Genomic DNA, 56,050 nt, shown 5'->3' on the forward strand with positions numbered 1-56,050 from the left:
CGCTGACGTGAAACACCCCAATCGCGCAGACGATAGTTGACTTGGCGCTTGCCTTTACCTTCGGCAACTAACTTATTAGCGATGGCATTAAAGCCTGCTTCAAAGTCTAAACCGTCGAACTCTCCCGAGTTAAACAGTACGCCTTTTTCGGTATAAGCGGCTTCGCTGATATCGACGTCGCCATCAACTGGCTTGATCACAGCTTCAATCGCCAGACCGTATTTTTTCGCAAATTCGAAGTCACGTTGATCGTGGCCTGGAACTGACATCACAGCGCCGGTGCCATAGTTCATCAACACAAAGTTAGCAGCCCAAATTGGGACTTGCTTGCCAGTGATAGGATGAATGGCGAAAAGCCCTGTAGCGACACCGCGTTTTTCCATAGTCGCGAGTTCGGCTTCAGATGTTGTGCTGTTTTTGCATTCATCGATAAAGGCGGCAAGCTCAGGATTGGTTTGCGCGGCGACTTCAGCTAATGGATGACCTGCGGCAATCGCCACATAGGTTACGCCCATTAAGGTATCTGGACGCGTGGTATAGATATCGAAGCTTTTATCGTGACCTGCGACGCCGAAGGTCATTTCCACACCTTCGCTGCGACCAATCCAGTTGCGCTGCATGGTCTTAACCTGTTCAGGCCAGCCATCTAAGGTATCGATATCGTTTAATAATTCTTCTGCATAGGCAGTGATCTTAATAAACCACTGTGGAATTTCTTTTTGTTCCACAGGGGTATCACAGCGCCAGCAGCAACCGTCTTGAACTTGCTCGTTCGCCAGTACGGTTTCATCGTTTGGACACCAGTTGACTGAAGCTGTCTTTTTATAGACTAGGCCTTTCTCGTACAACTTAGTGAAGAACCATTGTTCCCAGCGATAATATTCAGGGGTACAAGTGGCGATTTCACGGCTCCAATCGTAACCAAAACCTAGCAATTTCAGCTGGTTCTTCATGTATTCTATGTTTTCATAGGTCCATGGCGCAGGCGCAGTCTTGTTGTTAATCGCGGCATTTTCTGCGGGCAAACCAAATGAGTCCCAACCAATAGGCTGGAGCACGTTTTTGCCTTGAAGACGTTGAAAGCGTGCAACTACGTCACCTATGGTATAGTTGCGTACGTGTCCCATGTGGAGTCTGCCAGAAGGGTACGGAAACATCGAAAGGCAATAAAACTTTTCTTTGTTTGCGTCTTCAGTGACTTCGAAGGTTTTGTTGTCATGCCAGTGCTTTTGCACTAAGGCTTCAATTTCTGAGGGATTATATTGCTCTTGCATCACTCTATTTCCGGCAGTGCCGCCTATTATTGGATCTAACGCCATATCAGCGCGAGTAAGATCTGCATAGAATAAACTAGAAGCGATGCATTAAAAAGGTTCGTATGAAGGAGTATTGGTTATGAATGATAGAAGTAACGCGTTACTAGGACTGTATCAAGCCTTAATTACCGAAGTGAAATCTCAATTTGCAGAAGATAACACTATGACTGTAAAGAACTTATTTAATTCTGTCACTCAAGGTAAGGAGTATTTACGTCTTAAAGAACAGGCAGGGGAAGATGAACTCGCTTTAGTCGAACAATTCTTAAAGCGTGATATTACGAGTTTTCTCCGTGAGCAGAACGCGGATAGTTTGAGTCATAGCCCAACCGTGATTACTTTAGAGAATACGCTTTGGCATTGGCTCAGTGAAATTACCGACCGCAGCCAAGTCGAATGGCATGAGTTAACGCAAGATTTTAAGCACCAGGGCTACTACAAGAGTGGTGACATAGTGAATCAGGGCATCATGGTGTGCACTAACTGTGGCAATGAAATGAGTATTGAATTTCCAAGTCCCATCCCAGATTGTCCAGAGTGTGATCATGAAGAATTTACCCGCGAGCCGCTAACGCCTTAATCAAGGTGATGATGTTATGCAGCTAAAACGACGCCTCAGCGTCGTTTTTTTAGAGTTCTATTAGACCTAAATGGCTCATATCTGCATTAATTAGGCTGTTGTATCAACTGTTGGTACGAGAGTAGCTGAGGATTTGACCGCCAAAGGGCGCCAATAAAAATTCAGTGTGAATGGGTTTATGTTGTGTATGTTCGTAACCTAAGGTCACCATACGTTTACTGAATTTGGCATGATTACCACGACCGGGATCGACTAAGACTACATCACAAATTGGTTTAGCATGCTGCTCAATAAATTGTGATAAGAGATCGGCATGTTCTTGTTCGTACAAGAGATCGCTGCCAATAATGAGGTCAAATAAACCTAAATTAGTTTGTGCATCTGCCCATCCTGTTCGAACAAACGGAATCGCACGACCATGATTTAAATCGACATTTTGCTTAAGGAAATTTTCCGACTCGGGGTGATAGTCGGTTGCTGTGATGTCGGCATGTCTGTGGTTTAGCACTAGACTTGCCAGCCCTATACCGCAGCCAACCTCAAGAATGCGTTTATTATCAATTTGATAATCGGCCATATGATGGGATAGCACTTGGCTAGACGGCCAAACTATGCCAAATAATGGCCAAGTAGCGGAGGAAATACCGAGCTTTTCAGCTTCGCCATCTAGGTCTTCAAATTCTTGGTTATTTCTTAGGGTTCTGACATGAATGTCGAGATCCCCAAATTCGTGGGTTTGGTAGCGCACGCGAAGCTGTGCCATAGAGTTGCCTTGACTGTGTACCTTGGTTAAGGAACGAGGTAATGGTACCAATCATATTGGCTATGCAGACACAGTCACTGTGATTGGTATAAGGCCACGTCTAATCGTTCACCTTAACGTGGAACGCGCAATCAGCCTAATGTATTCGCAGACAATTGCGGGATAACACAGGTTAACTGAGTGTCAGCCTAACAACCTTGGGTGTTGATATCATATTGCGGCGCAGTGCTGGCATCGCTGGCTTGGGTGTAGCGGAAATAGCATTGGTCATCATTCACTAAGGAATTGTTGTTAAGATCGTAGCCTATATAAGTGATATCAATGCCTTGATATTGGATGATAAGTTTATCATCTGAGGTGATCCATTTTTCCACATCAGTATTATCGAGGTAACCCCATTTTAATCGTGTATCTGGAGTGCCATCACCATTGAGGTCGATATCAATAATATCATCGCGCCCAGCTACCGCTTGGCTCAGTAGGCTAGGCATTTGGGTTTTTGAGTAAGCTAGCATATTGGCTGTTTTAACGCTGGCCTGTACTTGGCTTAAGGTTTGTACCCGCGCTTCTTTACTTAAACCGATAAATTTAGGCGCGGCAATCACAGCCAAGATCCCAAGCACAATAATCACAACGACAAGTTCAATTAAGGTAAAACCTGCCACATCTTGTTTATTGACTTGGTAATGCATGGCCTAAATCCTATTGCGCTTTAAAACGTCGGGCAAGACCAAGAAGAACGATTAAACCACAGAGTATCAGTAGGGGCATTTGGCCTAATTTTGCAAACCAAGTTTGTCCTGTGACTAATGGAATAGTTGCACTTAGCACGCCTATTTCAAACTGTGGTAATGACGCTGTGATATTGCCATGCTCATCGACTATGGCTGTCACGCCATTGTTGGTTGCGCGTAATAGAGGCCGACCCAATTCAACCGCGCGCATTTGAGCGATTTCCATATGCTGTAATGGCCCATTTGAGCTACCAAACCATGCATCGTTAGAGACAGTTAATAGTATATCTGTCCCTTGATTAACGTTGTCGCGCAACTGTTCGGGAAAGGCTATTTCATAACAAATTGCTGGCGCGATTTTATGGCCTAGTGCGCTGAGATTAGGCTGTTGATATTCGCCTCGCGTAAAGGACGACATGGGCAAATTAAAGAAAGGTGCTATCGGGCGCAGCAGCGCTTCAAAGGGGACAAACTCGCCAATTGGCAACAGATGGTGTTTCTTAAATTGATTGCTACCATCGCCCTCATAGTCTGGGCCTGCTTGTTGTTTCTGATTATGATTACCAAGCACAATCAATGAATTATAGAACTCATTGTTTTGATGGCTAATAATGCCAGTGATAATTGAGGTATGGTTTAGATTGGCGACTTTATTGGCGTTATCTAAAAAGTCCTGCACCATAGATTCTGGCGCTGGAATTGCCGCTTCTGGCCAAATAATGATATCGGCATCCAGATGTTCGCGGGATAAATCCATGTATTTTAACAGCGTCGGCCACAGGGCATCGGGTTCCCACTTCATGCTTTGGGGAATATTGCCTTGCACCAGTGCCACTTTAACATTTTCACCCGTAGGATGAATGTCCCAAAGTTTAGGCGCAGCCCACACTGCCAGAATACTGAGCGGCAGTAAAAGCAGTAAACTCTTATAACGCTTAGTAAAACAAAGCGCTAATGCACCAGCGAGCATGGTCAATACAAAACTTATTCCCAGTGTGCCTATGATACTGGCAAGGGGTTTTAACGGCCCTTGAGTTTGCGAGTAACCCGCCCATAACCAAGGGAAGCCTGTCATTACCCAGCCACGAGCCCATTCGGTCAAGGTCCATAACGCGGGGAATAGGGCGAGATTACGCCAAAGACCAAATCGAGTTTCACCATCATGGCTCAGCGTTTTAGTTAACCAAACCAGCGCCAAACCAGTTAGCGCGGGATACAAGGCTAAATACAAGGCTAACAAGGCCATTAACCCAACGGAGGCAATGAGCGGCATACCACCAAAGGTATCCATGCTCACGTGAACCCAGCTGATCCCTACGGCAAAACAGCCAAATCCAAAGCTTAACCAATAGTAAAAGCTTGCCTTAGCGCTCAGCGTTCGGCTGTGCCAGAGGGCAATAGCCATGGCAAACGGATAGATTATCCAAATGGAATAGGGCGCAAATGAAAGCGCCGTACTGGCGCCAAGGGCAAATGCCAGTACGAGTCTCACAGCACTAGGTTGGGACTGTTGTTGGGCAAAAGCCCGGATTTTTTTTAGCACGAGTGATTATTCTACGTCTTCGCCAGTATTAGGATCGGGGAGTTTAACTCTGAGTTGGATTAAACGCCTAGTGTCAGCATTGATGACTTTAAATTCTATGCCTTCAATGATGATGCTCTCGTTACGTTCTGGCAGATGGCCAAAGGCGTGTGAGACTAAGCCGCCGACGGTATCAAACTCTTCATCGCTGAATTCAGTGTTGAATTCTTCGTTGAAATCTTCGATTGGCGTCAAGGCTTTAACCATATAAACCGTGTTACCAACTTTGCGGATCTCGGTTTCTTCAGTGCTATCGTGGTCGAATTCGTCTTCAATCTCGCCGACAATTTCTTCAAGAATATCTTCGATAGTCACAAGACCCGATACGCCGCCGTACTCATCAACCACAATCGCCATATGGTAGCGTTGAGAGCGGAATTCTTTTAGCAGAACATCGACGCGTTTGCTTTCGGGCACAACCACGGCGGGACGGATCACGCGATCCAGTGAGAAGGGCTCATCACTGTTGGAGAAACCGTAAGGGATCAAATCTTTGGCAAGCAATATACCTTCGATATGGTCTTTATCTTCGTTAACGACGGGGAAGCGCGAGTGACCTGAACCAATCACAGTCGCAAGTAACTCTTCGACCGAGTTGTCTATCTGGAGGGCGACAATTTGAGCTCTTGGGATCATGATATCCCGAACACGCATATCAGAAACGTCTAATACACCTTTTATCATCTCGCGGGTGTCTTGGGTGATCAAATCGCGCTGCTCGGCACCATCAATCACATCGACTAGATCTTCGCGATTTTGAGGTTCGCCCTGAAATAGCTGACTTACTCTATCAAACCAACCTTTCTTGTGGGCGTTCGTACTAGGGGGGATATCGTCACTCATAGTTTTCTCATTAGCTTTTGATAGGGATTATCTTAGCTAATTATTGTTCCTTATATGGATCAGTAAAACCTAAGCTTTCAATGAGTTGAGTCTCTAATGACTCCATCTCTTCGGCTTCTTCATCGTCGATGTGATCATACCCTAGCAGATGCAAGCAACCATGTACAACCATGTGTGCCCAGTGCGCTTCTAGTGGTTTTTGTTGTTCACGGGCTTCATTTTCAACGACTGCCGCGCAAATGACAAGATCTCCGAGTAAAGGAAGTTCAATTTCTGGCGGTGCTTCAAAGGGAAATGACAGTACATTGGTCGGTTTGTCTTTACCGCGATAGGTATTGTTGAGCATTTGGCTCTCGCGGCTATCGACGATACGTATGGTTAATTCAGCTTCATCCATGCTATTGCCAATTGCGGTAGTGACCCAAAGGGCGAATTGTTCGTCCGTTGGTAGCCACTCACTGGTGCTGGCATGTTGAATATCTAAGGCTAACTCAAGACTCATGTGTTGCGGCTTCCTGCTGTTGCTTTTGGTACTGGCTTTCTTTTTTGGCTTTTAAGGTTTGCTCTTTTAACTCGAAGGCTTCATAGGCTTCAACGATACGGGCAACCACTGGGTGGCGCACTACATCTTGGGAGACAAAAAAGTTAAAGCTGATTTCTTCGACTTGGCTTAACACTTCAATCGCGTGACGTAGCCCTGACTTTTGATGTTTAGGTAAGTCGGTTTGAGTGATGTCGCCTGTGATCACCGCACGGGAATTGAAACCGATACGGGTAAGGAACATCTTCATCTGCTCGATTGTGGTGTTTTGGCTTTCATCGAGAATAATAAAGGCATCGTTCAAGGTACGACCGCGCATATAGGCAAGCGGTGCCACTTCTATTACATTTTTCTCGATGAGGCGTTCCACTTTTTCAAAGCCAAGCATTTCGAACAGGGCATCGTAGAGCGGACGCAAATAGGGGTCTACCTTTTGACTTAAGTCACCGGGTAAGAAACCGAGTTTTTCACCCGCTTCCACCGCAGGGCGAGTCAGTAGAATGCGGCGCACTTCTTGGCGCTCTAACGCATCTACTGCCGCTGCTACGGCAAGGTAGGTTTTGCCCGTTCCTGCAGGACCAATACCGAAGGTAATATCGTGACGCGTAATATTGGCCACATATAAGCTTTGATTCGGATTGCGTGGCTTAATAACACCGCGGCGGGTTTTGATATTAATACCGCTGTCGTCGTTAGCGTCTGCTTGCTCTAGGGCAATGGCTGCTTGAATAGCGATATGGACTTGCTCAGGCTCAAGATCGGGCGTGCTGCCTTTAACCGTTTGGGTCTCGATGTAGAGTTCTTTTAGTAAGTTGTTGGCGCTTAAACAATTGCGTGGCAGTCCGGTGATCTGGAAATGATTGTTCTTACGGACGATTTCAACGCCAACGCGACGTTCTATCTGCTTGATATTGTCATCGAATGGACCGCACAGTGAAGCCAAACGGCGTGTTTCTGCGGGTTCGAGATACAGATTCATGGTAGTTAATTTACTGGACAAATAGCACTCCCAATAGCGAATAAGAAAGCAAGGTACGAGGTTGGTTAACCATCGCAAGATAATTTTAGTTTACGAGCCATAGCCGATAATTGCTAACGGAAAATAGCAATTGCCTCGGTAGACTTAAACAAAAGTGCGTGAAAGCAAAAGGGCGACTAAGTCGCCCTTCTTTATATAGGTATTTTTTAAGTTAAGCCGATTTAACGCTTATGGCTTAAATTGAGTCACACCCAGTTCATCATCTTGCTTGCGCTTGGCCAGAATTTCAGCCGGACGCAGGCTACGACGTAGATCCATTTCATCTTCGCCGCGGATAAAGACACCGCGCAGTGAGTTAGTGTAAACGTCGACAATTTCGACATCCACGAAAGTACCAATGTGTTTTGGTTGACCTTCGAAGTTCACCACTCGGTTGTTCTCAGTACGGCCGCGCAGTTCCATAGGATTTTTCACCGATGGTCCTTCAACCAGAATACGTTGCACTGTGCCCATCATGTGGCGGCTGTAGCGCATGGCTTGCTGGGTGATGCGGTCTTGCAGAATCGCCAGACGTTGTTTTTTCTCTTCCATATCGACGTTATCAGGTAAATCTGCCGCTGGCGTGCCCGGACGTGCGCTATAGATAAAGCTGAAGCTGTGGTCGAAACCTATGTCTTCAATCAACTTCATGGTATCAGCGAAGTCTTCTTTGGTTTCGCCTGGGAAGCCAATGATAAAGTCTGAGCTGATTTGAATGCCTTCACGGGCTTTACGCAGGCGGCGGATGATGGATTTATATTCAATCGCCATATGGCCGCGTTTCATCGCTGTGAGAATACGGTCAGAACCCGATTGCACTGGCAAGTGCAAGAAGCTTACAAGCTCAGGGGTATCTTCGTAAACGTCGATGATATCTTGTGTAAATTCAATTGGATGACTGGTCGTGAAGCGGATGCGGTCGATACCGTCGATGGCTGCCACGAAGCGCAGCAATTCCGCAAAAGTACAAATTGCGCCATCGTGAGTTGCGCCGCGATAGGCATTTACGTTTTGGCCGAGCAAGTTTACTTCGCGCACACCTTGCTCCGCCAATTGGGCGATTTCAAGGATAATATCGTCCGATGGACGGCTGACTTCTTCGCCGCGAGTATAAGGTACAACGCAGAACGAGCAGTATTTGCTGCAACCTTCCATGATAGACACAAACGCGGTTGGGCCTTCGGCGCGTGGCTCTGGCAGACGGTCGAATTTTTCTATTTCAGGGAAGCTGATATCGATAACCGCTTTGTCGCCACGGCGCACTTGCTCGATCATCTCGGGCAGACGGTGCAATGTTTGTGGTCCGAAAATAATGTCGACACATTGGGCTCTGTCTTTAATGGCTTTGCCTTCTTGTGAGGCAACGCAGCCGCCCACGCCAATAATCAAATTGGGATTTTTATCTTTAAGCGTCTTCCAGCGTCCTAGCTGATGGAACACTTTTTCTTGCGCTTTTTCGCGGATAGAACAAGTGTTGAGCAGGAGAATGTCTGCCTCAGACGCTTCTTCAGTCAAGGTATAACCTTGGTATTCGCCTAACAGATCAGCCATCTTGGATGAGTCATACTCATTCATTTGACAGCCCCAAGTCTTGATATGGAGTTTCTTACTCATCAGTTGTGTCGCCCTAAGATGACCAATAAAAATAGCGCGACATTTTACCTGCTGTTACGGCTGCTGACCAGCTTTGTCCACACTTTTAGCTGTTGGCTTTTGCCAAGGGCGATACCCTCACAAATGCTAGGTTTTTATTGTTCGGCTGCATTTGGGCAAGATTAATATTGTTAACATGCTGAGCTTTCGTTATTTCCAGCAAACTATTCGGGCTTGAATGCCTATGTCTTCACGGATTTCGAATCGAAATGCGCTCAACATTTCCGTGGTATCTTGATATAAGGCATAATCGAGCGGGTTTGTGAAAAGTCGCTTGAGCAGAAATACAGAAGGGCTTAAAGGTGCTAACTAAGGTCGTAACTAAGGTGGTAAGATGAGCCAGATTGAAGATACACATGCACAGATGATATCCGACACCACAGATTCTAACGTGACTCATGCTGACGTTACTCATGCTGAAGGCACTGAGTTCGATGTCATTCTTGTCGGCGGCGGCATGGTTGGTGCGGCGACGGCAATTGGATTAGCCCAACAGGGTTTGCAAGTGGCGGTGATTGAATCTTTTGCGCCAGAGGCTTATCAAGCCGAACAGCCATTAGATGTGCGAGTCTCGGCCATCAGTGTGGCTTCTGAAACGCTGCTTGAACGTCTTGGCGCCTTGGACTCATTGCTCAAGATGCGTAATGTGCCTTATTTGGGCTTAGAAACTTGGGAGCTCGATGGCTGCATCACCCAATTCCACAGTTCGCAAATTGGTGCCAGCCATTTAGGTCATATAGTCGAAAACCGTTTAATCCAACTTGCCCTGTGGCAACAGATGACACAATTAGCTGGCATCACCTTATATTGTCCCGATAAAGTGGTGGCATTTGCCCGCGATAGCGACGGTGTGAGCGTGCACTTACAGTCAAATAGTAAACTGACCGCTAAGTTGTTGGTTGGCGCCGATGGTGCTCACTCGCAGGTACGCCAATGGGCGGGAATTGGCATTTCGGGTTGGGATTACGCTCAATCGGCCATGTTGATTAATATCAACACCGCACAGGGGCAACAGGATGTGACTTGGCAGCAGTTTACGCCCAAAGGGCCACGTTCCTTATTACCTTTACCTGGCAATAACGCTTCGCTGGTGTGGTACGACGATGCCAATCGAATTAAGCAGTTAATGCAGCTTAATAATAAACAGCTTGCAGATCAGATAAGAGTACATTTCCCAGCGCGCTTGGACGCTGATTTTACCGTTGAGAATAAAGGCAGTTTTGGCCTCACTCGTCGGCATGCCCAGCGCTACTATAGTCAGAACGTGGTGATTTTAGGCGATGCCGCTCACACCATTAATCCCCTCGCTGGCCAAGGGGTGAACCTTGGGTTTAAGGATGTCGAAGCGTTTTTGGCGGTAATAAAAGAGGCATTAACTCAAAATAACCTCTGGTGGTCGAATGAAGTGCTTGCCCAATATCAGCACAAGCGTTATCGCGATAATCAATTGATGATGACGGCGATGGATTTGTTTTACGCCGGTTTTAGCAACGATATTCTGCCGCTAAAGCTGCTGCGTAATGGCGCGTTAAAGTTGGCAAACATCAATTCCCCGCTCAAAAAGACAGTCCTTAAATATGCTATGGGACTTAATTAACGCTGAGTTGTTCTGTGTTCTGACCTTGTGTTCTGCTCCTGTGCGATGACGTGGCATTTGTTGACTTGGGGTTTGAGTGCTAAAATGCCGCGTTTTTAGCAGGTATGGTCAGTTCAGTCGGCACTTTGCGCGGCTGTCATCGACGAAATAACGATATTGAGTGTCATGAGCGAAATAAAATTAATAGTTGGTCTGGCTAATCCAGGTGCTGAATATGCACACACTCGCCATAATGCGGGGGCTTGGTACGTACTTGAGTTAGCGAGAATTTGCGGCGTGACTTTAGTGGCTGACAGTAAGTATTTTGGCTTGACTGCCAGAGCCGTATTGCACGGTAAAGATGTCCGCTTATTGATCCCAACGACTTATATGAATTTAAGCGGTAAAGCGGTTGGCGCTTTGGCGAATTTTTTTCGTATCACGCCGGAAGAGATTCTGGTCGCTCACGATGAACTCGATCTGCCGCCCGGTGTGGCTAAGTTTAAGCTCGGTGGCGGTCATGGCGGCCACAATGGTCTGAAAGATATTATTGCTAAACTGGCTAACGATAAAAACTTCTACCGTTTACGCTTAGGTATCGGTCATCCCGGTGATAAAAATCAAGTGAGTGGTTACGTACTGGGAAAAGCACCTGCTAAAGAGCAAGAGCTTATCGAGGCGGCGATAGATGAAGCCGTGCGTTCTACCGAAATTTTGTTTAAACAAGACATGGTGAAAGCCATGAACAGATTACACTCCTTTAAAGCGGAGTAGGTTTTGCCTTTGGCGAGACTTAAGTGTTAAGTGATTCAAGTGATTTAATTATTCAGTAATGTGCTGCCATAGGGCAGGACGACTAAACCTCGCTGATGAGTGTGACTTGTCAGCTAATAATCGAGAGAAAGGTAAGCATATGGGTTTTAAATGCGGCATTGTTGGTCTTCCTAACGTAGGTAAATCAACGCTTTTTAATGCGTTAACTAAGGCTGGCATCGAAGCGGCTAACTTCCCGTTTTGTACCATTGAACCTAACACTGGTGTTGTACCTGTGCCGGATCCACGTCTGGATGCGTTAGCTGCGATTGTGAATCCACAACGTGTGTTACCTACCACCATGGAATTCGTGGATATTGCGGGTCTTGTGGCTGGCGCATCTAAAGGTGAAGGCTTAGGTAACAAGTTCCTCGCTAACATCCGTGAAACCGATGCGATTGGTCATGTCGTACGTTGTTTTGATGATGACAACATTGTTCACGTTGCTAACAAGGTTGATCCAGCTGGCGATATTGAAGTCATCAACACTGAATTAGCGTTAGCTGACTTAGACAGTTTAGAGCGTGCGGTTCAGCGTCAGCAGAAACGTGCTAAAGGTGGTGATAAAGACGCTAAGTTTGAAGTGGAAGTATTAGAAAAAATGCGCCCCATTTTAGACGAAGCTAAAATGTTGCGTTCAATGGATTTATCGAAAGAAGAGCTGGAAGCGGTGGCTTACTTGAACTTCTTAACCTTAAAACCGACCATGTATATTGCTAACGTTGCGGAAGATGGTTTTGAAAATAACCCGCACTTAGATGCCGTTCGCGCCATTGCTGCCACTGAAAACGCTATCGTTGTTGCCGTATGTGCGGCGATTGAATCTGAACTGGCCGAGATGGAAATCGAGGAGCGCGATGAGTTTATGGCGGATCTGGGTATCGAAGAACCAGGTTTAGATCGTGTGATCCGCGCAGGTTATGAATTACTGAATCTGCAAACCTATTTCACCGCAGGCGTGAAAGAAGTGCGTGCTTGGACTGTGCCAGTGGGTGCGAGTGCTCCGCAAGCGGCGGGCGTTATCCATACCGATTTTGAACGCGGTTTTATCCGTGCCCAAGTGATGGCATTTGATGACTTTATTGCCCACAAAGGTGAAGCTGGCGCGAAAGAAGCCGGTAAGTTACGCGTGGAAGGTAAAACCTATATTGTTAAAGATGGCGATGTGATGCATTTCCTGTTTAACGTATAGCAAAGCTTATTCACGCTGTAAGTCTCGATAAATTAAGCTAAGTATGAGCAACAAGGTGTTATTTAGCACATCTGTTGCTCAGTTTGGTGAAGTAATAGCCGAACAGCTTAACCTAAGGGAAATAGCGAAAAAAAGCTGTTGACCTAGATACCTCGAATAAGCATAATACGCCCCGTTCCTCGCTGAGAGGGGCGCGTAATATCGATGTGGCAATGTAGCTCAGCTGGTTAGAGCACAGCACTCATAATGCTGGGGTCGCAGGTTCAAGTCCCGCCATTGCTACCATTTTATTTAAGATAAATTTCTTATATAAAATGAATCACGATTTACTCTAGCATTGATTGCTAGCATCTCTTCACGATGTAAACATGAAGCTGTGCGGGAATGGTGAAATTGGTAGACACGCCAGATTTAGGTTCTGGTGCCGCAAGGTGTGAGAGTTCAAGTCTCTCTTCCCGTACCATTTTTTAGATATATGAATTTAGAAACATCGGCGATAGCGGATGTTTGAAACAGAGTTAGTTGGGGTATCGCCAAGTGGTAAGGCACCGGGTTTTGATCTCGGCATTCCAAGGTTCGAATCCTTGTACCCCAGCCATTTTTCTCAGTTTCCAAGTTGATTGGGGTATCGCCAAGTGGTAAGGCACCGGGTTTTGATCTCGGCATTCCAAGGTTCGAATCCTTGTACCCCAGCCATTGGCAATGTAGCTCAGCTGGTTAGAGCACAGCACTCATAATGCTGGGGTCGCAGGTTCAAGTCCCGCCATTGCTACCATATTTAACTCTGTTAAAGTGATTTATCAGAGAAAAATCCAAAAATGTTGAATAGACAATTTTGGTACATTTTGATGCGGGAATGGTGAAATTGGTAGACACGCCAGATTTAGGTTCTGGTGCCGCGAGGTGTGAGAGTTCAAGTCTCTCTTCCCGTACCATCAAAATGCAATCTTCGATAGAAGATTAAACACAGTTTATTGGGGTATCGCCAAGTGGTAAGGCACCGGGTTTTGATCTCGGCATCCCAAGGTTCGAATCCTTGTACCCCAGCCAAAAAGTTAAAAAGCCTGTCTTCGGACAGGCTTTTTGCTTTCTAGCTTTTCACTATATCCTTACTATTCGTTTTCACTCTCTATCTGCTTTCGCATTATTCGCAGTTTGGTTTCTTTCGTTTTCTTCGTTTAGCATTTCCCTTTTCTATCAATGTCCTTGCTATAGCTGGCTTGAATTTCTGTCGTTTGTTTTTATCTAGCCGTTTATAGGGTAACTCAATAATGATGTATTGGATTTTAAGTCGTCAGCAAGCTGAATAAGCCTTATCCGTTTAGTTCTGGGATGCAGAGCGTGGAGTGAAGTTTAGAGTTAGCAAGCATAACTAATCTATGAGTGAGCATAAGAGCCAACATAAGCATCAGCATAATAGCAGGCATAAGAAGCAGGGCTTGAATCAGGATATCGAGGAAGGGGAGTTGGCACTGTTATATAACGACAGTGAACACCACAGTGCCAGTTGATTAGGCACTGTGGTGATCTGTGTTATTGCTTTTTGACTTCTGGCACGACAGGCAGCGATTTTATTTCCGCTGGAACTGCTGGCATTGCAGGTGTGGCTACTTTTGCTGCCGCATCAGTGATAGTTGCTGGCAATACAGCATGCTCAGTGACAGCACTTTGAACCGCGTTAACCTCACCCGTGGCAACCGCTTTGACGGCATTAGGCACAGCTAACTGTTGCTGCACTTGGTTCGCGCCCGCTTCTAAGGCTTTTTGTTGTAACTTCTGTGGATCGGTATAGTCGGCTAATTCCTTCGGCCAACTTGGGACCCGTTTTTCTGCCTGATTACTGAATTGCTCAGAAATCACTAAGGGTGCACCGCCTTTCATCAGCATGACTGCCATTTGGTTGGTGTCTGAGTTCCAAACTAGACCCGCTTTTTCGGCCATTTCGGGGACTGGGGTGTAAGTCGACACTAAGTAGATGAGTGGACCTTCCTGTTGGATCTTGTCGGCCGTTTTGAGCAGGGACAGGGTGGTATCGTAATTTTTACCCAGCAATTCCTGCATACGGTTTTTGATGAGCGGTTGTTCAAATAATCCGACATCGTTCGGGTCTAAACCGACAAGGGGTTTAAGCAAGGCCCACATGAGCTGGCCTTGAGGTGACATTAATAATAGTGGTGCAACGCAGGCGTTGAGCATTAATGCGAGCCACACAATATGCAGGCAGCGCATTTTTTTGAGCAGAGATGTACTCAAGATGATATTTCCTTGGAAGTACCAGCAAGTCGCCGGCGGCGGATTGTAGCTGATTGGCATAAGGTAAACGAGAGGGTGGCAAAGTAAATTTTAAGCAAAAAAATTAGCCCAAATGTTGGATTTTATCCTCCTGAATTTGAAAGGTATTTACAGGTGATACAATAAATCATTTGCTGCTAATTTAATCGAAGGTAATGGTTTTTTAGTGCTAAAAACAGATTTACCTCTAAGTGCTTTATTTTTAGCACTTATTTTTCTTCTTACTTTTTAACTTCTTTTTCAGTATTAAATATGTAAAGTTTGTAAACTTTGTTCTGTTTGATAATCGATCTCATTTAATCTCGGCGCATTAAATTAGTTTAATGCAGCTTATTTCTCTCTTTAGCTGCATAGGGAAAGCAGACTCTGGAGGTATTTCTCTTCGGTTTGTTTTTGAGAGTGCATCATTGAAATTAAGAGTCAGTAAGTCGTCTTTGTCCTTTGCCCGCATTATTCATGTTTATGTGTCTATGGCTTTATTGTTGCTGATGCTGTTTTTTGCGGTGACAGGTATAACGTTAAATCATCCTAATTGGTTTTCTCAAGCTGATCAGGAACCTAAGCGGGAACAAGTGCCAATCCCTGCCTATTTGTTACCCGTTAATGCCCAAGACTCACAATGGCGTCTGGCTGCGGGTCATTGGTTGAAAAGTGAATGGGCAATGGATATGGCGAGCGCCGATATCGATGAAGATGAAATTAGTTTAGTCAGCAAAGGACCTGGTACTTACCGCAGCCTGACATTGGACTTGCTCGACGGCCAAGCCTATGTCGAAACCTTAGATTACGGTGTCGTTGCCGTAGTGAATGATTTACATAAGGGCCGTAACACAGGCACAGCTTGGGCTTGGATACTCGATCTCAGCGCTGTGCTTATCATTTTATTTTCGCTCACTGGGGCTTATTTGTTGCTGCCTCAAACCAAGCGCCTCAAAAAGTCATTGTTATACATGGTACTCGTCAGCAGTAGTTGCGGGCTTGTGTATGTTTATTTTGTTCCATAAGGAGTGTAGGCCGAGTATGCGTCATCTTATTCGCACCATTGCGGTGAGTGCTTTGTTTGTCAGTTCTGTGGCGTTTGCGACGCCTAAAATGACAGTCGATTTAACCTTGCCTGAAATTACCGAAGGGCAATATCACAGACCTTATGTGGCCGTATGGGTTGAGGATGCCAAGGGGCAAACGGTTAAAACCTTAAGCCTTTGGGTATGGGATGAAGGCCATAAATGGTTGAAAGATATCCGTCGTTGGTGGCGTAAAGCCGGACGCGAAGATATGAGCTTTGTTGACGGTATTGCATCTGCGACACGTCCCGCGGGTCATTACAAAATCGATTGGGATTTAAAAGATGAGGCGGGAAAAGTGCTTGAACCTGCCACTTACACTGTATTTATTGAAGTGGTGCGTGAACACGGTGGTCGCGATCTTGTACGACAAAATATCGATTTAGCTGCGGGAGATTTCTCTGTGCAGTTGCCCGCCACGACAGAAACTGGCGTTATCGACATACGCTTAAGCGGCATGGCTCGTTGAGTCAATCCATTAAATATTTAGTCCGTATATTAATTGTTAAACTTAAGGAAAAGGCATGAAATTACGTCTTATTGCATTACTTGGCACACTTTGTATTAGCCCATTGGCAAGTAGCCACGACAGATGGATTTTACCTAGCCACTTCAACGTTTCGGCTGAAAGTGAAGAAATTGTGTGGATTACTTCAGATGTGTCTGCCAGCAATCAAGTGTTTATGATGGATAAACCTTTTAGTGCCAGTGATGTGCGTGTGTTACAGCCAAATGGAAAACCAACGTCTCCAAGCTCAAGTTACACGGGCGGACGTAAGTCGGTGTTTGATGTGCAACTGATGCAAGATGGCACTTATAAGTTTGAAAAAGAAGTTTCACCTCGTTATTTTTCTCAGTATAAAGTTAAAGGAAAAGAAGGGGTTGTACGCAGCCGTATGGATAAAAAAGCCACAACTGCTGCTATGCCAAAGGGAGCCTATGAACTTGAAAGTTCTTTAAATGTGTCGCGGGTTGAAACCTATGTCACACGTAATAAGCCAACTGAGGAAGTGTTAAAGCCTAAGGGGGAATATTTAGAACTAGTGCCTGTGACTCATCCTGCAGATATTGTTGAGAACGAAGCTGCTACCCTGCAATTTGTTTTCGATGGTAAGCCCGTTGAAGGCGTTAAAGTCGCCATTATGAAAGACGGTAGCTTATATCGTAACAAACCAGAGGAAATCGAATTTACCTCAGATAAAGACGGTAAAGTTTCAATGATCTTACCTTCAGCAGGACGTTATCTCTTACATGCGGCAATTGAGCGCCCTAATGCAGATAAATCCCTTGCTGATAAAACGGTTAGTGAAATCTTTTTGACCTTTGAGGCTGGGCTTGAATAAATGAGTTAACCTTTATTTGAGGTTTTTGCTTTGAGTCTTAATGCCCACGGTCTAAATGGCGAGTGGGCATTTTTGTATTCATTTCGTACTAAAACGTGTGCGAAATTTCCTTAGGTATACAGATTTGAATTTGATTACTGGTAACTCTGCTTAAGGTTGGGTAAGCTGCGTCAATGTATTGTTCTTGGTGCATCAAAAGCGCATAACGATTAGAATAGCGCAATTCCACCCTCATTTGACTGTGTTGACCTTAGCGTTGGCACGGGTTGCTTTTGTTTTAAAGGAGACGAAAGAAGTTATGACTAAGGTTCCTATGACAGTTGTCGGTGCAGAGCAGCTGCGTAAAGAGTTAGATATTCTCAAGTTTGACCGTCGCCCTAAAATCACTGAAGCAATTGCTTCAGCGAGAGAGTTAGGCGACTTGAAAGAAAACGCGGAATACCATGCGGCTCGTGAGGAACAAGGTATTTGTGAAGCACGTATCCGTGATATTGAGGGTAAGTTATCTAACGCGCAAATTATCGACGTCACTAAGATGGTGAATAACGGTCGTATCATTTTTGGCGCCACTGTGACTATTTTAAATCTCGATACCGATGTTGAAGTGACTTATCGCATAGTCGGCGATGACGAAGCGAATATTAAAGAAAACCTGATTTCAGTGAATTCACCAATAGCCCGCGGTTTAGTCGGCAAAAATGAAGGTGATGAAGTGTCTATTACTACGCCAGGTGGTATGACAGATTACGAAATCATCTCAGTACAGTATTTATAATCTGCTTATAATACTTTGCTTGTAGTGTTGTGAGCGTGACTCATGCGATATCGCTAAAACCGTCCTAGGGCGGTTTTTTGTTATCTGCGAATTAAGTTTGTTTACGGCTTGAGTTTAGGGCTCGAATTTAGGGCTTTAGCCAAGGATATCGATCGCGCTTCAGCGTTGAATTCGGGTTAAGATGGACAAAGTTTAATTTGTCTCTTTGTAGGTTTTTACCTAAGCTGCCGTCCTAGCAAAATCAACATTGGCGAAATGTGTATGTTGTTTTTTTGCGCGAGTTTCACTTTATGGACCCACAGTTAAGCATCAAAAGCGAACAGTGAATAGGTTCATCTTTAGTTTGATAACGTTCTATAAGAGGGCACGCTTTGGTCAAACATTGGCGTACAGGATTGATGTTAGTTTGCGTGGCGATCATGTTGATTGCGCACTCGGCTAGCTATGCGCCAAAACCCTCAGTACAGCGCAGTGATGCAACTCGCCATTATGCTCAGATGCATACTGTGAGTCTTGATAGCTCGACCCCCCATGCAAAGCTAAGCGCTGAGCCTCAAAGTTTGCCCGATGCCGATGTTATCGCCCAAGACAATGCACAGCTCAATGCCCAATCTAATGCACAGTCTAATGCACAGTCTAATGCACAGTCTGATGCGCAAACCGTTGAAAGCTGCGGCTCACCGAATAGTCATGATACCGATCTAGTCAGTGCAGACTCAGAATCACAGCCAGCACCTTGTCCGAGCTCTGACTATGTAAGTCATTCAGATGACTTAGATTTTGCCCCGATAAATTCGCCGCGTTTTATCAGTCTTGCCCAGCACGATGTGCGTGAGGTCAAGCCAGTATATGTACTCGCTGTAGACTTTACTGCCGAACCGACATCCAATGTCGTTGAACCCACCGATCTTGATATCACATCAGATTGGACGCTTTCTGCTGTTTCTTCCCCCGCCCGAATTTCGGGTTGGAAAGTCTCAAATCTTCAATATCGATTTAGCCAACAAGCCGCTTAGCTCGCCTATTTAGGCATGACGTTGATAGGAGCCTACTCTTATCGATTTTTCATGCTGTTGCCTTTTTGTACTCACCGAAACTTTTTATAGCTGCTTAAGTAAGCAGTGATGATTTGAGCCTTACGAGCTTAGCCGCTGGTACTCAATCATGTGTTTCGGACTGATATCAATATGTTCGCTTAGCGATTTGATTCAAATGCTGAGCGTTAAATAGCGAGTTAATCCCATGGAAAGAAAACCCAATCAACGGCTGCTAAATCACTATTCAGCTTGGAAATACTTAGTGCTTATCGTCACTATTATCGTGATGCTATTCAGTGCCTTGCCGACATTTTACGGTGAGGATGCGGCGGTGCAGGTGGGCGCGAAGGCGGGTTTAACGCTCACACCTATTGCCCTTCGAGATAAGCTGCAAGCTGAAGGCGTGACGGTCAAACGTATCGACCAAAAAAATGGTGAAACCTTAATTGTCCTCGATGCGGATAACCAACAAACCTTAGTCAAAACTTTAGTCTCTTCTATGGTTGCAGAGCCAAAAGAATTGACTTTATCCCTTGCCAGTGCGGCGCCAAGTTGGTTACAAAACTTAGGCTTTCAGCCGATTAAACTCGGGCTCGATTTGCGCGGTGGCGTACAGTTCTTACTCGATGTTGATATTGATCCTGTTTATCAAACTCAGGCCGAGACGCTTGTTGATTCGCTACGTCAATTCATCCGTGAGCAGAAAATTCGTGGTGCTAGCGTGCATTTGGACCAAAGTCATCAGTTAAACATGACGTTGCCCGATAATGATGCCCGTGCTGCCGTGCGTCAAATGATGAAAGAGTCCTATCCTAATTGGCAGCTATCCAATGCAGATGGCGCGGGTTTACTGATTAAGTTGAGCCAAGAAGAGCAAACGAAACTGCGTAATTTGACAGTGCAGCAAAACTTACAAGTGATGCGCAGCCGTATTGAAGAACTCGGTATCACTGAAGCTTTAGTGCAGCGTCAAGGGGAGCATCGAATTCGGATTGAATTGCCTGGAGTACAAGATCCTGCCGCCGCCAAAAACGTTATCGGTGCTACGGCGAGTCTGGCCTTCTTCGAGGTTAAAGAGTCTGGCTCCGTCAATGCTATGGTACTCAATGACAAGTCTGGTAAGCCTATTTATGTGAGCCGCACACCAGTGCTGGGTGGCGATCATATTGTCGATGCGAGGGCGAGTTTAGGCGAGATGGGCATGGCGGAGGTGAACATTAACCTCGACCGTGTCGGCGGGCAGAAAATGTCTGAGTTTTCCCGTACCAATATCGGCAAACCTATGGCGACGTCTTACAGCGAATACAGCCGTGATGAGCAAGGTAAGGCAAAGCAAACACAAGAGATTATCAGTGTTGCGACGATTCAATCCCAACTTGGAGATCGTTTTCGCATTACGGGTGCAGGCTCCTATCAAGAAGCACAACAATTAGCTCTGTTACTGCGAGCGGGCTCTATGACGGCGCCAGTGACTATTGTTGAAGAGCGCACTATTGGCCCGACGCTGGGTGCTGAAAACATTGAAAACGGTTTTGCGGCCCTTGGTTTAGGGATGGGGATTACCTTGCTGTTTATGGCGCTTTGGTATCGCCGTCTCGGCTGGGTGGCGAATATAGCGCTGATCTCCAATATGGTGATCCTGTTTGGTTTACTTGCGCTTATCCCTGGCGCTGTGTTGACCTTACCTGGGATTGCGGGCTTGGTGTTAACAGTCGGTATGGCTGTAGATACCAACGTACTGATTTTTGAGCGAATAAAAGACAAGTTAAAGGAAGGTCGCAGTTTTGCGCTGGCAATTGATACGGGTTTTGATAGCGCGTTTTCTACTATTTTTGACGCCAACTTCACCACTATGATCACTGCAGTGGTGCTTTACTCCATAGGTAATGGTCCAATTCAAGGTTTTGCCTTGACCTTAGGTCTAGGTCTATTGACCAGCATGTTTACCGGTATCTTTGCTTCAAGGGCCTTGATCAACTTAGTTTATGGGCGTGATGCTAGCCGTCATGTGAGGGTATAATCATGAAAAATATCAATCTAACTAAATGGCGTTATGTTTCGAGTGCTATCTCTATTTTGTTGATGCTAGTGTCGTTAACCATCATCGGCGTGAAAGGTTTTAACTGGGGCTTAGATTTTACTGGCGGTGTCGTCACCGAAGTGCAGATCGATAGAAAAATTACCAGCAGTGAATTGCAACCTTTACTCAACGCCGCTTATCAGCAAGAGGTGAGTGTCGTCTCCGCCAGTGAGCCGGGACGTTGGGTGTTGCGCTATTCCGATATAAAGAGTGCCGATACAGAGCAAGGTAATATCGATATTCAGCAGGTATTAGCGCCGCTTAACTCTGAAGTGCAAGTGCTTAACAGCAGTGTTGTCGGGCCGCAGATTGGTCAAGAATTGGCAGAGCAGGGCGGTTTGGCGTTATTAGTCGCTATGCTGGCGATATTAGGTTATTTAAGTTATCGCTTCGAATGGCGACTCGCATCGGGTGCCCTATTCGCCTTAGTGCATGACGTAGTGTTCGTGCTGGCATTTTTCGCGTTGACTCAGATGGAGTTTAATTTAACTATACTTGCGGCTGTGCTGGCGATTTTAGGTTACTCCTTAAACGATTCGATCATTATCGCTGATCGTATCCGTGAATTATTGATTGCTAAGCCAAAGCTTGCGATTCAAGACATTAACAACCAAGCAATTGTGGCGACGTTTTCTCGCACTATGGTGACCTCAGGGACAACCTTAATGACGGTCGGTGCGCTGTGGATCATGGGCGGTGGACCGCTGGAAGGATTTTCGATTGCAATGTTTATCGGTATATTAACCGGCACATTTTCTTCGATTTCGGTTGGTACCTCATTGCCTGAGTTATTAGGCTTAACGCCTGAGCATTATAAGGAACAAGTGATTTCTGAAACACCTTAGGGCTATGCCAATCGCTTAAATTAACAGCGAAAACAAAAAGGCCACTCGATTGAATGGCCTTTTTGTTAACACGATAAAATCAAGAAAAATTACTTTGCCTTTGGCAAAGCAATTTTCATTTCTGGTGATTGACGATAAATCACCAGAATATGACCAATAAGTTGCACTTTTGCGGATTGAGTTTCACGTACTATGGCATCAACGATGGCATTTTTTAGCTCTCTGTCGGCAGAGGCTACTTTCACTTTAATCAGTTCATGATAAGCGAGTGCGCTTTCAATTTCAGCGAGTACACCTTCAGTCAATCCATTGGCACCAAGCAGCACCACTGGCTTTAGCGGATGCGCTAGACCTTTTAAATGCTGTTTTTGTTTGGTTGTTAAGTTCATTTCTACCAACTTTTGCTGAGTTACTGTTGAAAAACGGCTATTCTACCCTTATATAGCCTTTGTGTAACTCTCAATTGTTGCGGATTTTAAATGTCAGGTATAAAACGTACGGCCAGTTCTAATCGCTGGATGCTAGAACACTTTGATGATCACTATGTCAAACTCGCCCAAAAAATGGGCTTGCGATCTCGCGCTGCGTTTAAGCTTGAGGAGATCCAGCAAAAGGATCAACTAATTCGCCCAGGCATGACTGTGGTTGATCTCGGTGCCGCTCCAGGAGGTTGGTCTCAAGTGGCAGTTAAATTAGCGGGAGATAGAGGTAAAGTCATCGCCTGTGACATTTTGCCTATGGATCCAATCGTCGGCGTCGATTTTTTGCAAGGGGATTTTCGTGAAGATAAAGTCCTTCAAGCATTACTTACTCGCGTCGGTGATGCTAAAGTTGACGTTGTGTTGTCTGATATGGCACCCAACATGAGTGGTTCAGATAGTGTTGATCAGCCCCGTGCCATGTATTTAGTGGAATTGGCGTTAGATATGTGCCATCAAGTATTGGCTCCTAATGGCTGTTTTGCGGTAAAAGTCTTTCAGGGGGAGGGCTTTGACGAATACATGAAAGCGGTAAAAGCAGTGTTTAAAGTCGTTAAAACACGTAAACCAGACTCTTCACGGGCTCGTTCCCGCGAAGTCTATCTTGTGGCGACTGGGTACAAGTTGTAGTAACCTAGCGTTAATAATCGCAAGACTTAATGAGGTCTAGTAATTTGAGTGACATGGCAAAAAATCTAATACTCTGGGTTGTCATCGCCGTTGTGCTGATGTCAGTGTTTCAGGGTTACTCCCCCTCTTCTTCGTCATCGCAGAAGATGGATTATTCTACCTTCTTAGATAATGTCCGTGATGGACAGGTCGCAACTGTTGAAGTTAAGAGCGACCAACGTACTATTGAAGGTGCTAAACGAACTGGTGAAAAATTCACTACTATCATGCCGTTATATGACCAAGATTTAATTAATGATCTTGATCGTAAAGGCATCACTATGAAGGGCCAAGAAGCCGAAGAGTCAGGGTTCCTTACCCAAATCTTCATCTCTTGGTTCCCGATGTTATTGCTTATCGGGGTATGGATTTTCTTCATGCGCCAGATGCAAGGCGGCGGTGGCAAAGGCGCTATGTCCTTTGGTAAGAGCAAAGCCAAGCTGATGAGCGAAGATCAGATTAAAACTACTTTTGCCGATGTTGCTGGTTGTGACGAAGCAAAAGAAGAAGTGAAAGAGCTGGTTGATTACCTGCGTGACCCAACTAAATTCCAAAAATTGGGCGGCCGAATTCCAACGGGCGTACTGATGGTGGGTCCTCCAGGTACAGGTAAAACCTTGCTGGCGAAAGCCATTGCGGGTGAATCTAAAGTCCCTTTCTTCACTATTTCAGGTTCTGATTTCGTGGAAATGTTTGTTGGTGTCGGTGCATCCCGTGTGCGTGACATGTTTGAACAAGCGAAAAAGTCGGCACCTTGTATTATCTTCATCGATGAAATCGATGCTGTCGGTCGTCAACGTGGCGCGGGTTTAGGTGGTGGTCATGATGAACGTGAGCAAACACTGAACCAAATGCTGGTTGAGATGGATGGCTTCGAAGGTAATGAAGGCGTTATTGTTATCGCGGCAACTAACCGTCCAGACGTACTCGATTCTGCGTTATTACGTCCGGGTCGTTTTGACCGTCAAGTGGTCGTTGGTTTACCAGACGTGCGCGGTCGTGAGCAGATTTTGAAAGTGCATATGCGTAAAGTACCGCTTTCTGAAGATGTGAAAGCAAGCGTGATTGCCCGTGGTACGCCAGGTTTCTCGGGTGCTGATTTAGCTAACTTAGTGAACGAAGCTGCCCTGTTTGCGGCTCGCGGAAATCGCCGAGTTGTAGGCATGGAAGAATTTGAGCGTGCAAAAGATAAAATCATGATGGGTGCTGAGCGCCGTTCTATGGTGATGTCTGAAGCCGAAAAAGAAATGACCGCTTACCATGAAGCAGGCCATGCGATTGTGGGTTGTTTAGTACCAGAGCACGATCCTGTGCACAAGGTGACTATCATTCCTCGCGGCCGTGCCTTAGGTGTGACTTTCTTCTTACCTGAAGCTGACTCAGTGAGCCAGAGCCGTCGTAAGTTAGAAAGCCAAATTTCGGTCGCCTACGGTGGTCGTTTAGCAGAAGAGCTTATCTACGGTAATGAGAAAGTGTCGACTGGCGCATCACAGGACATCAAATATGCAACATCTATTGCGCGTAACATGGTGACTCAGTGGGGCTTCTCGGACAAGTTAGGTCCATTGCTGTATGCAGAAGAAGATGGTGAAGTCTTCTTAGGTCGCAGCATGGGTAAAGCCAAAGCGATGTCCGATGAAACTGCAACTATTATCGATGCTGAAGTAAAAGTCTTTATCGACAAAAACTACGCTAGAGCGAGACAGATATTGACGGATAACCTCGATATTCTGCACTCAATGAAAGAAGCTTTAATGAAGTATGAAACCATTGATTCACTTCAAATTGACGATTTAATGAAACGTCGTGAAGTGCGTCAGCCTGCTGATTGGCAAGTGGATGACAGTGGTTCTAACGATAAAGGCAATGGTCATGGTGAACCAGCAGCGAAAGCTGAAGACAGTGTGACTGCCCCTGCTGAGCCAGAACTGAAAGATCCTGATGAATCTCCAGCTAAGTAATGTGTTGTGAAACTAAAGAAAACCCCGTAAAGGGGTTTTCTTGTTTTACCTTGTAGCAATTTGACTGCGCTGTCATTAATACTCTCTGCCACAATTGATATTTATCTTCTGACATTGGTCTTTTCGGATAGAAAATGAAGGCTTGAAATTAATGACGCAAGTTATGCCAGTGAGTAAAATCGTAAGTGTTCGTATTACAGGAGTAAATGCGTGTTTGAACTGATTGCTGGCACTAAACGCCTCGCTTTATCTTCGCCCATTGTGATGGGTATACTTAATGTCACTCCCGATTCTTTTTCCGACGGTGGTCAATATTCTTCCTATGAGCTTGCCTGTCAGCATGCCGATGACATGGTGGCTCAAGGCGCGGGAATGATAGACATTGGCGGTGAGTCGACAAGACCTGGCGCTGCAGAGGTGAGCTTAGCCGATGAACTTGCGCGGGTGATCCCGTTGGTGAAATATGTTGCGGCGCACCATGATGTGTGGATTTCAGTCGATACCAGTAAACCTGAAGTCATGCGTCAAGCTGTTGCTGCGGGCGCACATTTGATTAACGATGTGCGTGCCCTGATGGAGCCTGGTGCGCTTCAAGCTGCTGCAGAGTTGCAAGTCCCCATATGCTTAATGCATATGCAAGGCGAACCCAAAATCATGCAATTTGCACCGACTTACCATAATGTTATTGAAGAAGTTTCTGCCTTTTTAACTGAGCGGATTGAAGCTTGTTTGCGAGCAGGGATCCCCCGTGAATTATTAATACTCGATCCGGGATTTGGTTTTGGTAAAAGCTTAGAACATAACTATGAATTACTGGCGAAGCTCGACAGTTTTGCCCAGTTTGATTTACCGATATTGATAGGATTGTCTCGTAAGAGCATGGTAGGAAACCTCTTAGCAAAACCGACCTCAGAACGTCTTGCTGGGAGCCTTGCTGGCGCTATGATAGCGGCCCAAAAGGGCGCTCATATCATTCGTGTGCATGATGTTACTGAAACTGTGGATATGCTCAAGGTGTTACAAGCGACACAAGCGTATTTTTAAGCATCGTTATGCTCTCGTTAAGCATTTAATTAATATTATGATCCCAAATCATTGGGACACATTTGAGTTTGTGGAGCGATATGAAAGAACGTAAATTTTTTGGAACTGACGGTATTCGGGGAAAAGTCGGTTCAGGTCAAATGACGCCTGAGCTCGCGCTTAAGTTAGGTTGGGCGGCGGGGCGCGTGTTATCCCGCAGTGGTACCAAAAAGGTGATTATAGGTAAAGATACCCGTATTTCGGGCTATATGTTTGAGTCAGCATTAGAAGCTGGCCTTTCTGCTGCAGGCCTTAATGTGATGTTAATGGGACCTATGCCAACGCCAGCAGTAGCCTATTTGACGCGCACGTTTCGCGCCGAAGCTGGGGTGGTGATCAGCGCGTCACACAATCCGTATTACGATAATGGTATTAAGTTTTTTTCCACCGACGGCAGTAAGTTAGACGATAACCTAGAGCTAGAAATTGAAGCCGAGCTTGAAAAGCCCCTCGTTTGTGTTGAATCGCATCTATTGGGGAAGGTATCGCGTATTGAAGATGCCCGTGGCCGTTATATTGAGTATTGCAAAGGTAATTTTCCTGCAGAACACACGTTAACTGGGCTAAAAATTGTGGTTGATTGTGCCCATGGCGCAACTTATCACATAGCGCCAGCTGTGTTTCGTGAGTTAGGCGCCGAGGTGATTGCCATTGGTGATAAACCCAACGGGATGAACATCAATGATAAAGTGGGCGCGACGTCCATGGGCAAAATTTGTGAAACCGTTCTAGCCGAAAGTGCCGATTTAGGCATCGCACTCGACGGTGACGGTGACCGTATTATGATGGTCAACAGCAAAGGCGAAGTGATCGACGGCGATCAAATTTTATATATTCTGGCCTGTGATGCGAAATCCCGTGGCGTATTACGTGGTGGTGTAGTTGGTACGTTAATGTCAAACCTTGGGCTTGATCTCGCCTTGCAAGCATTAGACATCCCCTTTGCGCGTTCGAAAGTGGGCGACCGTTATGTGATGGAACTACTTAAAGAACTCGATTGGCGCATTGGCGGTGAAAATTCAGGGCATATCCTCAATCTTGATCACGGCACAACTGGTGATGGCATCGTTGCGGGGATTTTAGTGTTAGCGGCTATGCGTCGTCAGAATGCCACGCTAGAAGAACTGACTTCTGCGATGGAAATGTTGCCGCAGGTGTTAGTCAATGTGCGCTTTGAAGGCGAGCACGACCCTCTTAAGTCAGATAAAGTTAAAGCGGCGCAGGCACAGGTTGAATCTCAACTGGGCGTGCGTGGCCGAGTATTATTACGTAAGTCAGGTACTGAACCTTTGATCCGTGTCATGGTTGAAGGTGACGATCATAGTGCAGTATTGGCGCACGCAAATTTGATTGCGGATGCGGTAAAATCGGCAAGCTAATATTTGCTAATTTTGTAATGAGTGCGGCTGATACCAATTTAAAATTAAGGTGTTAGCTGCACAAATGAACAGAAAACAGCTTTGGCGTGTAAAAAATAAGCATTCCAACCTGATATCTGAAAAAATTCGAATTTAGCTATTGTAACTTAATAAGTGGTTCGCTATTATTCACGCCGCTTTCAGAGGAGACAGTGATGGCACTCAGACGTCCTATGGTAGCTGGCAATTGGAAGATGAACGGCAGTGCGGCATTAGCACAAGAGTTGTTCAAAAAATTTGCCTCTAAGCTCCAAAATGATTCAGCTGAAGTGGTTTTATGCCCGCCTTCTATCTATCTAGAGAGCGTTAGGCAACTGCTAGAAGCAAACAAGGAAGCGTTAGACGGTTCACTTGTTAGGATGGGCGCACAAAACCTAAGTCAACATGACTTTGGCGCTTATACCGGAGAAGTTTCAGGTCAGATGCTCAAAGATTCAGGATGTCGATATGTAATTATCGGGCATTCAGAACGTCGCCGTATGTACGGAGAGACGAGTAATATCGTAGCGGAGAAATTCGCCGCTGCACAAAAGCATGGCTTAACTCCAATTTTATGTGTGGGTGAGTCAGGTCCAGCACGTGAAGCAAGACGCACCTTTGAGGTGATTGCTGAAGAGTTGGATATAGTGATCCAGAAAAATGGCACTATGGCTTTTGATAACGCTATTATCGCCTACGAGCCGCTTTGGGCTGTAGGAACAGGTAAAAGTGCTACACCAGAGCAGGCACAAGAAGTTCATGCGTTTATTCGCAAACGCCTCTCTGAAGTGTCTCCGTTTATCGGAGAAAATATCAGGATTCTCTACGGTGGTAGTGTGACACCGAGTAATGCTGCAGATTTATTTGCCCAACCTGATGTTGATGGTGGACTGATTGGCGGTGCTAGCTTAAACTCTAGCGAGTTTTTAAGTCTGTGTACCATAGCGATGAGCGCATAATATGTATGAAGTTCTAGTAGTTATTTACTTGTTGGTTGCATTAGGTCTAATCGGCTTAGTATTAATTCAGCAAGGTAAGGGAGCTGACATGGGGGCCTCTTTTGGCGCCGGTGCATCAGGTACTCTTTTTGGTTCAAGCGGTTCAGGTAATTTCCTGACACGCAGTACGGCGATTCTTGCCATTGCGTTTTTCACTTTAAGTCTGCTTATTGGTAACTTAAGTGCAAATCACGCAAAAAATGAAGATTCATGGAAAGATTTAGGTTCAGACACTGAACAGGTTACCCAACCTGTTGAGCAAGGAACCCAAAAGTCAGAAACGAAAATTCCTGACTAGTAAAAGGTGTCGCCGAGGTGGCGAAATTGGTAGACGCGCAGCCTTGAGGTGGCTGTGACCTAACGGTCGTGCGGGTTCAAGTCCCGCTCTCGGCACCAAATATAACTAAGATAGACGAGATAAGTTCTCTCTTAGTTATTGCAAGAAATGACGATAGTCAATATACTTGCACACAGTTGACGCGGGGTGGAGCAGCATGGTAGCTCGTCGGGCTCATAACCCGAAGGTCGTCGGTTCAAATCCGGCCCCCGCAACCAGCTCCTAGTAACGAATAGTTTTTGAATTCGTTATGGTTTACAGGTTCTTGAAATTAATGACCTCGTGATTACGGGGTTTTTTGTTATCTGGGACTTTTAAATTTGTCGCATGCTTCGTATGTGGCGTTGTACTAGGGCTATTAAGCCCTTTTTTGTTTTTTCGGGGGTCAATCTTGGCAACGTTAGAATTCAGACTGGCAGAAATGCTCAAAGTACCTGTGGAAGCATTAGGCTTTCAGCTGTGGGGCATTGAATATGTTCAAGCGGGTAAGCATTCCACACTGCGAGTGTTCATTGATGGTGAGAATGGTATCAATATTGAAGATTGTGCCAATGCAAGTCGCCAAGTCAGTGCTGTACTCGATGTTGAAGATCCTATTTCTACAGAATATACCCTAGAGGTTTCTTCGCCAGGCGTAGATAGACCCTTATTTACTGCTGAGCAGTACGCGGGCTATGTAGGCGAGGATGTAAAGCTTCAATTGACTATGCCGGTTGACGGCAGTCGTAATTTAAAAGGCGCCATCACTGCAGTCGACGGGCAAATGCTCTCGCTGAAAGTGAATGGTAAAGAGTTAGTTGTCGCATTGGATAATATCCGCAAAGGCAACTTAATCGCTAAGTTTTGATGGTTTCAAGGTGAACGAGGCAAGACGAGATGAATAAAGAGATTCTGCTAGTCGCTGAGGCGGTTTCAAATGAAAAGGCCGTTCCACGCGAAAAAATTTTTGAAGCGCTAGAGATTGCTCTGGCCACAGCAACCAAGAAAAAATACGAAGGTGATATTGACGTTCGTGTTGCTATCGACCGTAAAACCGGTGGTTATGATACTTTCCGTCGTTGGATGGTGGTTGATGATCACGGTGAAGCGTTAGAAAATCCTTACCGCGAAATCACGTTAGAAGCGGCACGATACGAAAATCCAGACATCCAACCTGGCGAGTTTATCGAAGACGATATCGAATCAGTGGTGTTTGACCGTATTACCACTCAAACTGCTAAGCAAGTGATCGTACAGAAAGTACGTGAAGCTGAACGTGCGCAAGTGGTTGAACAGTTCCAAGATCAAGAAGGTGAGTTAATCACTGGTATAGTCAAAAAAGCAACTCGCGAAAGCGTAGTGGTTGACTTAGGTAATAACGCTGACGGCGTGTTGTTCCGTGAAGATTTAATTTCACGTGAATCTTTCCGTCCAGGCGACCGCGTACGTGCATTATTGTACTCAGTACGTCCAGAAGCTCGCGGCGCACAGTTATTCTTAAGCCGTACTAAACCTGAAATGCTGATCGAGCTTTTCCGTGTTGAAGTACCTGAAATTGCTGACGAACTGATTGAAATCATGGGCGCAGCTCGTGATCCAGGCGCTCGCGCTAAGATCGCCGTTAAGTCGAATGATCGCCGTATCGATCCTATCGGTGCGTGTGTGGGTATGCGCGGTGCGCGTGTACAAGCCGTTTCGAATGAACTGGGTGGCGAACGTGTTGATATCGTGTTGTGGGATGATAATCCAGCACAATACGTGATCAATGCCATGGCGCCAGCCGATGTTGCCTCTATCATAGTCGACGAAGATAACCATTCTATGGATATCGCTGTTGAAGCCGATAGTTTGGCACAAGCCATTGGACGTAATGGCCAGAACGTACGTTTAGCAACACAACTGACTGGTTGGGTTCTGAACGTTATGACAGTGGAAGATATGAATAAGAAACATCAGGCAGAAAGTGCCAAGGTGGTTGATTTATTTGTTAACTCACTGGATGTCGATGAAGATTTTGCACAAGTACTGGCAGATGAGGGCTTTACGTCGCTCGAAGAAGTTGCCTATGTGCCTGTGTCTGAACTATTGGCGATTGATGGTTTTGACGAAGATCTCGTCGAAGCTTTACGTGAACGTGCAAAAGCGGCGATCTCAACTCGAGCTCTCGCTACTGAAGAAGCACTGGATGGTGTGGAGCCAAGTGAAGAGTTGCTAGCACTTGAAGGTGTTGAAAGACACTTAGCCTATGTTTTCGCTAGCAAAGGTATTGTGACTCTAGAAGACTTGGCTGAACAAGGCATTGATGATTTGATCGAAATTGAAGAATTGACAGAAGAAAAAGCAGGTGAGCTCATCATGGCAGCCCGCAATATCTGTTGGTTTGGCGAAGAAGCATAAGTCGATCAACAGGGGGATTTAACTGATGGCAGATACTACCGTAGAGAAATTGGCCACGGAAGTGGGTAAAAGTGTTGAACGTCTGATTGAGCAATTCTCTCAGGCTGGAATTAAGAAAGGCCAAGCTGATAAAGTGACTGAAGCTGAAAAGCAGCAGTTACTGGATTATCTGAAAAAGCAGCACGGTGGCGAAAATGCGCCAACGAAAATGACGCTGCAGCGTAAAACCGTATCGACCCTAAGTGTGGCCGGTAATGGTGGTCAATCTAAAGATGTTAAAGTTGAAGTTCGTAAAACACGAACTTTCGTTAAGCGTGATGCTAATGAGGCTACTCTGAAGGCTGAAGAAGAAGCGAAAGCCGAAGCAGAAGCTTTGGCAAAAGCAAAGGCCGAAGCAGAAGCTGCTGCGGCAGCAAAAGTGAAAGCTGAAGCAGATGCTAAGGCAAAAGTGGAAGCAGAAGCCAAGGCGAAAGCTAAAGCAGCAGCCGAAGTGAAAGTGGTTAAAGATATGTCACCAGAAGCAGAAGCGGCTCGTCTAGAAGCTGAACGTTTGAAAGCGGCGCAAGAAGCGGCAACTAAACGTAAGCAAGACGAAGAAGCGGCTAAAGCGGCAGAAACTGCTCGCTTACTCGCTGAAGAACATTCTAAGCGCTGGGCCGAAGAAGAGCGCCAACGTTTAGAAGCCGAGAAAAACGGTGATCATCACATCACGACATCTAAAGTAGCTCGTGCTGCTGAAGATACTTCTGATCTGGATGAAGAAAAACGCGGACGTCGTGCTCGTAACAAGAGCAACGCGAAAAAACGTGGCGGCAAAGATGCCCGTGACGGCCGTGAAAAACACATGCGTAACCGCAGTACTGCACCTGAGTCTATGGCGCATGGCTTCAATAAGCCTGTGGCAGCAGTGAGCCGTGATGTGCGTATCGGTGAAACTGTGACTGTTTCTGAACTTGCGCATTTAATGGCAGTGAAAGCGACTGAAATCATCAAGCAGATGATGAAAATGGGTTCTATGGTCACGATCAACCAAGTGTTGGATCAAGAGACTGCCCAGCTAGTTGCTGAAGAAATGGGTCACAAAGTTGTGCTTATCCGTGAAAACGAACTTGAGCACCAAGTGCTACAAGACCGTGATGATGAAGATGGCATCAAGCTAGAATCTCGTGCACCAGTTGTGACTATCATGGGTCACGTTGACCACGGTAAGACTTCGTTACTTGACTACATTCGCCGCGCTAAAGTGGCTGCTGGCGAAGCCGGTGGTATTACTCAGCATATCGGTGCATACCATGTTGAAACTGAAAATGGCATGATCACTTTCCTTGATACCCCTGGTCACGCCGCGTTTACCGCAATGCGTGCCCGTGGTGCCAAGGCAACGGATATTGTTGTGCTAGTTGTTGCTGCCGATGACGGTGTAATGCCGCAAACAATCGAAGCCATTCAACATGCTAAAGCTGGTAACGTGCCATTAATCGTGGCTGTGAACAAGATGGATAAACCGGAAGCGGATATCGATCGCGTTAAGAGCGAATTGTCGCAACACGGTGTTATGTCTGAAGATTGGGGTGGAGACAACATGTTTGCCTTCGTTTCAGCTAAGACAGGTGAAGGCGTTGACGAACTGTTAGAAGGTATCTTACTGCAAGCTGAAGTTCTTGAACTGAAAGCGGTACGTGATGGTATGGCTGCCGGTGTGGTCATTGAATCACAATTGGACAAAGGTCGCGGCCCTGTGGCTACGATTCTGGTTCAAGAAGGTACGCTGCGCCAAGGTGATATCGTTCTGTGTGGTCTTGAGTACGGTAAAATTCGTGCAATGAAAGACGAAAACGGTCGTTCAATCACTGAAGCGGGTCCATCTATTCCTGTTGAAATTCTAGGTCTGTCAGGCGTTCCGTCTGCAGGTGATGAAGCAACAGTCGTACGTGACGAACGTAAAGCTCGTGAAGTTGCCCTGTATCGTCAAGGTAAGTTCCGTGATGTGAAACTGGCACGTCAGCAAAAATCTAAGCTAGAAAACATGTTTGCGAACATGACAGACGGCGAAGTGAAAGAACTGAACATCGTTCTTAAAGCAGACGTACAAGGTTCACTCGAAGCGATTACTGATTCGTTAACAGGTTTGTCTACCGACGAAGTGAAAGTGAACATCATCGCTCGCGGTGTGGGTGCACTGACTGAAACGGATGCAACCTTAGCGGCTGCCTCTAACGCTATCATGGTTGGCTTTAACGTACGTGCCGATGCACAAGCCCGTAAGACTATCGAAAGTGAAAGTGTTGATTTACGTTACTACAGCGTTATCTATAATTTGATTGATGAAGTGCGTGCAGCGATGACTGGTATGCTGTCTCCTGTGTTCAAACAACAAATTATCGGTCTGGCTGAAGTTCGTGATGTGTTCAAGTCACCTAAGCTGGGTGCAATTGCTGGCTGTATGGTGACCGAAGGTACCATCAAGCGTAGCGCGCCAATTCGCGTACTACGTGATAACGTTGTTATCTACGAAGGTGAACTCGAATCGCTACGTCGCTTTAAAGACGACGTTGCTGAAGTTCGCAATGGTATGGAATGTGGTATTGGCGTTAAGAATTACAACGATGTTCGCGTTGGCGACCAAATCGAAGTATTCGAAACCGTCGAGATTGCTCGTACTCTGTAACGATAATAAGGGCGGCTTTAGCCGCCCTTATCAATTTAAGCTATGGTAAGAAATATTATGGCAAAAGAATTCAGTCGTACTCGTCGAATCGCTCAGCAGCTTCAGCAAGAACTTGCTCAAGTGCTACAGCGCGACATGAAAGATCCTCGTATTGGCTTTGTGACTGTGAATGACGTCGACGTCTCTCGCGATCTCAGCTATGCCAAAGTGTTTGTGACTTTTTTTGAAGAAGACAAAGCTGTCGTTCAAGAAAAGCTAAACGCTTTGATCAGCGCAGCTCCTTATATCCGCACTTTAGTGGCGGGTCGTATGAAGCTGCGTGTCATGCCTGAACTGCGTTTTATCTACGATAGCTCGCTGGTTGAAGGTATGCGCATGTCTAACTTAGTTAGCCAAGTGATCAACCAAGACAAAGCGAAGCAACAGCAATTTGGCAGCGAAGACGTATCGGTTGAAGATGAAGTCTTAGGTGATGATATTGCTGATGACGCAGATGAAACGGAAGGTAAAGATTAATGGCTCGTCGTCCAAAAGGTCGTTTTATCGATGGGATAGTGCTGCTGGATAAATCCACTGGCATGAGTTCTAACTTTGCATTGCAAAGGGTAAAGCGCTTTTTTAATGCGAATAAAGCTGGGCATACGGGTGCACTTGATCCGTTAGCGACAGGTATGTTACCTGTATGCTTAGGCGAAGGGACTAAGTTTTCTCAGCATCTATTGGATGCCGATAAACGCTACTTAGTCACGGCAAAGCTTGGCGAACGGACAGATACCAGTGATTCCGATGGTGAAGTGGTGCAAACCCGCGCCATTGATTTTACCGAGGCGCAGCTATTAACTGCGCTTGATTTCTTCCGTGGTGAAACTCAGCAAGTTCCTTCTATGTATTCCGCGCTGAAATATCAGGGTCAGCCTCTGTATAAATATGCCCGTGAAGGCATAGAAGTGCCGCGTGAATCTCGCCCTATTACGGTATTTGAGCTAAATTTCATCGGTCTTGAAGGCGATGAGCTGACCTTAGACATTCATTGTTCTAAGGGCACTTATATTCGCACTATCATAGACGATCTCGGTGAGATGCTCGGTTGTGGCGCCCATGTGATTATGCTGCGCCGCACCCAAGTTGCGCAGTATCCCTATGCCAGAATGGTCACTTTAGAACAACTTGAAGCGCTAGTTGCTCAAGCACATGAACAACAGATAGATCCGAGCGTATTACTCGACCCTCTGTTATTGCCTATGGACACGGCCGTGGCCGATTTCCCAGAGGTGAATGTGCCGGATGCGATAGCTCCTTACTTAATGCAAGGTCAAGTGGTTCGGGTACCGGTTAATGCAGAATTGAAAACCGATGAGTTGGTACGTATCACTTTAGGTGACATTCGCCGATTTGTGGGGATTGGCACAATGAACGAAGATGGCTTATTAGCGCCGAAACGACTCATTGTTATCCATGACGAACCTGCAGAAACGCATTAGCCCGCTATCCATCGACAAATGATTAAATTAGTTGATGCATTAGTCCCTGCCTTTTATTGCGCTAGGGTGGGTTTATGGGTAAAATAGCGCGCCCTCTGGCTGAGTTAGTGATCGGCTAGAGATTCATATTATTTATTTGGAGATATACATGTCACTAAGTCCTGAAGCAAAAGCAAAAATTTTGGCTGATTTTGGCCGTTGTGAAAACGACACTGGTTCAACTGAAGTTCAAGTTGCTTTGTTAACTGCGCAAATCAACCATTTGCAAGATCACTTCAAAGAGCACATTCATGATCACCACTCACGTCGTGGTCTGTTACGTATGGTTAGCTCACGTCGTAAGTTAACTGCTTACCTGAAACGTACTGATTTAGCACGTTACACTGCTCTGATCCAAAAGTTAGGTCTACGTCGTTAATTTCGCGTCGACTAACGTGAAAAAGGAGGCTTAGCCTCCTTTTTTATTGTCTAAAATTCAACAGAATATTTATTGTGTAAACGAGAGATATAAAGAATTTACAGTCAAAATCAGTCTAATGTTTAGGTCCGTTATGCTTAGCTTGATGTGATTAAGCATCGAATCGAAACTTAAGTGCCAATGTAAATATCCTAAGCCCCACGTAAACCATCAAGACTGCTTATTGTTGCTGTTTGTGTTGCTATATACAGCGCTTCAAATTCTGCTTGGGGTAGAGGTTGACTAAAATAGAAACCTTGGCCGACTTGGCACTGATTTTCTTTCAACCAATCCAATTGCTGCTCATTTTCAATGCCTTCGGCCACAATGGTCAAATTAAACTGCTTTCCCAACATTAAAATGGTCGATGCAATTGCGCTATCCCCTGGTAGATCGGAAACGAAACAACGATCGATTTTCATGGTAGTGATAGGCAAATGGCGCAGGTAACAGAGTGAAGAATACCCTGTGCCAAAGTCATCGACTGCAATACCAAATCCGGCTGATTTCAATTGTTCAAGCTTAGCGATAGCGAGTTCAATGTCGTTCATCAACGAGGTTTCAGTGATTTCAATTTCCAGTAATTCGGGTTGGATTTGATAGCGTAATGCCATCTGTTTGATATCGGGAACTAAACTAGCATCGGCAAATTGCTGTGAGGCAACATTAATTGCAATTGGGATGGCATAGTTATATTTTTTCTGCCATTCCCTAAGTACTTTACAGCTTTGCTCTATCACCCAACGACCTATAGGAATGATGATACCTGTCTCTTCCGCCATGGGAATAAAGGAAATGGGGCTGATGAGTCGTCCGTCTTTTTGCCAACGGATCAAGGCTTCACAGGCGATGACTTTGCCTGTTTGCAGATCAAGTTTCGGTTGGAAATACAGTAAAAATTCATTGTTTTTTAATGCATCATGTAAAGATGCTTCAGTGCGTAAACGAACTGCTGCTCGCTCAGTCATCTGTTGTTTGAAGAAGGCCCATTGATTCGAGCCTGCAGCTTTCGCGCTGTACATGGCAATGTCAGCGTGACGGATCAAATCTTCAGCGCTGTTACCGTCTTCGGGATAAATAGAAATCCCAATCGATGCCGCAGGATGAATTGCATGTTCATTTAATTGAATCGGGACATTGAGCTGGAGCAGTAGCTTATCTACAAAATCTGCTGCTTGGTCTGGGGTGTGAACTGTATCGGCCAGAATAACAAATTCATCGCCACCTAAGCGGGAAACTGTGCCTTTATCACCAACGAAGCGTTCGAGAATGCGGGCGATACGAGCGAGGAATTGATCGCCTAATGCGTGGCCAAGGGAATCGTTGATATTCTTAAAACGGTCTAAGTCGATAAACATCAATGCAAAGCTGCGTTTGTGTACTCGCGAGCGTTGGATAGTGACTGCGATAGTTTCAAGCAATAATGTACGGTTCGGTAAGCCTGTTAGCGGATCTCGGGTCGCCATTTTGCGCAGTTTGGACTGGGTTTGGCTAAATTGAATAAGAATTTGGTTGAATTTTGAGGTTACTAAGCCGAGTTCATCATCCTTGTGTGCGTTGGACATAGGTAAGAGATTTTCGTCCGGTGAGTCGGGTTCGATCTTATCGATGGCCTCACTGATGCGTGCGATAGGCTGAGTCAGGAAGCGATGGAATACCACGGAAAGAACTAAGGTGAGTAAGAGTGCACGAGCGAGAGTGGCAAAAAAACTAAATCTTAACTGCGAGAAGAGGGTGTTTGTTAGTTCTTGGGTATCGTAGAAAACCGTTAATGTACCAATGAGTTGCTGTTGTTGGGTACCTTCAAAATAAAAAGGCCTATACAAAGGGCGAGAAATTTCTTTGAGATCATCAAATAATTTATTACTTAAACTGATAAAAGTCTGTGAGTTATTCTGCTTATTATTACTGACAGAAACAAACATTGAGCCATCGTCCAGCTCAATCACCGCCGAGCCAACATGTTCGACTTTGATGGCACCCTCTAAAGTTTGACGGGCTAAATTATCATCTAATGCCCATACGGCATTTGCTGCAGGTTGTTCAACTGAATCAAGGAGTTCTTGCTGAGTGGTCGTGAGTTGTTGTTTGGTTGATACGACGACTAAAGCGATTTCAACAATAAAAATGGCAATGGCAAAAAATAGGGCAGTAAATACGACTAGGTTAGTTTGTTTCCACGTCAGTGACTTAAAACGGCCTGTCATCGGGCGCATCCTTCATGATAATTATTCACCATCGGCGAGATTTTCCGTATCAATATAAACCGCAACTCTTTGTTGATTTAACCACTTTAGTGAAAAGTTACGTATTTGTCATCATTATCTGCTCTTTATCTATTGATCCGAATTGCAGTATACTTACGCGCGTAATTCAAGGTCATTAATTAAGGAATGGGTCACGTGAATCCTATTGTAAAGAGTTTTGAGTATGGTCAACATACAGTCACCCTGGAAACAGGTGTTATAGCGCGTCAAGCTGATGCAGCCGTTTTAGCGAGTATGGGTGACACGACAGTGTTAGTCACTGTTGTCGGTAAAAAAGATGCAGATGCAGGCCGTGACTTTTTCCCTCTGACTGTTAACTATCAAGAAAAAACCTACGCAGCGGGTAAAATTCCTGGTGGTTTCTTTAAGCGTGAAGGCCGTCCTTCAGAAGATGAGACATTAATCGCTCGTCTGATCGATCGTCCAATTCGCCCTCTTTTCCCTAATGGTTTCAAAAACGAAGTTCAAGTTATCATTACCGTAGTATCTGTCGATCCACAAATCGAGCCAGATATCATCTCCATGATCGGTACTTCTGCGGCACTGGCTATTTCTGGTATTCCATTCAGCGGTCCTTTAGGTGCTGCACGTGTGGGTTACATTGATGGCGAATACGTGTTGAACCCAAGTGTTGCACAACTTGCAACCAGTCAACTGAACTTAGTGGTTGCTGGTACTGCTGGTGCAGTATTAATGGTGGAATCAGAAGCCCAAGCATTACCAGAAGAAGTGATGTTAGGTTCTGTAGTTTACGGTCACGATCAACAACAAGTGGTTATCAAGGCGATTGCTGAATTTAAAGCAGAAGCCGGTAAACCAACTTGGGATTGGACTGCACCAACGCAAGATGCCGATTTAGTTGCCCAAATCAAAGAGCTTGCTGAAGCTGGTTTAGGTGATGCGTATAAAATCCAAGTTAAACAAGATCGTTATGCTCAAGTTTCTGTAGTTAAAGCAGCAGCAAAAGAAGCCTTGTTAGCGAGTAATCCAAGCGTTGATTTACGTGAAGTTGACAACTTACTGGGTAGCTTAGAGAAGAAAGTGGTTCGTGGTCGCATCATCCGTGGCGAGCCACGTATCGATGGTCGTGAACCAGACATGATCCGTGCCTTAAGTGTGTTAGCGGGCGTATTGCCACGTACTCACGGTAGCGCATTGTTCACTCGTGGCGAAACTCAAGCGTTAGTCACTTGTACTTTAGGTACTGAACGTGATGCACAGAAGATCGACAGCATCATGGGCGAGCGCACTAACCGTTTTATGCTGCACTATAACTTCCCTCCATACTCTGTTGGTGAAACAGGCATGGTGGGATCACCTAAGCGCCGCGAAATCGGTCATGGTAAGTTAGCATGGCGCGGTATCAATGCTGTTATGCCTTCAGCTGCTGAATTCCCATACAGCGTGCGCGTTGTATCTGAAATCACTGAATCTAACGGTTCAAGCTCTATGGCGTCAGTATGTGGTACTTCTTTAGCGCTTATGGATGCTGGTGTGCCTATCAAGACTTCTGTAGCGGGTATCGCTATGGGTCTAGTGAAAGAAGGCGATGATTTCGTTGTTCTTTCTGACATCTTAGGTGATGAAGATCATTTAGGTGACATGGACTTTAAAGTTGCGGGTACGCGTGATGGTATTACTGCACTGCAGATGGATATCAAGATCGAAGGTATCACTAAAGAAATCATGGATATCGCACTGCAACAAGCCTATGGCGCACGTGTACATATCCTGAACGTGATGGATCAAGCGATTGGTTCACACCGTGATGATATTTCTGATCACGCTCCACGTATCACTGTTATTAAGATTAACCCAGAAAAAATCCGTGACGTTATCGGTAAAGGCGGCGCAGTTATCCGTGCTCTTACTGAAGAAACCGGCACAACGATTGAACTGGAAGATGATGGTACTGTGAAGATCGCTTCTTCAAACGGCGAAGCAACTAAAGAAGCTATCCGTCGTATCGAAGAAATCACATCAGAAGTTGAAGTGGGTCGTATCTACAATGGTAAGGTTATCCGTATCGTTGATTTCGGCGCGTTCGTGAACATTCTGCCGGGCAAAGACGGTTTAGTACACATTTCACAAATCAGTGATGAACGTGTTGCTAACGTGTCTGATCACCTTGAGCTGAACCAAGAAGTTGCCGTTAAGGTGATGGAAGTGGATCGTCAAGGCCGCGTACGTCTGTCAATTAAAGAAGCACAAACGAAAGAAGCTGCTGCTGAATAATGAGTCTTTGACTTATTTATAGGCACACACTTTCTAAGTGATTGCATCAAAAGGAGATCAAATGATCTCCTTTTTTGTTTTGGCATTAAGAAAGTCACTATTAATCTTAATTCCCTAATAGCGGTCCTGTGGTGGGATTGCTATCATGAAGATTCTTCTGCGTATGTTGGGAATCTAAAAAGGTAGAAATGGATGAGTCTTAAAATTAGAACCGCTGTCGTTGCTGTGCTGGCGAGTGCCAGTCTTTTGTTAGCCGGATGCGCAACCACCCAGTCTCCTTTAGATAACCATAATGATGTTGAAGGTAAATTGGTTGTCGCGCCAGTTATGCCTGATTATAAAGTCGAAGTGACACTGGCAAAACTCAACGAGATTTTGGCTACGGTCGAACTGACGAATGAACAGAGAGCCAGATTTCATTACGATCGTGGTGTGATTTACGACAGTGTAGGCTTAAGACTGCTCGCACGGATTGATTTTATGCAAGCGTTAAAACTTCAGCCTGATCTCGCTGATGCCTATAATTTCCTTGGAATTTATTACACCCAAGAAGGTGAATTCGACAGCGCCTATGAAGCCTTCGATGGCGTATTAGAGTTAGCACCTAATTATGATTATGCCTATTTGAATCGTGGTATTGCTTTGTACTATGGCGACCGTATTGATTTAGCGACTAAAGATATGCAGGCGTTTTATGCAGGCGATAATAAAGACGGTTATCGGGCATTATGGTTGTATTTGATTGATTTGAAAGCTGACTCCGTTGAAGCTAAAAAACAGTTAGCGCAGCATCGTCAGAATTTAGAAAATGATGCTTGGGCGACCGTTATCGTCGATTATTATTTAGGTAAAAAAAGCCGTGATGAGGTGTTTTCTGCCGCTAAAGTCGGCTTAACATATCCGAAAGAATATGCTGAACGTTTATGCGAAGCTTATTTTTACCTTGCAAAAATGGCGATAGAAACTAAGCAATATCAAGATGCTGCAAACTATTTTCGCTTAGCATTGGCAACCAATATCTATGATTTTGTCGAACATAGATATGCGCGTATTGAACTCGCCAAAGTCAAAGGTTTGCTCGAAGCCACAAAATAACCTCTCTCAGCCCGAGTTCATCTCGGGCTTTGCCTAGCCAAGCTCGAACTGAGGCGCTATAATTTGCGCCTTTTTAGCGATACAAGTGCATAGGTTAACATGTCAGGCAATAAAGTAGAGGTCGATAAACGTCGCACCTTCGCGATCATATCGCACCCAAAAGATGCCCCTACTGACTCGATATGACAAACCGTAAATTTTTATTAAATTTAGCTATAATTATCAATAGTTAACCATCTTCACGCTAGACACATCATGACGTCCTCTCTTCTCTATAGACACCAAAAACTTGTACAAATTTGCGTACAAATTTAGACTGTACACACTCGGTTTAAAAACTTTGTACACAGTGAGTTTAAAATGTCCTTATCTGACACATGGTTAAAGGCTAATTTATCTAAAAGTTACCCCAAGTCTTTTGAACGCGCAGACCGTGATGGCCTGAGTGTTAGGGTGTCTCCGAAAGGTAAGATTACTTTCCAAATCAGATACCGCTATGTTGGAAAAGCCTGCCGAGTTGACTTAGGCTCTTACCCACTTATGTCACTTAAGGATGCAAGAACTGAATGCGTTAGATTGCGTGCAGAGCTTGAGCAAGGCAATAACCCGAAGACCGTAAAGGAACTTGAGCACAAAGCTGTTTCTACAGCACTAACAATGTCTGAGTTGTTCATGCAGTGGTATGAGAGTTATTGTGTGGCTAATAAAACCAGTCACGCTGAAATTTTAAGGTCCTTCAAATTACACGTTCTGCCAAAGATAGGTCACTTGCCTGCAGATAAAGTCTCGCTACATATTTGGCTTGATGTTATCGAGACCAAAGCAAAAACCTCACCTTCAATTGCCGATAGATTACTCACAAATGGAAAGCAATTACTCAAGTGGGGCGTCAAGCGGCAATTACTTAAGTCAAACGTATTGGTTGATATTAGCGCCAAGAGCGACCTACAAATAACTAAGAATGTGGGTGATCGCTCACTTAACAATGATGAAATTCGGTTGTTTTGGTTAGCGATAGAAGGGTCCAGAATTGCACAAAAAAATAAAATCTTTCTCAAGCTCAATCTTATCTATGGCTGCCGTAATGGTGAATTGAGGCTAAGCAAAAAATCAGACTTTGACTTCAATACTATGGTGTGGACTGTACCTCCTGAAAATCATAAAACAGGTAAGGTAACTAAAAAACCATTGCTCAGGCCAATTATTCCAGAGACAAAAGAGTTGATTGAAGAAGCCGTGCTTTTGAGTGGTGACGGTGAGTTTTTATTTAATAATGAAGGCACAGATCAGCCAATGGGGCGTTCTTCATCGCTTTCTCTGCCATACAACATTATCCAATGGCTTAAGAAGAACATGAGCTATGAAATGGAACACTGGTCAATACACGATTTGCGTAAAACGGCGCGGACAAACTTTTCAACTTTAACCGAGCCGCATGTCGCCGAGATCATGTTGGGCCATAAACTGCCAGGGCAATGGCAAGTTTATGACCACTATGAATATCTAGAGGAACAAGCTAACGCATATAGCGGATGGGTAGAAAGACTACGTAAAATCACGGCCTAGCATTAGGCTGCATGCTGTGATGTATCGATTCCGGCTGCTTCCCATTCCTCTACATCATCAATTGCCCATCGGTTATAACTCCCAATGGCTAATATTCTGGGTAGCGGGAAAGGATGTTTTTCTCGCTGCATCCACCGAACAATTGTGCGGCTTGAACATCTATAGCGCGCAGTTAAATCCTTAGTGGTCCAATAGCCTTTAATTACGGGTTTAGCAGTAGACTTAATCATCATTTACCTTCCTTTGCCAATTCCTCGGCGAGTCGTTTTAAAAATTGTTGGCAGCTGCCGGCTTGTTTGCGGGGCAGGGTATACCACTGGCGTAAAGCGTCTTTGATTACTGCAGATTGCTTCATGCTGCTTCTTTGTCCTTAGGTGCGAAAAACAGCGCGACGGGGCCATCTTCGGTGTCGTGAATACTCAGCAAGAATGAGCCGGCCTTGTCGCAAACGGGTTGCCAATCGCTGATATCGGTGTCGCCCTCGTCAAAGTAGCGCTCGATCAGATTTTCAGGCGCATCGAGTTCAAACCAAATCGCCACAAACTCGCCGCCATGGCGTGCCGCCCATGCTTCACACTCCACGCGGGTCACACCTTCATCCCACTCGGGCAAATCTGGATGGGTCCAATAACCTTCTTCACGTTCTACAGTTGCTGCTTGTATCGGGTTCATGCTGCTTCTCCTTGGCGCTGGGCTTGATATGTTTGCCATGCGGGCAAATCAGTGTTTGATACTCGCCAATCAAGCTCGCCAGCCTTGTCATAGGCCACTGAGCCGCCATATTGAGCACCCTCAAAAGTAAATGTCGCAGTGCAATACAGTTGTGGATATGCACCGTTAAACGCCGTGAAGGTCAGATCAGGGCGCAGTGATAACAGTCGCTGCTTAAAGGCTTCGGCCTTAGCATTGTGCTGCGTAATGTCAGCTTGCTTTTGTGAATGGCACGCCGTGTTGCAATAAAACGCCTCGCCGATGCAGATCACCGCTTCAATGTCCGTCGCATTGCCTTCATCGTCTTCGGCTTTAATTGGGTTGCCGCAGTGGTAACAGGTAAAACACCAACCATCGGCCAGTAACACTTGATAAGGCACGTTGCCTTGCTCAGCGTATTGGTCATATTCAGGGCAGCGAGTCACTGACATATCATCTTCAAAGGTCAGATTGAGTTCGCCCGCACCTATGCGACGAGCGGCTGCAGCATGTTGATGAAACACGATGCACGCTGCGCCCTCGCAATGTTCTTGTACTTGAAACGCTTTAATCTTGGGTGTGCTCATGCTGCTTCTCCTTTTATCCTGAGTTTTGATTCTGCGTTGAGTGCGAATACTTCGGCGTCGGCTTGGCCGAAGTCGCTGCACTCTATGGCGTTAAAAGACTTACAAATGCCCCAACCGTGGTAGTTGTTGGGGGTGTATTTCACTTCGATTTGTTGCTGTTCGCACATCAAGGTGAAGTAGGGCTTAGATAACGTGACCACGCCCGTTTTAGTGCTGAACGTATTCATGCCGCCTCCTTGTTTTGGCTGACTGGCGGGTGGCAGGGTAGGCGCATTGGGTGATATCGGTACGAATACACTATGGTGCGGCTAATGCCCTTGGCGAGGTTGGTTAAGCCGTTGCCCAATGCTTGCCAGTAGAGGCAATCTAACGCGCCGAGCGCCAGCGCGATTTTGATGCTGTCGCCCGTTTTGGCCTTGAGTAACAAGCTTAATTTATGGCTGCGGTAATGATTTAGCAGATGGCGAAACGCCGCTGATTGAGTCATTTAGGCCACCTGCTTCGGTTGCAAATGAGTTAATTGCAGCTTGGCCCAGTCGATGGCTTTAATGGCCTCGACCGTGGCGGCGATTTGCTCTAACTTCTTTTGCCCGCGCATAAAGTTCGACAGTTCAATACCGTGGCGAGCGGCCGCACGTTCGGCGGGCAGGGCGCTGGTGTAATGCAGCGTTAATGCGGCAATCACCTCGGGCGAACTAATGCGGGTAAGCGATAGCAATAACGCAACGCGCTCTTGTGATTCAAAGCCTGGGAGTAAGTGGTTCATGCCGCCTTTCTCCTTGCCTTCAATTCTTCGCAGCTTATGGATACCGTGAAATCAAGCTCCATGCGTTCGCTATATTGATCAGCACAGCTATAGGCTTCGTAAGGATTTAATCCCCAAGTAATGCAGCCACAATGTGGGCAATTGCCACGCGTTTTACCTGTGGTTTGGCGTGTGCGTGGTCGCTTGGGTTTACGAATGCCAGCAGCAGTGATCATGCTGCGCTCGTTGATGTTGGCGGCTTGAAAAGTGCGGCGTGCGATGGCGTCTATGTCGGTTTTGGCATAGATAGTGGCAACGATACCTTGTGTCTTGAGTTCGTTTACTCTGACTAGCGCAACTTGGTATGCAAACACGGCAGATGCCTTGTAACTTACAGAGCTAAAATCGACTGTTAGCCAATAAACATCATTGCCATCAGTGCGATCCCCAATGCGAATAACGTATTCATCACAGCCTGACTTTTCACCCTCATCGCCAAGATACTGGTGATCAACGCGCACGGTTGATTGCTCATCGACAAGATCCTTGCTAAGTGGAACGTCAGTGTGACGGCTATTAAATTGGCGCTGTGCTTCTTCAAGGGTAAAAACCTCAGCTAGTTCTAAGTTGCTGGTGTAGCCGCCACGGTCTGCCCAAAACATGCAAGTAGTGCCAACATTGCCGCGCGAATCACGCAGGTAGAATAATGGTTTCATGCTTTCACCTCTGCCTTAGTCAGTGACAGGATCCAGTTGCGTAACTCAATCATTTGAGGGCACAAATACATTGACGCGACATAGGTGTATAGATGTGGGTAATCATGCTGTTTACGCCTGATAAACCAATTTGCATCAGCCTCGGTGAGGCAGGATTTAATGACCTCTTCAATTTCTTGAAAGTGAAGTTTGGTGAGGTTTGATGGCAAATCGTAATGATCTGAATCAACATCAAAATCTTCGATAAACGCTTGAGTGAATACGTCGGCAAATGATTCGATTTCGTCGTGATAAGATTCGATCTTGTCGTTCTCGAATAACCACGTTTTGCACCATTCGGCATCATGCTCTAGCAACCATTCAGCAAGGTTGCTTTTATCGCCATCATCAGAGCGATAGAGCGTTGAATAATCGCCGTCTTCACCGTAAAACATCTCCCAGTGATGATCGTTGTAGCCTTCTTGAGTCACTAAGTAGCGCTTGCAGCGCACTTGCCAGATTGGCTCCGCAGTAATGCGATTATCTTGTTGGTGCATTTGCTGTGACATTTCAAGCAAGAATGCGGGGATTTCGATGTGTTGACTCATGCTGATTTCCTTATCTTCTAACCAAGAAACGGTGCAAACCTTTGGCGGCACGAATGGCGACAGTGCGGTCGGTGGTAAACTTGCCACCGGGCAACATCCAACCTTCCTTAAACGCGACGATATGGCCAACGCCGATTTTGATATCGCTGTGTAGCGGTTTGTCATCAGTTAACATGCTGCATTCCTTCTCTCGTCATCACACACCGCAGTTCTAAGCTGCGGCTTCGCCGTTAAACACCACCAGATTGATGATGGGTTTCTTGGTTTTTGGGTTCACCTTGTCCGACAGCTTGTGATAGCGAATATGCACATCGCGGTGGGCTTCTTGGGTCATGGCTAACACGATATATTGCTGGCACAGCGCGGGCGTCGATAACGAATGCGACAGGCGTTGTGGCTTCATGGTTTCAAACAAGTGCTTCGCCATATCATCCAACTTTGCTTGGTACTCGTCGGGGCTCAGTTGACGGCGGTTAGGGTGCGCGCCAACTGAGGTGCTGCACTTTTTGGCCGCCTGCTTTTTCGCTAAGGTCATGGACACGCCGTAAACAAAAAACATAATTGCCTCCAACAAGGTGAAACTGTCGCCGTAATCGTTACAGGGATATGGACCATCACCCCTTGGTTGCTTTGCCTTGGCTGTTTTGCCTAGATAGCCTAAATCGTGAATGTTCGCGGCGGCTCTGCGGCTTAGCGGCCGACTGGTGCGGCTGTCGTCATCGTGTGCAGCGGATGCACATTGGTGACGGCCATAGGGTCGTTACGCCACACCATCACCTTGCCGTACAAGCCTTGTTGGGGCTCAGTGAAGCGCAGGCAGAAGTTGAGCCCAAGTTCGCCCGTGTGGCGAATGAACTGGCGGTAAAAGGCGGCGCTTGGGTGGTGATAGGCAAAATGCTTAACCAATTCGGCGCATCGGACTTGCACCCGTGGGCAATCCATCGGGTCGGTGTGGCCCTTGGCCAGCGCCATCAAGCAGGCAAAACGTATTGCAACCAGTAGACGAAACTCATCGCGTTGCTTAGGTGTGGTGTGAACTTTCGCTAGAATCATTTCCTTGTCCTCGGTAGTACCCATTGGGAGTAAATCTCGAATGATTTATCAGTCGTTCATGAGCCAGATTGTTAAAGAGTGTGGCGTGTCGCTGATGTAACGAATATTACATAATGGAATTTATGTGTCAATTACAAAATGGAATAATATTTTGTTTTGACATATTTCCACTAAACAAATTGGCGTTGATATTTTTAGAGGTGGTAATGATTGGGAAGAAGAAACGGATAAGTATTTGATGGTTTTAATAGGACAAGAAGCGTTTATAGAACTGAAGAACGTAGGGAGGCAATCTTGAGTATTGACTAATCAAGCTTGGAGCTGGTGACGTGAACTATCTAAAAATAGGGTGTATTTGGTGGTAGTGATGTGGATGGGGCATAAACAAACACATGACTACGGATTTGATATCTGAGCCAATATGAGGATGTAGGTGCTTTTTGGGATAATGCTGTTGTTGATCGATTTTTTGACGGCTTGAAACACGAATGGTTTTTTAACGTTGTAAGTAACAAGGGAGTTTATAAAGCCATATGTGACTGCTTTACATGGAATACTGCAACTCGGAACGACTTCATTTGGCTAACAGTGCCTTGTCACCTGAAGAGCTTGAAAGCTCTCAACTAAAGTGTCCGGTTTGTGCTTGCTAGTAGAGTCAAAAAATTTTCATTTTTGCGTCTACAACGACGCCTATTATTTTACAGTTACCATTGATTGGCAGCGTTGGATAAGCAGTATTTAATGGCCGTAGAAACTTTTGCCCTGCATCTATCACTAGTTTTTTAAAGGTCGCTTCGTTGATATCTGTTAGCTTAGCAACAACGAATGAGCCATTTTGATAGTCTTTTTCCGCATCAATTAAAATAAGCGTGCCTTCAGGAAAACTAATGCCTGTCGGTGTCGTCATAGAGTCACCTTGAACGCGTAGCCAAAAACAGTTTTCGCTCGTGCGCTCTGTGGTGTCTTGCCATTCATCCAATGCAGAGGCTGGACAGGATTCAACAGCCTCAGTCCAAGCGCCAGCTTGGACATAACTGATAACTGGGAATGAATTTACATAGGATATCTTCGCTGGTAATTCCTCAGTGTTACCTAACACAGAATCAGGGTAATCAATCAGTCCATCAGCCCCTAAAGTCATGTGACGAATCCCCACGATATTCATCATGGATGCAATGTCTTCAATGCTTGGCTTTCTTTTCCCACCTAACCAGTGAGCGATGGCGCCCTGAGACATTCCCATCTTTTCAGCAAGCATTGACTGAGTTACCCCAGCCTCTTTCATTCTGGTTTTAACCAGATCAATCCAACTTATTTTCATATAGCAATTATTACCTATTGTAATCGATTTCAGAATATCCATTTTGTAATAAGTGTTTGCTGTTTAATATTTCATTGTGTAATATCTGTGTTAAAGGCAAAACGGAGTCGATATGACAAACATCAAAAGAATACTGAAAGCCATTAATAGGTCTCAGGATGATTTAGCTAGCGAGGTTGGGATCTCACAAGGTTCTGTTAACCACTATGCCAATGGAAATAGAAAACCTAGCTATGACATGGCTTGGAAAGTAGTAAACGCTCTCAATCGCTTAGGTTCCTCATGTTCATTTTCTGATGTTTTTCCTGACCCGTTGGAATGTGATCCACATGCTGTAAATCAATCAAATGATAAACAGGATAACTCAGTTTTAGATAATCCTAAGTCGGCGAGTGTGGCTTAGGTTCACTTTAGGTTGAAGGAGGTAAGTACACATGAAAACCAATTCACGTAAAAAAGATAGCCGTTTGAATTTGTTGATGAAAACGATTCATCGGGTGTTGGAGTTACCCAAGATGACGCGCTTTGCATTGGCAATAGATTTTGTTGCGACGGTTGAGCGCCTTGGGCTAAGCGAGGTGTTGGCGGCGGAGGGCATTAGCTTTGCGAGCACGCAAGACGTGCATAACGATGCGCGGATAAATGCCCAAAAGCTGTTCCGTTGGCTTGGCCAGTACGAGGGCCAGCATCCGCAGGCTGATCGCTTGTTTCATGTTGAGCAAGCACTGGTGGCGGCGCTGCCCGAGCATTTGCGAGTGCAGTATCTCAACGATGTGTTTGGTTGCACTGGGGTGACAGTCATTGCCGACCGCATGAGTGACGGCCATGTGTTGCATGTGGCCGATATGGCGGCATCGCTCACCAAAGAGAACGCCGAGGCGCAAGTGGCGGTGATCCATTTGGGCGATGAGCCCAAGCGCGAGCAGTTAGTGGCGGCGCACCGCGAGTTAAAAGAGTCGGCGGCGACTACGCAAGCGAGCATGGCGGCGTTAGAGCTGGCGTACCCGTATTTAGCGAGTCACGGCGGTAAGGCGGCGCAATACGCGGCCGAGAAGTGATAGCGATGCCGCAATCGAACCTGAACATCAATGTTATCGCCAGTGCTAAGACCGAGTTACATCAGCAGTTGATCCGCTTGGGCGACATGATCGGCGACGGTTTGCATTTAGAACCCGATGGCAAATGGATTGCGAAAGAGTATGTAAAAGTGGCGCGGGCGTTAGGTTATCGGCCTAAACGCGCGAATCACAGCGCACAGATTAATGCGGTAATGCTTAAGCGGGTGGCTGATGTGCCGTGTGGCCAGTGCGGTTTGGCTTTAAAGCAAACCAAGTCGGGCTCGAAACGCGCCGTGTGTGCCAATGGGCATAAGTGGCAGTTGTTGAAATGACTTGTTGGAATGAATTATTGAAATAAGAGAAGGAGTGAATGACATGTTCACAAATCAGTTAAGTGATAACTGGGCGCGTAAAAAGTGCCGTTATCAAATTGCCCGCCACAGTTTGGCGACGAACGCGGGCTTGATACCTAAGTGGCAGTGAGGAGGATAAACGATGTTTGATCCTGAATGTTTAATTTGTTGTTTGGAGGGCGGCGCCGCGTGTTCGGTACATGGGCAAGTTAGCCATGATGATGGGCCCGCCGTAACCGCGCTTACCGAGATGGAAACCGCGCAAGTGACGTTACTCATGATGCAAGCAAGGCAGTTAATGCTTAAGGCGATGGCGCTTAAATCTAAGTCGAACATGCCTAATAGCACTGAGCCTAATGTGGCTGAGCCTAACGCCAAAGATCTTAGCGCGGCGACCTCTGAACGGGCAGCGTTAAGTGGCGTGAACATGGGCAAAGACATTGCCTGTTTTCATGGGCATACCACGGCGGAGTTGTTTAAGCGAACGCAGGTGGGCCGAATGGTTGAGGTGTTAAGGAGCTGCGATGAATTGCAGCATAGTCGCCCCGAGCGTTGGGCGGTTATCGCGACCGACATCGTGGATAAGGCGTTGCTGGGCAGTGGCAAGCAGTTGTTGCTGCCAACGGTGAGCATTGATTGGATTATGAATTATCTGCTGATGGAAGAACAACGCGCGGAACGTTCTATTGCGCTATTGGCGGAGGATGTAGGCGCGGCCGATGCAAGTGCGGTTGATATGAGTGCAGCTAATGTGAATGCCATCGTGACAAGCCGCAACGTGCACATTAAACGGCGTGATTTTTTTAGCCAGTTGCGCAGTAACTTGGCGCACGAGGTTTACTTGCTTGGCAGTGAAGGCGAGCGAGCGGAGGGCAACGGGGCGCATTGCAGTTGACCCGTTGCTGTAGACATAAGAAAGCCCGCTGAAGTTTTGGCGACGAATGCGGGCTTAATACCTAAGTGAGGCAATATTATGTTACTGAAGCATGGGGTTTGCGTCAATTCGAGTTTGTGGGTTGCTCCGTTTGGGGGTGACTTATGAGTATGGAATTGATGGTAAAAGCGATGAAGGCCAAGGTGGGTAATCCACTGCGCAAGCTGGTGTTGATCAAGCTGGCTGATAACGCGAACGATAATGGTGAGTGTTGGCCGAGCCATCAGCATATCGCAGATCAGTGTGAGATTGGTCATAGCACAGTGAGAAAGCACATTGCGGCCTTGGTTGATATGGGTTTTGTCACGGTTAAATATCGTAAGGGGCCTAAGGGAAATTTAACCAATATTTATACAATTTCTATCTGCTACGAGGTAGCACCCCCTGTGCTAGCAGATAGCATAGGGGTGCTACCAGATAGCAGACCCCCTCTGCCACGAGATAGCACAGGGGTGCCACCAGATAGCATAGGTATGCCACCAGATAGCAGACCCCCTCTGCCACCAGATAGCACCGGAATCTGTCACTCTTTTGAACCTATCAAAGAATCTTTAAAAGATAGTTGTCCAACAACGAGTGCTAAGTCGGTTTTCAATGCATTTTTCAAAGCGTATCCCGCCCATCGCAAAGGCGGCTCGGATTCGGCTGCGTGGAAAGCGTGGAAGGCTGAAAAGCTGACCGACGCCGATTGTGTGTTGGCGGTGAGCTGGTTGAAGGAGGCCGCGGCGCTGGACGCCAGTTGGGGCTTTAGCGCGAACGGCCAGTTTGTGCTGGGCATTACCAAGTTTATCCGCGAACGCCACTGGCTAACACCGTTGCCAAGACCGATGGCAACCGCCGTTGGGCAAGTGGATTGGAGCTACGCGGTGTATGACCCAGAGGACCCCTTGATATGACTGCCAATCAAAATGCGAGCATGAAATCACTGCAGACCTTAATCCGCCAGCCGCTGGTTGGGCAGGGGCGTGTGAGCCAACCCGAACCCACGGCAATGGACATGGCGATAGTGGACAGCGTGTTTAGCAAGTTGCGGGTGTTGTTCCCCGTGAGTGCGCCGCGGCCTGAGGATGAAGCGACCCACAAAGCCGAGTGGCTAAAAACCTTGGCGGCACAGGGCATTGCCTGCCGTGAGCAAGTGCAAGCGGGGCTGAATCGCGCCAGACGCGAGCAGGGCGATAGGCAGTTTTGGCCGACACCACGCCAGTTTGCGCTTTGGTGCCAACCTACGGCCTGTGATTTAGGGCTGCCCAAGTTGGAGGCGGCGTTTAAGGAGGCAACGCGCCATTACCATCACCCTGATAAGCATACGTGGAGCCATGATGTGGTGCGCTTAGCAGTGCGTGAAACAGGCAGTTGGATGTTTGCGACTGGGCTTGAAAAGGATGTGTTAATGACCTTTGAGCGCAATTACACAGTGTTATGCAGACGCTTTAGCCGTGGCGAGTTGACCGATGTTGAGTTGCCAAAGGCACTACCCGAAACGGTGACGCGGCCCACTGAGGCTGCCAAGGCGAAATCAATTATTGCCAATTTACGTGCAAACTTTGGGCTTAAGGGGGCAAACGATGGCGAATAAACCACTGACACAGCGCGAACGCTTAATGCGCATCATCACCGGCAAACGGTTTTGGACCCTGTTTGAAATCCAGCAAGAAAGCTTTAACCGCTTTGGGGTTCACGACAGTGAGACAGCCTTAAGCGCGCGGTTTCGGGATATGCCGATGAATCAGCGGGTAAAACGCATTCGCTCGGGTACCCATCATACCTTTGAATATCGGTTGGAGGGCTAGATGGCGCAGGTGATGACAGCAACAGGCGTAGAGCAAGGCAAGTTAAACGATGCGGTATTGCGCCGTTGGTTGCGGGCAGGGGTAACGCGGGACTTTCGGGACACGCAGTTTCCGGCGGTGCGGTTACGGGCCTCGACCGATAGACGCCAAGCCTCAGTGTATTTAGTGATGAACGAAGCGGGTAAAACCGTGTGGCAAAAGCAGGGTGTGTGGCCAGTGATGTGCTTGAAGACCTTTTTAACCGAGTTACCCAGCTTGCTCGCCAAACGCAGCATGGGCCAAACGGTCATCAGCAACGAGTTTGCCACGGTAGCGCAATTGCTGGAGTGGTTTGTCACCCATGTAGAGTGCAACCGCACCTTAAGCAACAGCTGGCGCAGTAACTGTAAATCGTTAGTGAGTAAACATCTCAGTGGCTGCTTTGGTGAGTTACCACTCAATGAGCTGAACTTTATCGCAGTGGACAGTTACTTAATCAAACCCATGTTGGCGCAGGGCTACTCGGCCAATTACATCAAAGCCGCGGTAAAGGTGTTGAAACGGGCGTTATCGGTTGCGGCCGATTTACGGGTGTTAGACAGCAATAGCTTGGCGGGGTATCGGGTGCAAATGAGTTTGAAGATGCCGCCTTTGGTGGGCACGCAGTTAAGCGAGTCGGACGTGGGACCGTTATTCAGCGCCCTACGGAATGCAGCAAGACCGGTGGCGATGTTGTTCGTGCTGATGCTGATGTTCGGTACCCGCATAGGTGAAACCCGTTTAGCACGTTGGGACCACTTTGCCGGCGATTACTGGTTTATTCCGGCCGAGAATGCCAAGAACCGCCAAGAGCACCGCTTACCTATGACGCCGACAGCCAAGAAGCTGATAACCCATTATGCCCACTGGCAATACACGCATGTGGGCAAGCGGGCGTTTTTGTTCCCAGGCGAAGTGGGGCCGGTGAGCATACGCACTGCGCAGTATTGGAGTGAAACGATTCGGTTTAAGGCGTTTACATCCCATGCACTAAGAAAACTGTGCCGTACCATTATTGCCGATATGGGCGTCGATACCATGGTGGGTGAGCGGATTTTGAATCACACCTTGCCGTTACTGCTACGAACGTACGTTAACAGCACCTTAGATAAGGGCATGTTGATGGCGTTGGATGCCTACCACGCACACTTAATCACACTGGGGTTTGATGATGTGGCGCCCGAGATTATGCGCCAATCGACCACTGAGACGAGCGAGCCGGACGAGCCAATGTTAGTGGGGTGGTTATGATGATGACAATAACAATATCAATTAGAACAACTAGATTATGGACTTCACGCAGGAGGATTTATGGCTAATCGCGCCGCGGATGTATTGAAAGTAGGCCGCCGTTTACGGGGCATGACCCAAGACGAAGTGGCTGAGATTTACGGCATTAGCCGCAACACTTACCAACGTTGGGAAAATGGCCGTACTACTGCGCCCTATGACGATGTGACATCGATATGCCTTGATGTGTTTAAGCTTTCGATTGAGAAGATAAATGAGGTGGCCAATGGGCTTTAGCGATGAACCCGAGCAGAGGATGAACATTAAGGCGTTGCGGTTAGGGCTTTATCGCTGGGGCCGTTATTGGGTGCACCAAGAGTTAGGCAAGGGGTTTTCGAGCCGCAGCGCCTGTGACCGTTTAGGTGAAGCGCTAGGCGGCGGCCACTTAAAGCACGAACTCAACGTGCCTGCCCACGTCGCCCATTTTGACCACCTCGTTGAGCAGTTATCCATAAACTGCAAACGCGCCATCCGCGCCCATTACCTCTGCAAAGAGCAGTGGGCCTTAATGGGATTTGACAGCAAAAAGTCTTACATCTTCTGGCTAAGAAAAGCCGAAATGGCACTGCTAGATAGGATGAATTAGAAAGAACGCCCTCTTACGAGGGCTGGCGGGTTAGCCGGTTGTCCACCAAGACTGCTAACCCGTTAACTGGATTTTATCAAAGGTTCAGACAGATACCTATGCGAAATAATTCGCTATTCAAATACAAACACATTTGCCCCAAAGCGTGTCACAGTTAGAAGGCTTGCTCTTGCTTAGTCTGATAGTTTGAGATACATAAAGTAATGAATACTAAAAAGTATGACCTGCCCATGAGAGATTTCAAAAATCGTTACAGTGAATCAGACTCACCTAGTTTGATTCATGCGCAACACGCTGGTATTTTGCGTGAGCTTCATGCTCACGTGCTTTGATCAAAACTCGTGTCATTTGTCTATTCGCCCAGCGGCAACTCCGAGGGGAGGTGTATTCCTTGGAGTTTTGAGTCGTTAGATAGCGATTAATCAGCAAAAATAAGCGTGAAAGAACGAGAAAGGTAAAACGATATCAAGTGATTACCCTCTAAACTGTATAAAAAACCGCTACCGCAAAAAAGCAAATTCCTATAGCATCATTCATACCCATTTACACGGATGTGGCAGTGGCCATATTTGAGAATTAGTCAACAAGCGATTTATGCCCTGCAAACAGCACAGCGCATAAATACTAAGGCGTTGAGCTAAGCCGCTGCGCGGAGCTTAACTGCGATTTAGTGGAATGATTAAGCCTGCTCGAATCAGCTAGACTTAAAAAAGATGCGATGGAACACAACCATGACAAAGGATTTTCAATGAAATACGCAGAAACCACGCAATATTATTTGCTCAAAACAGCTCTGCAGCTCGGACCTTGCCTCAAAAAAAAGCAAATTCCTATAGCATGAAGTATACCAATTAATCTGGATGAGGCATCGGCCAAGTCCAACAAGCGATTTATGTCCTGCAAACAGCGCAGCGCATAAATACTAAGACGTTATATCGAATAGAGACCAATGGAAAATTACAGATTCATAGACCGATTCTTTCATAGTCAATATGAGCTATTGGACCTCACGGAAGCTGAGGGTAGGGATTCGAATACGCTATACACATTTCTTAACAACCTTCACACGACTGCCGACCGACTCAAAGAAGAATTTGATTGCGATATTAAAGGGTATCCGGAGTTCAAAATTCTTCGGCTCATCAGGAACTATTTTCATCATGTTGGTGATGTGGAAGAAATTAGGTCGAAAGTTTATGTTGAGCG

61 protein-coding genes, 9 tRNA genes and 1 pseudogene (2 of these 71 only partly in view) are annotated in these 56,050 nt (G+C 46.2%); 47 read left to right on the forward strand and 24 right to left on the reverse strand.

Features of this window, described 5'->3' with window-relative positions:
* Nucleotides 1-1,274, reverse strand: partial view of a leucine--tRNA ligase gene (gene leuS, locus L5M38_RS09680; RefSeq protein ID WP_263178999.1) — the 5' portion only. Its footprint begins 1,306 nt before the window's first position; 1,274 of the gene's 2,580 nt are visible here — the first part of the coding sequence; it begins with the start codon at nt 1,272-1,274; its stop codon lies beyond the left edge, outside the window.
* Between the two features lie 121 nt (nt 1,275-1,395).
* On the opposite strand from leuS, the gene L5M38_RS09685 reads away from it, so the two are divergent.
* Nucleotides 1,396-1,896, forward strand: a complete 501-nt coding sequence (locus L5M38_RS09685) for a zinc ribbon-containing protein (protein ID WP_028761474.1) — start codon at nt 1,396-1,398, stop codon at nt 1,894-1,896.
* Between the two features lie 103 nt (nt 1,897-1,999).
* Here the strand turns inward: L5M38_RS09685 and L5M38_RS09690 are convergent, their stop codons facing one another.
* From L5M38_RS09690 to miaB, 7 genes are all read right to left on the reverse strand, one after another.
* A complete protein-coding gene (locus L5M38_RS09690) occupies nt 2,000-2,659 on the reverse strand; it encodes a class I SAM-dependent methyltransferase (protein WP_263146870.1) in 660 nt (219 codons plus the stop codon).
* Between the two features lie 188 nt (nt 2,660-2,847).
* On the reverse strand, nt 2,848-3,351 hold the full coding sequence (locus L5M38_RS09695; protein ID WP_263176252.1) for a type II secretion system protein: 504 nt from the start codon (nt 3,349-3,351) through the stop codon (nt 2,848-2,850).
* Nucleotides 3,352-3,361: 10 nt separating this feature from the next.
* Entirely contained in the window at nt 3,362-4,936 is a 1,575-nt protein-coding gene (lnt, locus tag L5M38_RS09700) for an apolipoprotein N-acyltransferase (protein WP_263178956.1), read from the reverse strand.
* Between the two features lie 6 nt (nt 4,937-4,942).
* On the reverse strand, nt 4,943-5,818 hold the full coding sequence (gene corC, locus L5M38_RS09705; protein ID WP_006082742.1) for a CNNM family magnesium/cobalt transport protein CorC: 876 nt from the start codon (nt 5,816-5,818) through the stop codon (nt 4,943-4,945).
* 40 nt (nt 5,819-5,858) lie between these two features.
* Nucleotides 5,859-6,320, reverse strand: coding sequence for an rRNA maturation RNase YbeY (gene ybeY, locus L5M38_RS09710; protein WP_105251690.1), 462 nt, complete (start codon nt 6,318-6,320; stop codon nt 5,859-5,861).
* On the reverse strand, nt 6,310-7,359 hold the full coding sequence (locus L5M38_RS09715) for a PhoH family protein (RefSeq protein WP_028761469.1): 1,050 nt from the start codon (nt 7,357-7,359) through the stop codon (nt 6,310-6,312). The genes ybeY and L5M38_RS09715 overlap by 11 nt, the downstream gene beginning before the upstream one ends.
* A gap of 207 nt (nt 7,360-7,566) precedes the next feature.
* Nucleotides 7,567-8,991, reverse strand: a complete 1,425-nt coding sequence (gene miaB / locus L5M38_RS09720) for a tRNA (N6-isopentenyl adenosine(37)-C2)-methylthiotransferase MiaB (protein ID WP_006082739.1) — start codon at nt 8,989-8,991, stop codon at nt 7,567-7,569.
* 373 nt (nt 8,992-9,364) lie between these two features.
* Between miaB and L5M38_RS09725 the strand changes: the two genes are divergently transcribed.
* The 10 genes from L5M38_RS09725 to L5M38_RS09770 all read left to right on the forward strand — a co-directional run bounded on the left by L5M38_RS09725 (nt 9,365) and on the right by L5M38_RS09770 (nt 13,661).
* On the forward strand, nt 9,365-10,627 hold the full coding sequence (locus L5M38_RS09725) for an FAD-dependent monooxygenase (protein WP_263178957.1): 1,263 nt from the start codon (nt 9,365-9,367) through the stop codon (nt 10,625-10,627).
* Nucleotides 10,628-10,792: 165 nt separating this feature from the next.
* Nucleotides 10,793-11,380 carry an aminoacyl-tRNA hydrolase gene (pth, locus tag L5M38_RS09730; RefSeq protein WP_028761467.1) on the forward strand — a complete coding sequence of 196 codons (588 nt, stop codon included), beginning with the start codon at nt 10,793-10,795 and terminating at the stop codon, nt 11,378-11,380.
* 139 nt (nt 11,381-11,519) lie between these two features.
* Entirely contained in the window at nt 11,520-12,611 is a 1,092-nt protein-coding gene (ychF, locus tag L5M38_RS09735) for a redox-regulated ATPase YchF (RefSeq protein ID WP_028761466.1), read from the forward strand.
* Between the two features lie 208 nt (nt 12,612-12,819).
* Nucleotides 12,820-12,896 (forward strand) — tRNA-Met (locus tag L5M38_RS09740).
* Nucleotides 12,897-12,989: 93 nt separating this feature from the next.
* A tRNA-Leu gene (locus tag L5M38_RS09745) sits at nt 12,990-13,074 on the forward strand.
* A 60-nt stretch (nt 13,075-13,134) separates the two neighbouring features.
* Nucleotides 13,135-13,209 (forward strand) — tRNA-Gln (locus tag L5M38_RS09750).
* A 23-nt stretch (nt 13,210-13,232) separates the two neighbouring features.
* Nucleotides 13,233-13,307, forward strand: a tRNA-Gln gene (locus L5M38_RS09755).
* Between the two features lie 2 nt (nt 13,308-13,309).
* Nucleotides 13,310-13,386: transfer RNA gene (locus tag L5M38_RS09760), tRNA-Met, on the forward strand.
* A 75-nt stretch (nt 13,387-13,461) separates the two neighbouring features.
* A tRNA-Leu gene (locus L5M38_RS09765) sits at nt 13,462-13,546 on the forward strand.
* A 40-nt stretch (nt 13,547-13,586) separates the two neighbouring features.
* Nucleotides 13,587-13,661: transfer RNA gene (locus tag L5M38_RS09770), tRNA-Gln, on the forward strand.
* A gap of 483 nt (nt 13,662-14,144) precedes the next feature.
* On the opposite strand, the gene L5M38_RS09775 is transcribed toward L5M38_RS09770, so the two are convergent.
* A complete protein-coding gene (locus L5M38_RS09775) occupies nt 14,145-14,840 on the reverse strand; it encodes a hypothetical protein (RefSeq protein ID WP_263179000.1) in 696 nt (231 codons plus the stop codon).
* Between the two features lie 470 nt (nt 14,841-15,310).
* Between L5M38_RS09775 and L5M38_RS09780 the strand changes: the two genes are divergently transcribed.
* The 7 genes from L5M38_RS09780 (at nt 15,311) to secF (ending at nt 22,047) form a co-directional block, all read left to right on the forward strand.
* Nucleotides 15,311-15,907: a PepSY-associated TM helix domain-containing protein gene (locus L5M38_RS09780; RefSeq protein WP_212599331.1), complete on the forward strand. Its 597-nt coding sequence runs from the start codon at nt 15,311-15,313 to the stop codon at nt 15,905-15,907.
* 16 nt (nt 15,908-15,923) lie between these two features.
* Nucleotides 15,924-16,436 (forward strand): DUF2271 domain-containing protein, encoded by a 513-nt coding sequence (locus L5M38_RS09785; RefSeq protein WP_105251693.1) that lies wholly within the window; start codon nt 15,924-15,926, stop codon nt 16,434-16,436.
* Nucleotides 16,437-16,491: 55 nt separating this feature from the next.
* On the forward strand, nt 16,492-17,310 hold the full coding sequence (locus L5M38_RS09790; protein WP_263178958.1) for a DUF4198 domain-containing protein: 819 nt from the start codon (nt 16,492-16,494) through the stop codon (nt 17,308-17,310).
* Between the two features lie 298 nt (nt 17,311-17,608).
* Entirely contained in the window at nt 17,609-18,085 is a 477-nt protein-coding gene (gene greA, locus L5M38_RS09795) for a transcription elongation factor GreA (RefSeq protein WP_028761461.1), read from the forward strand.
* A gap of 398 nt (nt 18,086-18,483) precedes the next feature.
* On the forward strand, nt 18,484-19,101 hold the full coding sequence (locus L5M38_RS09800; RefSeq protein WP_263178959.1) for a hypothetical protein: 618 nt from the start codon (nt 18,484-18,486) through the stop codon (nt 19,099-19,101).
* 226 nt (nt 19,102-19,327) lie between these two features.
* Nucleotides 19,328-21,142, forward strand: coding sequence for a protein translocase subunit SecD (gene secD, locus L5M38_RS09805; protein WP_263178960.1), 1,815 nt, complete (start codon nt 19,328-19,330; stop codon nt 21,140-21,142).
* 2 nt (nt 21,143-21,144) lie between these two features.
* Nucleotides 21,145-22,047 (forward strand): protein translocase subunit SecF, encoded by a 903-nt coding sequence (secF, locus tag L5M38_RS09810; protein ID WP_028761458.1) that lies wholly within the window; start codon nt 21,145-21,147, stop codon nt 22,045-22,047.
* An 89-nt stretch (nt 22,048-22,136) separates the two neighbouring features.
* Here the strand turns inward: secF and yhbY are convergent, their stop codons facing one another.
* Complete coding sequence (gene yhbY, locus L5M38_RS09815; protein ID WP_006082725.1) at nt 22,137-22,436, reverse strand: ribosome assembly RNA-binding protein YhbY; 300 nt, start codon at nt 22,434-22,436, stop codon at nt 22,137-22,139.
* Between the two features lie 90 nt (nt 22,437-22,526).
* On the opposite strand from yhbY, the gene rlmE reads away from it, so the two are divergent.
* From rlmE to rpsO, 14 genes are all read left to right on the forward strand, one after another.
* Nucleotides 22,527-23,156 (forward strand): 23S rRNA (uridine(2552)-2'-O)-methyltransferase RlmE, encoded by a 630-nt coding sequence (rlmE, locus tag L5M38_RS09820; protein ID WP_006082724.1) that lies wholly within the window; start codon nt 22,527-22,529, stop codon nt 23,154-23,156.
* A gap of 29 nt (nt 23,157-23,185) precedes the next feature.
* Entirely contained in the window at nt 23,186-25,156 is a 1,971-nt protein-coding gene (gene ftsH / locus L5M38_RS09825; protein ID WP_263178962.1) for an ATP-dependent zinc metalloprotease FtsH, read from the forward strand.
* Nucleotides 25,157-25,366: 210 nt separating this feature from the next.
* The gene (gene folP / locus L5M38_RS09830; RefSeq protein ID WP_263167000.1) at nt 25,367-26,200 is read left to right on the forward strand and encodes a dihydropteroate synthase; all 834 of its coding nucleotides are present in this window, start codon (nt 25,367-25,369) and stop codon (nt 26,198-26,200) included.
* 80 nt (nt 26,201-26,280) lie between these two features.
* Nucleotides 26,281-27,618 carry a phosphoglucosamine mutase gene (glmM, locus tag L5M38_RS09835; RefSeq protein ID WP_028761454.1) on the forward strand — a complete coding sequence of 446 codons (1,338 nt, stop codon included), beginning with the start codon at nt 26,281-26,283 and terminating at the stop codon, nt 27,616-27,618.
* A gap of 194 nt (nt 27,619-27,812) precedes the next feature.
* Entirely contained in the window at nt 27,813-28,595 is a 783-nt protein-coding gene (tpiA, locus tag L5M38_RS09840; protein ID WP_006082720.1) for a triose-phosphate isomerase, read from the forward strand.
* Nucleotide 28,596: 1 nt separating this feature from the next.
* Entirely contained in the window at nt 28,597-28,932 is a 336-nt protein-coding gene (secG, locus tag L5M38_RS09845; protein WP_028761453.1) for a preprotein translocase subunit SecG, read from the forward strand.
* Nucleotides 28,933-28,943: 11 nt separating this feature from the next.
* Nucleotides 28,944-29,030: transfer RNA gene (locus tag L5M38_RS09850), tRNA-Leu, on the forward strand.
* 82 nt (nt 29,031-29,112) lie between these two features.
* A tRNA-Met gene (locus tag L5M38_RS09855) sits at nt 29,113-29,189 on the forward strand.
* A gap of 173 nt (nt 29,190-29,362) precedes the next feature.
* Entirely contained in the window at nt 29,363-29,818 is a 456-nt protein-coding gene (rimP, locus tag L5M38_RS09860) for a ribosome maturation factor RimP (protein ID WP_006082718.1), read from the forward strand.
* A 29-nt stretch (nt 29,819-29,847) separates the two neighbouring features.
* Entirely contained in the window at nt 29,848-31,347 is a 1,500-nt protein-coding gene (nusA, locus tag L5M38_RS09865) for a transcription termination factor NusA (protein ID WP_263167002.1), read from the forward strand.
* 25 nt (nt 31,348-31,372) lie between these two features.
* On the forward strand, nt 31,373-34,015 hold the full coding sequence (gene infB, locus L5M38_RS09870) for a translation initiation factor IF-2 (RefSeq protein WP_105251699.1): 2,643 nt from the start codon (nt 31,373-31,375) through the stop codon (nt 34,013-34,015).
* A gap of 57 nt (nt 34,016-34,072) precedes the next feature.
* On the forward strand, nt 34,073-34,531 hold the full coding sequence (rbfA, locus tag L5M38_RS09875; RefSeq protein ID WP_263167003.1) for a 30S ribosome-binding factor RbfA: 459 nt from the start codon (nt 34,073-34,075) through the stop codon (nt 34,529-34,531).
* Nucleotides 34,531-35,496, forward strand: coding sequence for a tRNA pseudouridine(55) synthase TruB (gene truB, locus L5M38_RS09880; RefSeq protein WP_263178963.1), 966 nt, complete (start codon nt 34,531-34,533; stop codon nt 35,494-35,496). Before rbfA ends, truB begins: the two co-directional genes overlap by 1 nt.
* Nucleotides 35,497-35,644: 148 nt before the next feature.
* Nucleotides 35,645-35,914 (forward strand): 30S ribosomal protein S15, encoded by a 270-nt coding sequence (rpsO, locus tag L5M38_RS09885; RefSeq protein WP_028761447.1) that lies wholly within the window; start codon nt 35,645-35,647, stop codon nt 35,912-35,914.
* Between the two features lie 191 nt (nt 35,915-36,105).
* On the opposite strand, the gene L5M38_RS09890 is transcribed toward rpsO, so the two are convergent.
* The gene (locus L5M38_RS09890; protein WP_263178964.1) at nt 36,106-38,160 is read right to left on the reverse strand and encodes a putative bifunctional diguanylate cyclase/phosphodiesterase; all 2,055 of its coding nucleotides are present in this window, start codon (nt 38,158-38,160) and stop codon (nt 36,106-36,108) included.
* A gap of 195 nt (nt 38,161-38,355) precedes the next feature.
* Between L5M38_RS09890 and pnp the strand changes: the two genes are divergently transcribed.
* The 3 genes from pnp to L5M38_RS09905 all read left to right on the forward strand — a co-directional run bounded on the left by pnp (nt 38,356) and on the right by L5M38_RS09905 (nt 43,116).
* The gene (gene pnp / locus L5M38_RS09895) at nt 38,356-40,455 is read left to right on the forward strand and encodes a polyribonucleotide nucleotidyltransferase (RefSeq protein WP_105251702.1); all 2,100 of its coding nucleotides are present in this window, start codon (nt 38,356-38,358) and stop codon (nt 40,453-40,455) included.
* A 192-nt stretch (nt 40,456-40,647) separates the two neighbouring features.
* Nucleotides 40,648-41,550, forward strand: a complete 903-nt coding sequence (gene nlpI / locus L5M38_RS09900; protein ID WP_173243270.1) for a lipoprotein NlpI — start codon at nt 40,648-40,650, stop codon at nt 41,548-41,550.
* Nucleotides 41,551-41,910: 360 nt separating this feature from the next.
* On the forward strand, nt 41,911-43,116 hold the full coding sequence (locus L5M38_RS09905) for a tyrosine-type recombinase/integrase (protein WP_173243273.1): 1,206 nt from the start codon (nt 41,911-41,913) through the stop codon (nt 43,114-43,116).
* 2 nt (nt 43,117-43,118) lie between these two features.
* On the opposite strand, the gene L5M38_RS09910 is transcribed toward L5M38_RS09905, so the two are convergent.
* The 12 genes from L5M38_RS09910 to L5M38_RS09965 all read right to left on the reverse strand — a co-directional run bounded on the left by L5M38_RS09910 (nt 43,119) and on the right by L5M38_RS09965 (nt 47,494).
* On the reverse strand, nt 43,119-43,349 hold the full coding sequence (locus L5M38_RS09910) for a hypothetical protein (protein WP_263178965.1): 231 nt from the start codon (nt 43,347-43,349) through the stop codon (nt 43,119-43,121).
* Nucleotides 43,346-43,471, reverse strand: coding sequence for a hypothetical protein (locus L5M38_RS09915; RefSeq protein WP_012089916.1), 126 nt, complete (start codon nt 43,469-43,471; stop codon nt 43,346-43,348). Before L5M38_RS09915 ends, L5M38_RS09910 begins: the two co-directional genes overlap by 4 nt.
* Nucleotides 43,468-43,788 carry a hypothetical protein gene (locus L5M38_RS09920; RefSeq protein ID WP_263178966.1) on the reverse strand — a complete coding sequence of 107 codons (321 nt, stop codon included), beginning with the start codon at nt 43,786-43,788 and terminating at the stop codon, nt 43,468-43,470. Before L5M38_RS09920 ends, L5M38_RS09915 begins: the two co-directional genes overlap by 4 nt.
* The gene (locus L5M38_RS09925; RefSeq protein WP_263178967.1) at nt 43,785-44,393 is read right to left on the reverse strand and encodes a hypothetical protein; all 609 of its coding nucleotides are present in this window, start codon (nt 44,391-44,393) and stop codon (nt 43,785-43,787) included. The genes L5M38_RS09920 and L5M38_RS09925 overlap by 4 nt, the downstream gene beginning before the upstream one ends.
* Nucleotides 44,390-44,620, reverse strand: a complete 231-nt coding sequence (locus tag L5M38_RS09930) for a hypothetical protein (RefSeq protein WP_263178969.1) — start codon at nt 44,618-44,620, stop codon at nt 44,390-44,392. Before L5M38_RS09930 ends, L5M38_RS09925 begins: the two co-directional genes overlap by 4 nt.
* Nucleotides 44,617-44,880, reverse strand: coding sequence for a hypothetical protein (locus tag L5M38_RS09935; RefSeq protein ID WP_263178970.1), 264 nt, complete (start codon nt 44,878-44,880; stop codon nt 44,617-44,619). Before L5M38_RS09935 ends, L5M38_RS09930 begins: the two co-directional genes overlap by 4 nt.
* A complete protein-coding gene (locus L5M38_RS09940) occupies nt 44,881-45,159 on the reverse strand; it encodes a hypothetical protein (RefSeq protein WP_263178971.1) in 279 nt (92 codons plus the stop codon).
* Nucleotides 45,156-45,854, reverse strand: coding sequence for a hypothetical protein (locus tag L5M38_RS09945; protein ID WP_263178973.1), 699 nt, complete (start codon nt 45,852-45,854; stop codon nt 45,156-45,158). The genes L5M38_RS09940 and L5M38_RS09945 overlap by 4 nt, the downstream gene beginning before the upstream one ends.
* Nucleotides 45,851-46,441 carry an ead/Ea22-like family protein gene (locus L5M38_RS09950; protein ID WP_263178974.1) on the reverse strand — a complete coding sequence of 197 codons (591 nt, stop codon included), beginning with the start codon at nt 46,439-46,441 and terminating at the stop codon, nt 45,851-45,853. Before L5M38_RS09950 ends, L5M38_RS09945 begins: the two co-directional genes overlap by 4 nt.
* A gap of 10 nt (nt 46,442-46,451) precedes the next feature.
* Complete coding sequence (locus tag L5M38_RS09955) at nt 46,452-46,616, reverse strand: hypothetical protein (protein ID WP_006083880.1); 165 nt, start codon at nt 46,614-46,616, stop codon at nt 46,452-46,454.
* Between the two features lie 36 nt (nt 46,617-46,652).
* Nucleotides 46,653-47,000 (reverse strand): hypothetical protein, encoded by a 348-nt coding sequence (locus L5M38_RS09960; RefSeq protein WP_263178976.1) that lies wholly within the window; start codon nt 46,998-47,000, stop codon nt 46,653-46,655.
* 131 nt (nt 47,001-47,131) lie between these two features.
* Nucleotides 47,132-47,494 (reverse strand): hypothetical protein, encoded by a 363-nt coding sequence (locus L5M38_RS09965; RefSeq protein WP_263178978.1) that lies wholly within the window; start codon nt 47,492-47,494, stop codon nt 47,132-47,134.
* Between the two features lie 426 nt (nt 47,495-47,920).
* On the opposite strand from L5M38_RS09965, the pseudogene L5M38_RS09970 reads away from it, so the two are divergent.
* A pseudogene (locus L5M38_RS09970) lies at nt 47,921-48,144 on the forward strand (IS3 family transposase); the annotation flags it as partial.
* A gap of 5 nt (nt 48,145-48,149) precedes the next feature.
* Here the strand turns inward: L5M38_RS09970 and L5M38_RS09975 are convergent.
* The gene (locus L5M38_RS09975; RefSeq protein ID WP_259399868.1) at nt 48,150-48,857 is read right to left on the reverse strand and encodes a LexA family protein; all 708 of its coding nucleotides are present in this window, start codon (nt 48,855-48,857) and stop codon (nt 48,150-48,152) included.
* A 70-nt stretch (nt 48,858-48,927) separates the two neighbouring features.
* Here L5M38_RS09975 and L5M38_RS09980 point away from each other — a divergent pair, with 70 nt between their 5' ends.
* The 11 genes from L5M38_RS09980 to L5M38_RS10030 form a co-directional block, all read left to right on the forward strand.
* Nucleotides 48,928-49,218: a helix-turn-helix domain-containing protein gene (locus L5M38_RS09980; RefSeq protein ID WP_263178979.1), complete on the forward strand. Its 291-nt coding sequence runs from the start codon at nt 48,928-48,930 to the stop codon at nt 49,216-49,218.
* A gap of 31 nt (nt 49,219-49,249) precedes the next feature.
* Nucleotides 49,250-49,873, forward strand: a complete 624-nt coding sequence (locus tag L5M38_RS09985; RefSeq protein WP_263178981.1) for a hypothetical protein — start codon at nt 49,250-49,252, stop codon at nt 49,871-49,873.
* Nucleotides 49,874-49,878: 5 nt separating this feature from the next.
* Nucleotides 49,879-50,205: a hypothetical protein gene (locus L5M38_RS09990; protein WP_006083868.1), complete on the forward strand. Its 327-nt coding sequence runs from the start codon at nt 49,879-49,881 to the stop codon at nt 50,203-50,205.
* Between the two features lie 163 nt (nt 50,206-50,368).
* Entirely contained in the window at nt 50,369-51,121 is a 753-nt protein-coding gene (locus L5M38_RS09995; RefSeq protein WP_263178983.1) for a hypothetical protein, read from the forward strand.
* A gap of 143 nt (nt 51,122-51,264) precedes the next feature.
* Entirely contained in the window at nt 51,265-52,056 is a 792-nt protein-coding gene (locus tag L5M38_RS10000) for a helix-turn-helix domain-containing protein (protein ID WP_263178985.1), read from the forward strand.
* Nucleotides 52,053-52,736, forward strand: coding sequence for a replication protein P (locus L5M38_RS10005; protein WP_263178987.1), 684 nt, complete (start codon nt 52,053-52,055; stop codon nt 52,734-52,736). Before L5M38_RS10000 ends, L5M38_RS10005 begins: the two co-directional genes overlap by 4 nt.
* Nucleotides 52,726-52,950: a hypothetical protein gene (locus L5M38_RS10010; RefSeq protein ID WP_012088970.1), complete on the forward strand. Its 225-nt coding sequence runs from the start codon at nt 52,726-52,728 to the stop codon at nt 52,948-52,950. The genes L5M38_RS10005 and L5M38_RS10010 overlap by 11 nt, the downstream gene beginning before the upstream one ends.
* A complete protein-coding gene (locus L5M38_RS10015; RefSeq protein WP_263178988.1) occupies nt 52,951-54,219 on the forward strand; it encodes a tyrosine-type recombinase/integrase in 1,269 nt (422 codons plus the stop codon).
* 60 nt (nt 54,220-54,279) lie between these two features.
* Nucleotides 54,280-54,495: a helix-turn-helix transcriptional regulator gene (locus L5M38_RS10020; RefSeq protein WP_006082023.1), complete on the forward strand. Its 216-nt coding sequence runs from the start codon at nt 54,280-54,282 to the stop codon at nt 54,493-54,495.
* A complete protein-coding gene (locus L5M38_RS10025; protein WP_263178989.1) occupies nt 54,485-54,844 on the forward strand; it encodes a hypothetical protein in 360 nt (119 codons plus the stop codon). The genes L5M38_RS10020 and L5M38_RS10025 overlap by 11 nt, the downstream gene beginning before the upstream one ends.
* Before the next feature lie 949 nt (nt 54,845-55,793).
* Nucleotides 55,794-56,050: the start of a hypothetical protein gene (locus L5M38_RS10030; protein ID WP_263178990.1), read on the forward strand. It continues 475 nt past the right edge of the window; 257 of the gene's 732 nt are visible here — the first part of the coding sequence; it begins with the start codon at nt 55,794-55,796; the stop codon falls past the right edge of the window.

Source organism: Shewanella sp. SM101, from assembly GCF_025654465.1.
Lineage (GTDB): Bacteria > Pseudomonadota > Gammaproteobacteria > Enterobacterales > Shewanellaceae > Shewanella > Shewanella oncorhynchi.

Bases quoted from the DNA above. Each gene is read 5' to 3' on its own strand.
- truB (WP_263178963.1), top strand. From the start codon at position 34,531: ATGGCTCGTCGTCCAAAAGGTCGTTTTATCGATGGGATAGTGCTGCTG.
- rbfA (WP_263167003.1), top strand. From the start codon at position 34,073: ATGGCAAAAGAATTCAGTCGTACTCGTCGAATCGCTCAGCAGCTTCAG.
- L5M38_RS09695 (WP_263176252.1), bottom strand. From the start codon at position 3,351: ATGCATTACCAAGTCAATAAACAAGATGTGGCAGGTTTTACCTTAATT.
- L5M38_RS09685 (WP_028761474.1), top strand. From the start codon at position 1,396: ATGAATGATAGAAGTAACGCGTTACTAGGACTGTATCAAGCCTTAATT.
- corC (WP_006082742.1), bottom strand. From the start codon at position 5,818: ATGAGTGACGATATCCCCCCTAGTACGAACGCCCACAAGAAAGGTTGG.
- L5M38_RS09985 (WP_263178981.1), top strand. From the start codon at position 49,250: ATGAAAACCAATTCACGTAAAAAAGATAGCCGTTTGAATTTGTTGATG.
- L5M38_RS09890 (WP_263178964.1), bottom strand. From the start codon at position 38,160: ATGACAGGCCGTTTTAAGTCACTGACGTGGAAACAAACTAACCTAGTC.
- rlmE (WP_006082724.1), top strand. From the start codon at position 22,527: ATGTCAGGTATAAAACGTACGGCCAGTTCTAATCGCTGGATGCTAGAA.
- L5M38_RS09920 (WP_263178966.1), bottom strand. From the start codon at position 43,788: ATGAACCCGATACAAGCAGCAACTGTAGAACGTGAAGAAGGTTATTGG.
- L5M38_RS09930 (WP_263178969.1), bottom strand. From the start codon at position 44,620: ATGAATACGTTCAGCACTAAAACGGGCGTGGTCACGTTATCTAAGCCC.
- L5M38_RS09910 (WP_263178965.1), bottom strand. From the start codon at position 43,349: ATGATGATTAAGTCTACTGCTAAACCCGTAATTAAAGGCTATTGGACC.
- L5M38_RS09975 (WP_259399868.1), bottom strand. From the start codon at position 48,857: ATGGATATTCTGAAATCGATTACAATAGGTAATAATTGCTATATGAAA.
- L5M38_RS09950 (WP_263178974.1), bottom strand. From the start codon at position 46,441: ATGAGTCAACACATCGAAATCCCCGCATTCTTGCTTGAAATGTCACAG.
- glmM (WP_028761454.1), top strand. From the start codon at position 26,281: ATGAAAGAACGTAAATTTTTTGGAACTGACGGTATTCGGGGAAAAGTC.
- L5M38_RS09955 (WP_006083880.1), bottom strand. From the start codon at position 46,616: ATGTTAACTGATGACAAACCGCTACACAGCGATATCAAAATCGGCGTT.
- L5M38_RS10010 (WP_012088970.1), top strand. From the start codon at position 52,726: ATGGCGAATAAACCACTGACACAGCGCGAACGCTTAATGCGCATCATC.
- L5M38_RS09980 (WP_263178979.1), top strand. From the start codon at position 48,928: ATGACAAACATCAAAAGAATACTGAAAGCCATTAATAGGTCTCAGGAT.
- yhbY (WP_006082725.1), bottom strand. From the start codon at position 22,436: ATGAACTTAACAACCAAACAAAAACAGCATTTAAAAGGTCTAGCGCAT.
- L5M38_RS09925 (WP_263178967.1), bottom strand. From the start codon at position 44,393: ATGAGCACACCCAAGATTAAAGCGTTTCAAGTACAAGAACATTGCGAG.
- L5M38_RS10020 (WP_006082023.1), top strand. From the start codon at position 54,280: ATGGCTAATCGCGCCGCGGATGTATTGAAAGTAGGCCGCCGTTTACGG.
- L5M38_RS09775 (WP_263179000.1), bottom strand. From the start codon at position 14,840: ATGCGCTGCCTGCATATTGTGTGGCTCGCATTAATGCTCAACGCCTGC.
- greA (WP_028761461.1), top strand. From the start codon at position 17,609: ATGACTAAGGTTCCTATGACAGTTGTCGGTGCAGAGCAGCTGCGTAAA.
- L5M38_RS09790 (WP_263178958.1), top strand. From the start codon at position 16,492: ATGAAATTACGTCTTATTGCATTACTTGGCACACTTTGTATTAGCCCA.
- pth (WP_028761467.1), top strand. From the start codon at position 10,793: ATGAGCGAAATAAAATTAATAGTTGGTCTGGCTAATCCAGGTGCTGAA.
- L5M38_RS09960 (WP_263178976.1), bottom strand. From the start codon at position 47,000: ATGTTTTTTGTTTACGGCGTGTCCATGACCTTAGCGAAAAAGCAGGCG.
- L5M38_RS09915 (WP_012089916.1), bottom strand. From the start codon at position 43,471: ATGAAGCAATCTGCAGTAATCAAAGACGCTTTACGCCAGTGGTATACC.
- L5M38_RS10025 (WP_263178989.1), top strand. From the start codon at position 54,485: ATGGGCTTTAGCGATGAACCCGAGCAGAGGATGAACATTAAGGCGTTG.
- miaB (WP_006082739.1), bottom strand. From the start codon at position 8,991: ATGAGTAAGAAACTCCATATCAAGACTTGGGGCTGTCAAATGAATGAG.
- ftsH (WP_263178962.1), top strand. From the start codon at position 23,186: ATGAGGTCTAGTAATTTGAGTGACATGGCAAAAAATCTAATACTCTGG.
- rpsO (WP_028761447.1), top strand. From the start codon at position 35,645: ATGTCACTAAGTCCTGAAGCAAAAGCAAAAATTTTGGCTGATTTTGGC.
- L5M38_RS09940 (WP_263178971.1), bottom strand. From the start codon at position 45,159: ATGAACCACTTACTCCCAGGCTTTGAATCACAAGAGCGCGTTGCGTTA.
- ybeY (WP_105251690.1), bottom strand. From the start codon at position 6,320: ATGAGTCTTGAGTTAGCCTTAGATATTCAACATGCCAGCACCAGTGAG.
- L5M38_RS10000 (WP_263178985.1), top strand. From the start codon at position 51,265: ATGAGTATGGAATTGATGGTAAAAGCGATGAAGGCCAAGGTGGGTAAT.
- secG (WP_028761453.1), top strand. From the start codon at position 28,597: ATGTATGAAGTTCTAGTAGTTATTTACTTGTTGGTTGCATTAGGTCTA.
- infB (WP_105251699.1), top strand. From the start codon at position 31,373: ATGGCAGATACTACCGTAGAGAAATTGGCCACGGAAGTGGGTAAAAGT.
- ychF (WP_028761466.1), top strand. From the start codon at position 11,520: ATGGGTTTTAAATGCGGCATTGTTGGTCTTCCTAACGTAGGTAAATCA.
- L5M38_RS09995 (WP_263178983.1), top strand. From the start codon at position 50,369: ATGTTTGATCCTGAATGTTTAATTTGTTGTTTGGAGGGCGGCGCCGCG.
- L5M38_RS10015 (WP_263178988.1), top strand. From the start codon at position 52,951: ATGGCGCAGGTGATGACAGCAACAGGCGTAGAGCAAGGCAAGTTAAAC.
- L5M38_RS10005 (WP_263178987.1), top strand. From the start codon at position 52,053: ATGACTGCCAATCAAAATGCGAGCATGAAATCACTGCAGACCTTAATC.
- tpiA (WP_006082720.1), top strand. From the start codon at position 27,813: ATGGCACTCAGACGTCCTATGGTAGCTGGCAATTGGAAGATGAACGGC.
- L5M38_RS09905 (WP_173243273.1), top strand. From the start codon at position 41,911: ATGTCCTTATCTGACACATGGTTAAAGGCTAATTTATCTAAAAGTTAC.
- L5M38_RS09945 (WP_263178973.1), bottom strand. From the start codon at position 45,854: ATGAAACCATTATTCTACCTGCGTGATTCGCGCGGCAATGTTGGCACT.
- L5M38_RS09800 (WP_263178959.1), top strand. From the start codon at position 18,484: ATGTTAGTTTGCGTGGCGATCATGTTGATTGCGCACTCGGCTAGCTAT.
- L5M38_RS09785 (WP_105251693.1), top strand. From the start codon at position 15,924: ATGCGTCATCTTATTCGCACCATTGCGGTGAGTGCTTTGTTTGTCAGT.
- secD (WP_263178960.1), top strand. From the start codon at position 19,328: ATGGAAAGAAAACCCAATCAACGGCTGCTAAATCACTATTCAGCTTGG.
- secF (WP_028761458.1), top strand. From the start codon at position 21,145: ATGAAAAATATCAATCTAACTAAATGGCGTTATGTTTCGAGTGCTATC.
- L5M38_RS09965 (WP_263178978.1), bottom strand. From the start codon at position 47,494: ATGATTCTAGCGAAAGTTCACACCACACCTAAGCAACGCGATGAGTTT.
- nusA (WP_263167002.1), top strand. From the start codon at position 29,848: ATGAATAAAGAGATTCTGCTAGTCGCTGAGGCGGTTTCAAATGAAAAG.
- L5M38_RS09725 (WP_263178957.1), top strand. From the start codon at position 9,365: ATGAGCCAGATTGAAGATACACATGCACAGATGATATCCGACACCACA.
- L5M38_RS09990 (WP_006083868.1), top strand. From the start codon at position 49,879: ATGCCGCAATCGAACCTGAACATCAATGTTATCGCCAGTGCTAAGACC.
- L5M38_RS09690 (WP_263146870.1), bottom strand. From the start codon at position 2,659: ATGGCACAGCTTCGCGTGCGCTACCAAACCCACGAATTTGGGGATCTC.
- nlpI (WP_173243270.1), top strand. From the start codon at position 40,648: ATGAGTCTTAAAATTAGAACCGCTGTCGTTGCTGTGCTGGCGAGTGCC.
- L5M38_RS09935 (WP_263178970.1), bottom strand. From the start codon at position 44,880: ATGACTCAATCAGCGGCGTTTCGCCATCTGCTAAATCATTACCGCAGC.